Origin of the sequence: Nocardioides sp. GCM10027114 (genome assembly GCF_042659625.1) — a bacterium.
Lineage (GTDB): Bacteria > Actinomycetota > Actinomycetes > Propionibacteriales > Nocardioidaceae > Nocardioides.
Map to the genome: position 1 here is coordinate 1 of NZ_JBHSSS010000022.1, position 55,015 is coordinate 55,015.

Below are 55,015 nucleotides of genomic sequence, written 5' to 3' on the forward strand. Positions count from 1 at the left end.
GGGGATCGATGGGTTCACTGGCTGCCACCGCCGCAGCCTCGCGGCCGAAGTGTCACCACCAAGGCGTACGGAAGTGTCACCGATGTCCTGATGCAGAACTGTCACCGAAGTCCTGCGACATGACAGATCGGGGTGGAGGCCATGCCCCAGTCTATCGAACAGGTGTTCGAAGTCAAGGGCTTCGGTGGCTCTGTGGAGGAGGACCGGCAGCTACTCCGCGTGCTCGAAGACGCTGACGTGGCACGGGCTGTCGGAGTCGAAGACCTGCCCCTGCCAACCACCGAACCGCGCCCGCAGGCGCAGGCCGGCGAGGCGGGCCATGAGGTCCATCTCCGACGGGTAGACGAGGCGGCACGAGATCGGCCCCATGCGGACGCCCTCGGCGCCCAGCTCCACGTGGTTCTCGTCGAGCACCTGGGTCACGTGGTCGTACTGGTTGACGTCGAGGAGGACGCTGCCGGCCGTGACACGCTCGACGTTCACGAACTGGGTTCCCCGCACCCAGGCCCAGGGTGGGGCGGCCTCGACCACGAAGACGCCGTCGGGACCGAGGTGCCGGGCGGCGTTCCGGAAGCACGCGACCTGCGCGTCCTGGGAGAGCAGGTTGTAGAGGGTGTTGAACACCAGGAAGACGAGCGAGTAGGTCCTGCCGGTCGAGGCCGTGGCCATGTCCCCGACGACCACGTCGATGTCGGCGCCGCCCTCCTTCTCGCGCAGCCGCTCCACCATGTGGGGCGAGAGCTCGATCCCGTCCACCGCGGCGCCGGACCTCGCGAGCGGCAGTGCGATCCGCCCCGTTCCGATCGCGAGCTCGAGAGCGCCACCTGTGGCGTACGGCCCCAGGAAACGGACGGCTGCCGCCTCGTCGCCCCGAAGGTCGTCGTCGTACCGGCGGGCCACGTCTGGCCCGAAGCTGGTTGCGGGGTCGAATCCGTGCATCGTCGGACCGTCGCAGCAGGACGGGCACGGCGCAAGGGATTTCGTGCGAGGGTGAGGCGGAGGGCCCGGATGGACAACTACGACGTGAAGCGCGAGCGCCGCGAGCTGTACGGCGCGCGGTCGACGTTCGAGCTCGTCGACGTGCCGCCCATGACCTTCGTGATGGCCGACGGCGCCGGGAACCCCAACGCCGCGCCGGCGTACGCCGAGGTCGTCGAGTCGTTGTACGTGGTCTCCTACGCGATCCGTGCCTGCGCCGTCGCGGAGCTCGGGCGCAAGCACACGGTGGGTCCGCTCGAGGGCCTGTGGTGGGCCGACGACCTGGCGGTCTTCGCGTCGCGCGACAGGGACGAGTGGCAGTGGCGGATGATGATCGTGCAACCCGACTGGGTCACGGACGAGCTCTTCGCCGCCGGCCTGGCGCGGGCGGAGAAGAAGCACCCGCCCGCCGCCGACCTCATCCGGCTCGAGATGTTCCACGAGGGCCCGTCGGTGCAGGTGCTGCACGTCGGCCCGTACGACGCGGAGGCGCCGACGATCGCACGGATGCACGACGAGTTCCTGCCCAGCCAGGGCCTCCGACCGCGCGGCCACCATCATGAGATCTACCTGTCCGACCCACGACGGGTCGCGCCCGAGCAGCTGCGCACGATCCTCCGGCAGCCAGTCGAACCACTCACGGCCTCGAACGGCTGATCCTCAGTCCGTCAGCTCCGCCGGCACCACGACGGCATCCACGAGCGCGCCGTTCCGCAGCACCGTGATCTCCATCCGTACGCCGATCGACTCCTCGAAGAGCTGCCGCTGGAGGGACTGGGCGTCGCCGAGCGGCTCGCCGCCGACCGCGAGGACCAGGTCGCCGGAAGCCAGGCCGGACCCGGCAGCCGGTGAGCCGCCGACGACCTCGACGACCCGGAGCGCCGTGCGCTGGCCGGTCCGCTCAGCCCACGTCGGCGGAAGGGGGCCGGGGGCGGTGACCAGTCCGAGGTAGCCACGACGCACCCGGCCGTCGTGCATCAGCGCGGCGATGATCCGTCGCGAGGTGGCGTTGATGGGGACGGCGAGGCCGAGGCCGACGCCGGCGACCGCGGTGTTGATCCCGACGACCCGGCCGCGGGAGTCGGCGAGCGCGCCGCCGGAGTTGCCGGGGTTGAGGGCGGCGTCGGTCTGGATGACGTCCTCGACGATGCGGGCAGCAGTCCGCGAGCGCGTCGGCAGCGACCGGCCCAGCCCGCTCACCACCCCGGCGGTCACGCTCCCCGACAGCCCGAGCGGGCTCCCGACCGCCACGACCAGCGTCCCGATCCGCAGCCCGTCGACGTCGCGGTACTCCGGCGGCTCGGCCAGCACCCGGTGGGTCCGCACGACCGCGAGGTCCGACAGCGGGTCGCGACCCACGATGTCCAACGCAGCCGTGCTGCCGTCGGAGAACGTCGCCTCGCCGGTGTCGGCGGGCCCGACGACGTGGGCGTTGGTGACGAGGTGCCCCTCAGAGGTCAGGGCGACGGCGCTCCCCGATGCCTCGCCGGACCGCCCACGGCGGCGCACCCGGACCGACGCCACGCGCGGCAGCAGCATCTCGGCGACGCCGGCGACGACCTCCGAGTAGGCGTCGAGCGGGTCCTGCGGGTGGTGCTGCTGCGGGTCGGTGGGTTCCATGGCGCGTCCCTTGCGTGTGGCAGGGAGAACGCCCGGGACGGGCCCCCTGTTCCCGGCACGCCACCACGACGATCAGGACAGCCCGAGGATGGTCCCGTCATCGGCGAGGTCGATCCGCGACGCGCTCGGGTCCTTCGGCAGTCCCGGCATCGTCATCATGTCGCCGCAGATCACCACCACGAACCCGGCGCCTGCCGACAGCCGCACCTCGCGCACGTGCAGCTCGTGCCCGGTCGGGGCGCCCAGGGAAGTGGGGTCCGTCGAGAAGGAGTACTGCGTCTTCGCGATGCAGACCGGCAGCCCGCCGTACCCGTCGCGCTCGATCCGCTGCAGCCGCCGCCGCGCCTTGGCGTCCCAGGTGACCAGGCCCGCGCCGTACAGCCGCGTCGCCACCGCCTCGACCTTCTCGGTCAGCGAGGCGTCGTCCTCGTAGGTGAAGGAGAACTCGTACGGCGAGGGCTCGTCGAGGGCCTGCAGGACCCCCTTGGCCAGCTCCTCCGCCCCGGGACCGCCGTCGGCGAAGTGGGTCGCGGGGAAGGCCCGCACCCCCTCGTCCGCGCACAGCTCGACCAGCAGGTCGACCTCGGCGTCGGTGTCCGACGGCATCCGGTTGACCGCGACGACGCACGGGATGCCGTAGACCTCGCGCACGTTGTAGAGGTGCCGGCGCAGGTTGACCATGCCCTTCTCGAGCGCGCCGAGGTCCTCCGCGCCGAGGTCGGCGAGCGCGACGCCGCCGTGGTACTTCACCGCCCGCACGGTCGCGACGACGACGGCCACATCGGGACGCAACCCGGACTTGCGGCACTTGATGTCGACGAACTTCTCCGCGCCGAGGTCCGCGCCGAATCCGGCCTCGGTGACCACGATGTCGGCCAGCCGCAGCCCCGCACGCGTCGCCATGACCGAGGAGCAGCCGTGGGCGATGTTGGCGAAGGGACCGCCGTGCACGAACGCCGGCGCGCCGCCGAGCGTCTGCACCAGGTTGGGCGCGATGGCGTCGCGCAGGATCGCCGCCATCGCGCCGTCGGCGCCGAGCTGGCGGACGGTCACGGGCGTCATGTCGCGGGTGTAGCCGAGGACGATGTCGCCGATCCGCTTCTTCAGGTCCGCCCACGACTCGGTGAGGCAGAAGATCGCCATCAGCTCGGAGGCCACGACGATGTCGAAGCCGTCCTCGCGCGGGAAGCCGTTGACGTGGCCACCCATCCCGACGACGACCTCGCGCAGCGCCCGGTCGTTCATGTCGAGGACGCGCTTCCAGGTGACGCTGCGGACGTCGATGCCCAGCGTGTTCGTGTGGTGCACGTGGTTGTCGATGAGCGCCGCCAGCAGGTTGTTGGCGGCGGCGATGGCCGCGAAGTCGCCGGTGAAGTGGAGGTTGATGTCGGTCATCGGCACGACCTGGCTGTAGCCGCCGCCGGCCGCGCCGCCCTTCATGCCGAACACCGGGCCCATCGACGGCTCGCGCAGGCAGGCCACCGTCCTGTGACCCAGCCCGTGCAACGCGTCGGTGAGGCCCACCGTGGTCGTCGTCTTGCCCTCGCCGGGCGGCGTCGGCGACAGCGCGGTCACCAGTACCAGCCGACCCAGCGGCCGGTCCGCGAGCGAGGCGAGATAGGTCAGGTCGACCTTCGCCTTGTGGTGCCCGTAGGGCACGAGATGGTCCTCGGGGATCCCGAGGGTGTCCCACGCGACCTCGCGGATCGGCTTCAGCGTGGCGGCGTTGGCGATCTCGATGTCCGACAGCACGGTCGTCCTTCCTGTTGGCCCCGGTCCGGTTCCTCGTTCCCCCGCCTGGTCCCCTGCTCCCCGGCGTCGCCGACTAGTCGCCCAGCTCGGCCCGCCGGCGCACGACGTACTCCTCGAGCTCCGCGCGGACCGCGTCGTCGAGCGGCGGCTGCTCGTACTCCTCGAGCTTCTGGCGGTAGATCTCGCCGGCGCGCTCGGCGGTGTCCTTGCCGCCGTTGCGCAGCCACCGCTCGTAGTTCTCCGAGGAGGAGAGCATCGGACGGTAGAAGCAGGTCCGGAAGCGCTCCATGGTGTGCATCGCGCCGAGGAAGTGGCCGCCGTGGCCGACCTCCTGGTGGGCGTCGAACGCCAGCGACGCCTCGTCGATCTCGAGCGGCGTGAACTCGTGCTGGAGCATCTGCACCAGCTCGACGTCGATGACGAACTTCTCGAAGCCGGCGACCAGACCGCCCTCGAGCCAGCCGGCGGAGTGCATCACCCAGTTGGCGCCGGCGAGGAACGTCGGCAGCAGCGTCATCAGCGCCTCGTAGCCGGCCTGCGCGTCGGGCACCTGCGACGAGGTCATGCCGCCGCCGGTGCGGAAGGGCAGCCCGAAGTGGCGCGCGATCTGACCGGTGCACAGCAGCCCGAGACCGGACTCCGGCGTGCCGAACATCGGCGAGCCCGACTGCATGTCGATGTTGGAGAGGAACGACCCGAAGACCACCGGGCAGCCGGGCCTGATGAGCTGCGACAGCGCGATGCCCGAGAGCGCCTCGGCCATCTGCTGCACGAGCGCCGCCGGGATGGTCACGGGTGACATCGCCCCCATCAGCAGGAACGGCGTCAGCACCACCGGCTGGTTGGCGGCGGAGTACTCGAACTGCGCCTCCAGCATGCGGTCGTCCCAGCGCAGCGGGGAGTTGCAGTTGATGAGCGAGATGAGCGCCGGGGTCTCCTCGATCGCCTCGCGCGAGCCGAACAGGATCTCGGTCATCGCGAGGGTGTCGCGGGCGTTCACCCCGGACACGACGTTGCCCATGTAGACCTTGTCGGTCAGCGTCTGCAGCGCGAGGACCATGTCGAGGTGCCGGCTGTCGAGCGGCGTGTCGTTCGGCTCGGTCACCACGCCCCCGGCGGAGTCGAGCACGGGGAAGACCTGGGCGAGCTTCGCGAAGCGCCGGAAGTCGTCCATCGTGCCGTCGCGGCGCACCTCGCCCTCGCGCACGAACGGCGGGCCGTAGACGGCGCCGAACGCCATCGCGTCACCGCCGATGTGGACGCTGTTGGCCGGGTTGCGGGCCTGGAGGTCGAACTCCCGCGGCGCCTTCGCGACCTGCTCGAGGACGAACTCGGGGTCGAGGAAGACGGTGTGGTCCTCGACCTTCTGGCCGGCGTCGCGGAAGAGGTCGAGCGCCCGGTCGTCCATGAACTCGACGCCGATCTCGGTGACGAGCCTGCGCCAGCCACCGTCGAGGGTCGCCAGGGCGTCCTCGGACAGCACCTCGTAGCGCGGCATCGCGTTCCGGAACATCTGGCCTCCTCGTCGTTCCTGCCGGTGAGCGGCTCCGGCGTGGCTGTTGACGCCGCCGATCGGCGACTCCTAGCCTCATCGTGGAACAACAGTTCCACATCATGGAACCAGAGGGAAGGACCCTTGTTGAGCGAGGCGAGCAACGTCCCCACGAGCGGCACCCGCGCGCTCGACCGCGCCGGCGACCTGGTCGCCACGGTCGTCCGCGCCGACGAGCCGCTGACGTTCGCCCACCTCCAGGAGGCGTCCGGGCTGGCGAAGTCGACGACGTCGAGGATGCTCGCGGCACTCGAGCGGGCCGGGCTGATCGAGCGGGACGGCGACGGCTCCTACGTCGCGGGCCGACTGTTCTGGCTGTACGCCGCCCGGCACGACCCGTGGCAGGAGCTGGTCCGGCTGGCCCGGCCCACGATGGAGCAGATCGGCGCCGACACCCTCGAGACGGTCCACCTGAGCGTCACCCGCGGGGACCGCGTCGTGCAGGTGGCCCAGGTCGACTCCCAGTTCCTCCTCGGCACCCGCGACTGGACCGACGTGGACGTGCCGGCCCACTGCTCCGCGCTGGGCAAGGTCTTCTACGCGTGGGACGCGCTCGCCCTGCCCGACGGGCCCCTGGAGCGCCTCACCGACGCGACGCTCGCCGACCGCGAGGCGCTGCGCCTCGACGTGGCGGCGACCCGGCGCCGCGGCTGGGCGGTCACCCGCGACGAGCTCGAGGTCGGGCTCGTCGGCGTGGCCGTGCCGGTCCACGGCGTCCGCGGCGACGTGGTCGCCGCCCTCGGCGTCTCGGGACCAACACCCCGGCTCGAGCCACGGCTCGACGAGCTCGGGGCGCACCTGAACGACCACGCCTCGGAGCTGTCCGCCCTGCTCCGCGGCCTCACCCACAAGGAGGGCGTGGCATGACAACTCCCACCCCGGAGGAGATCCTGAAGGGGCTGTACGACGAGACGCTCGTCGGCAACGCCCCGCGGGTCCTCGAGCTGACCGAGCAGGGCCTCGCGATCGACATGGAGCCGCAGACCCTCCTCTTCGACGCCCTCATCCCGTCGTTGGAGGAGGTCGGCGCCCGCTTCGAGCGCGGCGACTTCTTCGTCCCCGAGATGCTGATCGCCGGCCGCGCCATGGCCGGGGCGATGGAGCGGCTGCGGCCGCTGCTCGCCGAGACCGGCGTCGAGACGATCGGCAAGTTCCTCATGGGGACGGTCAAGGGGGACGTCCACGACATCGGCAAGAACCTCGTCAACATCATGCTCGAGGGCGCCGGTTTCGAGGTGATCGACCTCGGCGTCCAGGTCGCGCCGGAGAAGTTCGTCTCCGCCATCGAGGAGCACCAGCCCGACATCGTCGGCTTCTCGGCGTTCCTCACCACGACGATGCCGATGTTCAAGGCCAACCTCAACGCGCTCGAGAAGGCCGGCATCCGCGACTCCGTCATCGTCATGGTGGGCGGCGCCCCCGTCACCCAGGAGTACGCCGACGCCGTCGGCGCCGACGGGTACGCCGCGGACGCGTCCGCCACCGTCAAGCGCGCCAAGGCGCTGCTCAACGAGCGACGCAGCAAGGTCCCCGCATGACGGGCGTGTCGCCGGCCCCCGGGGCGGCCGCCCCGCTGCGCACCGTGCTGCGCTCGGAGACCCGTGAAGTCGTCATCGGCCACGACCAGCGGTTCACGGTCATCGGCGAACGGATCAACCCCACGGGTCGACGGGTCTTCCAGGAGCAGCTCCGCGAGGGCGACCTGTCGGCGATCGAGCGCGACGTCCGCGCCCAGGTCGAGGGCGGCGCCGACGTGCTCGACGTCAACATGGGCGTCCCGCTGACCGACGAGGCCGACCTGCTCGCGCGGGCGATCGTGATGGTCCAGGAGCTCACCGACCTGCCGATCTGCATCGACTCCTCGGTGGTGGAGGCGCTCGAGGCGGGGCTCTCGGTCTACAAGGGGCGGGCGCTGGTCAACTCCGTCACCGCGGAGGACGACCGGCTCGCCGCGATCCTGCCGCTGGTGAAGAAGTACGACGCCGCGATCATCGCGCTGCCCAACGACGAGGACGAGATCCCGATGGAGGCCGACAAGCGCCTTCATCTCACCGCCAAGATCCTCCGCGTGGCGACCGAGGAGTTCGGCATCGCGGCCGCCGACGTCGTCATCGACCCGCTGGCCATGCCGATCGGGGCGGACACCTCCGTGGTCGCGACCACCCTGGAGACCATCTCCCGGATCCGGCACGACTTCGGCGTCAACATGACGCTGGGCGCGTCCAACGTGTCGTTCGGGATGCCGGACCGGCACGCGCTCGGTGCCGCCTTCCTGCCGATGGCGATGACCGCCGGGCTGACCAGCGCGATCATGGACGCCCGCACCCCGCAGATCGTCGAGGCCGTCAAGGCCGCCGACCTGCTGCTCGGCCAGGACGAGTGGGGCATGTCGTGGATCGCCTCCCACCGCGCGAAGCAGGCAGCAGCCGGGTGACCCCGGGAGTGATGGCGCCATGACCGAGCACGCCGACGCGGACGTCCCGGGGCGCGTGCCGCTCGAGGACTTCTCGCTCGACGAGGTCCGGCGCGAGGGCCTGCTGCCGACTCCGGCGGCGACGGAGGCGGAGCCGCACGACGGCACCGGCCGGGTGCAGCTCTCCTTCACGGTCGAGGACCGCGACCCGGCGAGGAACGCGCAGCGCCAGGTGCGGGTCCCGCCCGGCGTCACGGTGTTCGACGCCGCGTCGTGGAACGGCATCGCCATCGACTCCACCTGCGGCGGCCACGGCACCTGCCACAAGTGCAGGGTGCGGCTCGACGGCCCTGCCGTGAACGGCAGCACGATCACCCGCCACGACGTGCGGACGTTCACCCGCGAGCAGCTCGACGACGGCTGGCGGCTGGCCTGCCTGGTCCGCGCCACCCGCGACCTGGCGGTCGACGTACCCCCGCTGACCACCCGCCCCAAGGCCGCGACCGTGGGCGTCGGGCGGCAGGTCATCCTGCGGCCCGCCGTCCAGAAGCGGTACGTCGAGCTCGACGAGCCGTCCCTGCACGACCAGCGGCCCGACCTGCAGCGGCTGCTCGATGCGATCGACGACCTCGAGCCGCGCCCGGACCTCTACGCCCTCCAGCGGCTGCCGACCGTGCTGCGCGAGGCCGACTACGCCGTCACCGCGGTCGTGGTCGACGAGACACTCGTCGACGTCGAGCCCGGCGACACCACCGGCCAGGCGTGGGCGATCGCCTTCGACCTCGGCACCACCACGGTGGTCGCGACGCTGCTCGACGTCACCACCGGCACGCCCGTCGCCGTCGCCTCGGTGCTGAACCGGCAGCAGCCGTTCGGCGGCGACGTGATCACCCGGATCAGCGCCACGATGATCGACCCCGCCGCCCTCAAGCGACTTCAGCGGGCCGCGTCGGAGACGCTGGCCGAGCTGGCGGCCCAGGTCTGCCACGAGGGCGGCGTCCCGCCGCAGCGGGTCTACGAGGTGGCGATCGCGGGCAACGCCACGATGACCGCGCTGCTGCTCGGCATCGACCCCGAGCCGCTCGGGGTGGCGCCGTTCGTGCTGTCCGCGGCGCAGCCGCCGACCGTGCTGGCGAGCGACCTCGGGCTCAGCCTGCACCCACGGGCCCGGACACAGCTCTTCCCCGCGCTCGGCGCCTACGTCGGCGGCGACATCGTGGCCGGGATGCTGGCGACCGGCATGGACCGCGACAAGCGGACCAGGCTCTTCATCGACGTCGGCACCAACTGCGAGATCGTCGTGAGCGACGGCGACCGGATCGTCGCGACGGCCGCGCCGGCCGGCCCGGCCTTCGAGGGCGGCGCGATCCGCTGCGGGATGCGGGCCGCTGACGGCGCGATCGAGGTGGTCAGGCTCCACGGGACCGTCGACCCCGACGCGGCCGGAGTGGCGTCGCCAGTGGTCGAGCTGTCGGTGATCGGCGACGTGGAGCCACGCGGGCTCTGCGGCTCCGGCCTGGTCGACGCGGTCGCCGAGCTGGTGCGCGTCGGCCTGCTCGACCCCTCGGGACGGTTCGTGACCGGCGAGGTCGCCGCCGAGGTGGCGCCGGCGCTCGCCGACCGGCTCACGATGCTCGGCGAGGAACGCGTGTTCGTGCTCCACCAGCCGGTGCCCGACGCCCCGCCGGAGGCCTGCGTGGTGCTCTCGCAGCGCGACGTGCGGGAGCTCCAGTTCGCCAAGGCCGCCATCTCGACCGGCTGGACGCTGCTGCTGGAGGAGCTCGGCCTCGAGCAGCGCGACGTGCAGCAGGTGCTGCTCGCCGGCTCCTTCGGCAGCTACCTCTCGGCCGCCTCCGCGGTGCGGATCGGTCTCGTGCCGAAGCTGCCCGTGCTGCGGATCGTCGCTGCCGGCAACGTCGCCGGGGAGGGCGCCAAGATGGCCCTGCTGTCGATCCGGGAGCGCGCGGGGGCGCAGGCGCTGCTCGAGGAGGTGACCTATGTCGAGCTCTCCGACCGCGCCGACTTCAACGACCGCTTCGTCGACCAGCTCGGCTTCTGACCGGCCCGGACGCATCGCCCTGGTCGCCTGCGGCGCGCTCGCCCAGCCCGCGGCCGCCGTCGTGGAGCGGCACGGCTGGCCGGTCGACGTCCACCCGCTGCCGCCGCTGCTCCACAACCAGCCGCAGCGGATCGCCGGCGAGGTGCGCCGGCTCGCCACGGTGCTGCGGGCGTCGTACGCCGCCGTGGCCGTGGGGTACGCCGACTGCGGCACCTACGGCGCGCTCGACGCGGTCTGCGACGAGCTCGGCCTGCGCCGGCTGCCGGGGCTGCACTGCTACGACGTGTACGCCGGCGGGAAGCCCTTGGAGCGGCTGTTCGACGAGCAGCCCGGCACCTACCTGCTGACCGACTTCCTGGTGCGGTCCTTCACCCGCACGGTCGAGCAGGAGCTGGGCCTCGACCGCTGGCCCGAGCTGCGCGACGCCTACTTCGGCCACTACACGAGGGTCGTGTGGCTGGCCCAGCAGCCGACGGCCGAGCTGCGCCACCTCGCAGAGCAGGCGGCCGACCGCATCGGCCTGCCGCTGGCGGTCGTCGAGACGGGCGACGCCCGGCTCGAGCGCGCGCTGACCGACCTCGTGCAGGCGACCTGACGCTCGCTCCCTCACGCGGGGCGCCGCGACAGCACCATGTGCACGGCGAAGCCACCGAGCACTCCACCCGAGAGGAGGCGCTGGCTACGCATCGCCCGCGGCCGGCGGGAGAGGAAGGTGCTGAGGCCCGCCGCTCCGAGCACGATGAGCATGTTGACTGCGACGGCGACCACGATCTGCACGCCCCCCAGCTGCAGGAGCTGCAGGACCGTCGAGCCGTCGGCAGGACTGACGAACTGCGGGATCAGTGCGGCGTACATGAGGGCGATCTTCGGGTTGAGCAGGTTGGTCACCAGCCCCATGGCGAAGAGCCGACGGTGTGAGTGTGGCGGGAGCTCGCGGGCCTCGAAGGGTGCGGACCCGCCCGGCCGGAGCATCCCCCAGGCCAGCCAGCCGAGGTAGAGGGCGCCGGCGACCTTCACCACGTGATAGGTCGCCGGGACGGCCGCGAAGAGGGCCGCCAGCCCCGACGCCGCCGCTGTCAGGTAGCACACGAAGCCGAGGGCGACCCCGCCGAGCGAGACGAGCCCGGCCGTCCGTCCCTGGGAGATGGAGCGCGACGCCAGGTAGACCATGTTGGGACCCGGCGTGAGAACCATGCCCAGTGCGATCGCAGCGACGGCCACGAGATCGGCGGCAGGGACCACGCGAGGTCAAGGCGCCACCGTCCGGGGACATTCCCTCGAGGTCCGACCGGACTAGGCCTCCAGCCCGGCCAGGAGCCCGGTCCGCCAGGCCTCGGTCTCGGCGACCTGGTTGAACGTGAAGACGTGCAGCCCCTCGACGAGGGCGCCGGGCTCACCGAGGGCGGGGGCGCACTTCTCGAGGAAGCGCTCGCCGGTGAATCCGCCGGGGGCGGCCAGCCGCGCGAAGGTGCCCTTGTGCTTGACGAGGAAGCGGGTGGACTCGCCGACCCCGATCTTCGTCGCCATCGCCACCAGCTTGGTCCGCTCCACGGGGCCGGGGATGCCGAGCAGCAGCGGCATGGTGATGCCGCGGGAGCGCATCCGGCGGACCCAGCTCCGGATGACCCGCGGGTCGAAGCTGAGGTTGGACACGATGTGGGTCGCGTAGCGGCGCTTGTCCCACATCGACTGGATCGTGAGGTCGTCGTGGATCGTCGGGTGCGACTCGGGGTAGCCGGTGATCCCGACGTGGGTGAACGGGTGGTCGATCTGCGCGAGGTCCTCGAGCAGGCTCAGCGCGTCGGGGTAGGTGCCGTCCGACTCGGCGTCGCCGCCGGGCACGAAGATCCGGGTGACGCCCTTGCCGGCCAGCCGGGCGCAGATCTCCTCGAGCTCGGTGCGGCCGTGCACCATCCGCGCCGCGAGGTGCGGCACGGTCGCGTAGCCGTGGCCGACGAGCCGCTCGGTGAGGTCGAGGGTGGCCTCGAGCCCCTTCCCCGGCGACGCCGTGATCGTCACCGCGAGGTCGCGCGGGACGTGGGAGAGCACCTTCTCCTCCGCGGTGGCGGTGGGCAGCACCTCGTAGCGGGCGTGCTGGAGCAGCCGGGTCATGGTGGCGACAGTGGCCTTGTTGCGCATGATGCAACTCGTTTCGTGATGCGCATCGAGTCGGTGTCAGCCTAACCGGCCGGGGGCCTCCCCGTCAGTAGCCGTCAGGGGGCGGGTGGCACCTTCTGCCGGACCACCGGGTCGCTCACCGCGCCCCACGGGGCCCGGGCGAAGAAGACCAGGCACTCCGGCTCCCCGGACGACCCGACGTGGAACGCGCCGCCACCCTCGTCCCACTGCCACTCCGCGGCGTTCTCGTCGTACGTCGTGACGCAGCGCGAGGGGTCCTGCCAGTCGCGCATCAGCACCAGGTCGTGACCGGCCTGCCACGCGTCGGTCGTGAACCGCCACGAGAGCCAGTCCGCGTCCCACGTCCCGCTCGACACGGTCGGCGTCGCGGGACGCGGCGCCTCCAGGACGCGGGGCTCACCGGCCGGGCTCACGGTGCCCCAGGTCGACAGCGCGACCAGACGCACGCACTGCTCGGCAGCGGAGGGGTAGAGGTCCCAGGCATCGGCCGCGGCGTTGGGGATCAGCTGCTGCACCACATCCGGGTGGTACGCCGCGGGGCAGACCTGCGGGTTCGCCGGGTCGGAGAGCACCGCCAGCACCGTCCCCGCGGGCGCCTCCCAGGTGAACCGCCAGGCCATGGCGCCGGGACGCCACACCGGGTCCGCGACGACCGGCGCGGCCGGGATGGGGGCGTAGCGGTTCCGCCGGTCGGTGAACGGCGGCCGAGCGGCGCCGTACCGGTTCTCGATCCAGAGGCGGTAGCACCAGGGCCCCTGGCCGTAGCCGGTGTCGGTCCAGCTCCCCGCGGCCGGGTCGGCCGTCTGGTCGTGGAACCCCTGGTTGCCTCCCCCGTCGGAAGAGCACTCGGTGCCGCCCTGCCAGACAGCGATCTTCACCCGGGTCCCCGCGCGGACCCTCCCCACGTCCCAGCGGGCGCGCACCGGCTGGTCGCCGCCGCCGCCGAAGACGACGTTCGTGAGCTGGGGCGGCAGCTTCTCGATCAGGCAGTGGCGCGGCGGGCGCTTCGGGGACCCGCCGTACATGCGGATGAAGCGGCGCAGCAGCGGCTTGTCGATCCAGCGGCAGTGGTACCAGCCCGGCCGGTCCTCCACCAGCAGGTCGCAGACCCCGAAGTAGAAGACCGGGTGCATCAGCGTGCACTGGGGACCGAAGTGGTCGAAGCCGAGCACGTGGCCGAGCTCATGGGCGAAGAGCACCCCGACCCAGACCCGCTGCTCGGGGTCGTGGGCGTCGATGCGCCGGTAGTGCCGGCCGAGGTGGACGAAGTTCGTGTGCTGGTAGCCGAGGGTGGCGATGCCCTCGGCGCCGTAGGTGTCGCCGTACCTGATCACGAGCCTCGCCCTGCGCTTCGGGACCTCGACGAACCGGATGTCGCCGCCGGACGAGTTCCAGTGGTCGATCGCCCGGTCGAGGCTCCACTGCCACTTGCGCGGGATGGTCTCGTGGTAGGGGATGCGGGTGCCGGGCCACTTCCGGATCCGTTCGGCGACCCCGGGCCTCGCGGCCGGGCGGACCACGTCGTCGTGGAGCAGGCGAGGTACCCCCCGCTCGGCACGGACGGTGGCCGGCGCGGGCACGGACGACCGGTCGGTCCGGGCGCCGGCAGGGACCGGCCCGGTGACGGCGACGAGCAGCAGGGCGAGGACGGCGAGGGCGACCGGGGTCGGGCGGGGTCGCGGCATGGCGCTCAGCGTGCACCCGCCGCGGGCGGCGCGTCCGGCGAACCGTCGGAGATCACCTGTTGTGGTGAGTCACTGGTCCTCGAGGACGTCGTTGCGGATGGTCAGCCACGACACCGCGCCGCCGGCGAGAAGCAGGACGGCCGCCGCCAGCATCGCCTTGTCGTACGCCGCGTCGAGCAGCGCCGGGTCGGCGTAGTCGCTCCCGCCGAGTCCCACGGCGACCGGCAGCGCGGCCACCGCGAGCAGCGACCCGGCCCGGGCCACGGCGTTGTTCACCCCGCTGGCCACCCCGGTGTACTCGTCGGGCGCCGCCGCGAGGACCGTTGCCGTGAGCGGCGCGACCATGAGCGCGAGGCCGAGGCCGAAGACGGTGAGTCCCGGCAGCACGTCGACGACGTAGCTGACGTCGTCGTCGACCGCGAGCAGCAGGAGGGTGCCGACCGCGAGGACGAGCGGGCCGACCGTCATCGGCAGCCGCGGCCCGATCCGGGTGGCCAGCGCACCTCCCCGCGCCGCCAGGAACAGCATGATGACGGTGATCGGCAGTGTGGCCACGCCCGCCCGCAGCGGGCCGTAGCCGCTGACCGTCTGCAGCTGCAGGACCAGGAAGAAGAACAGCGCGCCCAGCGCCGCGTAGACGAGCAGCGTCATCACGTTGGCGGCGCTGAAGGTACGGCTGGCGAAGAGCTCGGGCGGCACCATCGGCTCTCGCCGGCGTCGTTCGACGACGACGAACGCGACCGCGGCCAGCACGCCGAGGCCACCCGCCCAGCCGCTGACGGGTCCGCCCCACTCGATGAGCCCGTAGGTGACCCCGCCCAGCGCGGCGCTCGCCAGCACCGCCCCCGCGGCGTCGAACCGCTCGGGCGGCCGCGAGGCGCGCGACTCCGGGACGCACCGCCGGGTCAGCCAGACGGTGAGCACCGCCAGCGGCACGTTGAGCCAGAAGATCCACCGCCAGGAGGCGTACTCGATGAGGGCGCCGCCGAGGAAGGGGCCGACCGCCGCAGCGATCCCGCCCAGGCCCGTCCAGGCGCCGATGGCACGGGCCCGGTCGCGCGGCACGAAGCTGCTCTGGATGAGCGCGAGGCTCCCGGGGGTGAGCAGCGCCGCGCCGACGCCCTGGAGGACCCGGGACACGATCAGCACCGTCGGGTCGGGGGCGAGCGCGCACAGCGCCGAGGCCACTGCGAACCAGACGACACCGACGACGAAGACGCGGCGCCGCCCGAACCGGTCGCCCAGCGAGCCGCCGAGGAGGATCAGCGAGGCGAGCGCGAGCAGGTAGCCGTTGGAGATCCACTGCAGCTCCGCGAGGCTCGCGTCCAGCTCGCCGCCGATGGTTCGCAGCGCGATGTTGACGACCGTCCCGTCGAGCATCGCCATGCCCGAGCCCAGCGTCGCGGCGGCCACCACCGCCCGGCCCCGTGCCGAGTGGAAGCGCAGCCCGGAAGCGAGCGCCTCGGTCACGACGGCCGCGCCATGTCAGCCACGTCAGTCGCCCAGCACCCGCTCGGCGAGCCAGGCCAGGTCGTCGGCGGTGGAGGCGGGGGAGCCGCTCGGCTGCATCACGTGGCTGAGCACCACCCGGACCACCATGTCGATCGCGGCCTCCAGCCGGGCCTCCTCGACGTCGGGGGCGTAGCGCGAGATCCGCTCCCGCACGACCAGCTTCGCCGCCGTCAGCAGCGACTCGGCGTGGGTGGTGAGCAGCGGCAGCAGCTCGGTGTCCGCGCCGTGGGTGGCCGACACGACGGCGTGGAGCAGCTGGTTGTCGTGGGCCAGCTCGAGCACGGCCCGGCACGCGGACCGGATGGCCTCCACGAGGTCGTCGGGGTGGCGGTCGAAGGCCTCGCTCACCACGCCGAGGAAGCGCTCGAGCTCGGCGAGCGTCATGGCCTCGGCGAGGGCGGGCTTGGTGCCGATCTCGTTGTAGACGGTCTGCCGGCTCACCCCCACCCGCTCGGCCAGCCGCGCCATCGTGACCGCGGACCAGCCGACCTCGGTGGTCAGCTCGACGGCGGCGTGGACGATGCGCTGCCGCAGGGGCGTGGTGACCGGGGCCGTCATGGCGCCCAGTCTAGAAAAGTCCAGTCCGGGAAGACCCGGCTGGGAACCGCTCAGGCGCGGGCGGGCTCCACCGGTACGAAGTCGACCTTCTCGCGGACGCCGCAGTCGGGGCAGCACCACGTGTCGGGGACGTCGGCCCACGCGGTGCCGGCCGCGAAGCCCTCGTGCTCGTCGCCAAGCTCCACCTCGTAGGTGTAGCCGCAGCCCGGGCACCGGGCGGCGAGCACCTCGGCCGGCCCCGTGGCCCCGGTCGCGCGCGCGGCGGCCGAGCCCGACCCGACCGCGTCGTCGGCCGGCGGCGGGTACTTCGCCAGGATCCGGTCACGCTTGCGCGGGTGCAGGTTGGCACGGCGCAGGTCGCCGTCGAAGTGGGCCAGCACCCGCGGGTCCATCACCCGGCGCCAGACGGCCGGGACGATGGCGATCACGATCATGCCGGCGTAGCCGGTCGGGAGCACCGGCGACTCCTCGTAGTCGCGCAGCGCCTGGTAGCGCCGGGTGGGGTTCGCGTGGTGGTCGCTGTGACGCTGCAGGTGGTAGAGCAGCACGTTCGTGGCGATGTTGTTGGAGTTCCACGAGTGGGAGGGGTCGACCCGCTCGTAACGCTGCCGGTCGCCGACGCCGACCTTCTGCCTCAGCATCCCGTAGTGCTCCATGTAGTTGACGACCTCGAGCAACGAGAAGCCAACGACCGCCTGCAGCAGCAGGTACGGCAGCAGCGCCGGGCCGAGCCAGGCGACGAGCGCGCCCCACAGCACCACCGACATCAGCCAGGCGTTCAGCACGTCATTGCCCAGGCGGAAGGGGTGCTGCCTGCGGCGCGCGTACCGGCGCTTCTCCAGCCGCCAGGCCGACGTCAGGGACCCCCGGACCGTGCGCGGCCAGAACTCGTAGAAGCTCTCGCCGACCCGGCTCGACGCCGGGTCCTCGGGCGTCGCGACGCGGACGTGGTGGCCGCGGTTGTGCTCGATGTAGAAGTGGCCGTAGAAGACCGGCGCGAGCGCGATCTTGGACAGCCACCGCTCGTGCGACTCCTTCTTGTGGCCGAGCTCGTGCGCCGTGTTGATCCCGATCCCGCCGATGCAGCCAACGGAGACCGCGAGCCCGACCTTCTCCCAGGTGCCGAGCAGGTCGGTGCCGCCGATCAGCCACATCGCGCCGACGAAGCCGGCGTACTGGATCGGCAGGAAAAGATAGGTGATCCACCGGTAGTAGCGGTCGTTCTCCAGCGCCTCGATGAGGTCGTCGGGCGGGTTCGCGCGGTCCAGCCCAGCGACCAGGTCGATGGTCGGCACGATGACGAGGACCACGATCGGCCCGATCCACAGCCAGGCGGCCCACCCGGTCAGCCACCAGCCGCCGAGGCCGACGAACGCCAGCGAGGGGACGACCAGACCGATCAGCCACAGGTGGCGCTTCCGGTCGCGCCACTGCTCGGTCGAGCCGGCGGGGACGGTGCTGTTGGGGCTGGGCATGCGGACCTCCGGGGCCTCGGCAGCGGTTTACATGACCATAGGATCTGTAAACCTCTTTGACAAGAGGTCCCGGAATGTCAAGTCGTGGTGCGGGCCGCCCGCCCGCGCCCGGCTACTCGGGGCTGCCGGCCGGCTTGCCCGAGATCGCGTGGGCGACCGCCTTCGGCACGTCGGGGTGGAACACGGTCGGGATGATGAAGTTCGGGTTGAGCTCGTCGTCCTTGACGACCAGGGCGATCGCCTCGGCGGCGCGGAGCAGCATCTCGGTGGTGATCTCGGACGCGCGGGCGTCGAGCAGGCCGCGGAAGACGCCCGGGAAGGCCAGCACGTTGTTGATCTGGTTCGGGTAGTCCGAGCGGCCGCTGGCCACGACGGCGGCGTACTTCTCGGCCTCGGTCGGGTCGACCTCCGGGTCGGGGTTCGCCAGCGCGAAGACCACGGCCTCGTCCGCCATCTCCTTGATCCACTCGGGCTGGAGGATGCGCGGGGCGCTGACGCCGATGAAGACGTCCGCCCTCTGCAGCGCCGTGCGCAGGTCGCCGCGGACCCGGCGCGGGTTGGTGGCCGCGGCGAGCTCGCGGTGGGCGGGCGAGAGCGTCTCGTCGTCCGCGGACAGCGCGCCCTCCCGGTCGACCACGACGACGTCGGTCACGCCGGCCGCGAGCAGCAGGGTCACGATGGCGGTGCCGGCCGCGCCGCCGCCGGAGACGACGACCCGGACCGCGGCCATCTCCTTCTTGACGACGCGCAGCGCGTTGGTGAGCGCGGCCAGCACGACGATGGCGGTGCCGTGCTGGTCGTCGTGGAAGACGGGGATGTCGAGGCTCTCGCGGAGCCGGCGCTCGATCTCGAAGCAGCGCGGCGCGGCAATGTCCTCGAGGTTGATGCCGCCGAAGCCCGGCGCGATCATCTCGACCGCGCGGACGATCTCGTCGGTGTCCTGGCTGGCCAGGCAGATCGGCCAGGCGTCGATGTCGGCGAAACGCTTGAAGAGGGCGGCCTTGCCCTCCATGACCGGCAGCGCGGCGCCCGGGCCGATGTTGCCGAGGCCGAGCACGGCCGAGCCGTCGGTCACGACGGCCACCGAGTTGCCCTTGATGGTCAGCCGCGGCACGTCCTCAGGGTTCTGCGCGAGCGCGGAGCTCACCCGGCCGACACCCGGCGTGTAGGCCATCGACAGGTCGTCGCGGTTCTTCAGCGGCACCTTCGAGCCGACCTCGATCTTGCCGCCGATGTGCAGCAGGAACGTCCGGTCGCTGACCTTGTAGACCTCGACGCCGTCGACCGCGTCGACCTCGGCGACCAGTTGCTCGGAGTGGTCGGAGTCGCTCGCCGAGCAGGTGACGTCGACGACGAGCCGCTCGTGGCTGGACTCCGCGACGTCGATGGCCGTGACGATGCCGCCGGCGTGCGAGATGGCGTTGGCCACCGCGCCGACGATGCCGTGGTCCGGCGCCGTGTGGAGGCGCATGGTGATCGAGTACGACGACGTGGTGGCGGCCATGTGGCAATCCCACCCGTCCCGCATGGTTACGGGCAAGTCACTGCGGCCCTCGGGCCCGCCGGAGACACCCCACCATGATCCGGGTCACACCCGGTGGGGCCGGGCCCCGGAACGCCGGGCGCCCGGCGCCCGATAGGCTTCCAGCCGGTCTAGACCAGTGTTTCCTGCGAGCGGCGCTGGAGCAACCTCCCGAGCGGGTCGGCCGTCTCTCGTCCAGCCGGGTCGGCCGCCCCGACAGACCCGAGCACGAGAGTTCGACACCGACGACAGCCGTCGACGACGGCGAGGAGTGGAGATGCCGTTCATCAGCGTTGTCCTGGGGATGACAGCCGCGTTCGTGCTGCTCGTTCCGATCGCGATGGTCGCGATCCTCGTGATGAACGGGATGCCCGCCCGCCGCGCGGTCCGGGTGACCGCCGACGCGTCAGTCCAGCCGGCGCGCCCTGACCTGCGCTGACTCCGGCGGCAGCACCGGGTTCCGGTGCCCGTCGAGGACGATGACCACGACCCGGTCGCCGACCACCAGCACCACCTCGTGCTCGTCGGTCTCGACCACCTCGCCGCGCACGATGTACGACGCGTCGTCCTGCTCCTCGAGCACCGCTCCCGGCGGTGACGGCTCGAGGTCCGCCACGGCCGACATCCGGACCGGCACCAGGTCCGGCCGGCCGCCCGAGCGCCACAGGATCAGCAGCACCAGCACCAGCAGCCCGTCGACGACCAGCGTGGTGACCAGGCCCGCCCAGCGACGTACCTCGCCCTTCACCTCGTGGGCCGAGGGCCGGTCGGGCAGCACCCGCACCCGGACCTCCCCCGTCGTCGACGCCCGGTCGTAGGTCTCCTCCTCCACCTGGGCCGGCCACTGGTCCCGGGCCGGGTCGACGGTGGCGGGGAGCCGGAAGGCGATCCAGTAACGGGGGTCCCCGTCCGGGTCGCTGACGCGCTGCTCGGTGACGGTGCCCGTCACCTCGACGCCGGACCGCTCAACCCGCCAGTCCAGCCACAGCGACTGCACCAGCGGCACGTTCACCAGGACCACGATCACGCCGAGCAGCAGTGCCCGGCTGCGGCGGTGGGAACGCTGGCGCTGGTCGGGCATGATCCCAGTATCGCGGCGCCCGCCCGCGGGAGCTCGCTCGACCCGGGGAGGGGAGGCGCCATGTCGGACCCGGTCGCGGAGCAGCTCGTCGACACCCTGCTCGACCAGCGGACCGGACGCCGGATCCCGCGCGCACTGGCCCCCTTCTCGACTCCCGGCTACCGGCGCCTGGCCCTAGCCCTCGTGCTCAGCACGTTCGCCTCGGGCGTGTGGGTGGTGGCGCTCGTGTGGGAGGTCATCCGGCTGGGCGGCGGCCCGACCCAGCTGTCGGTTGCGTCCACCGCAGGTGCGGTCGGGGTGCTGCTCCCCGCACTCGTCGCGGGCGTCGTCGCCGACCGGGTGCCCCAGAAGTCCATCCTGCTCGTGGTCGCCGCCGTCGAGACCGTCGGCATCGCGCTGGTCGGGGCCCTGGCGCTGGCCGACGCGACCGCGGTGTGGCACCTCGCCGCAGTCTCGTTCGTGACCGGCGCCGGGATGGCGTTCTACTACCCCGCCTACTCGGCCTGGCTGCCCGCGCTCGTCCCCGAGGAGACGCTCCAGGCGGTCAACGGCTTCGAGGGCATGGTCCGTCCCACAATCCAGCAGGCCGTCGGGCCCGGCGTCGCCGGCGTGGTCGTCGGCGTCGCCTCGCCCGGCGCGGCGTTCGCCATCGCCGCGGTCGCGTCGGCGCTCGGCCTGCTCGCGCTGACGGCGGTGCCCCGCACGCCGGTACGCCGCGAGCTCGACGCCTCGCACGCGGCCCACCCGTTCCGGACGGCGCTGACCGACATGGCCGAGGGCTTCCGCTACATGGTCCGGACGCCGTGGCTGCTGGGCACGCTGCTCTACGCCTCGGTGATGGTGCTCGTGGTCATGGGGCCGCTCGAGGTGCTCGTGCCGTTCCTGGTGAAGGAGCGGCTCGACGGCGGCCCGGGGGCGCACGCGATGGTGCTCGCCGCCTTCGGCATCGGCGGCGCTCTCGGCTCGCTCGGCATGGGCGCCGCGCGGATGCCGCGCCGCTACCTCTCGTGGATGAACCTCACCTGGGGCGTCGCGTGCCTGCCGTTCGTGGCCATGGTCCTCGCCGAGGCGGTGTGGCAGGTCGTTGCCGCGGGCTTCGTGATGGGCGCCCTGTTCTCGGCGCCGATGGTGATCTGGGGGACCTTGCTGCAGCGCCGGGTCCCGCCGCACCTGCTGGGGCGGGTCGCGTCGCTCGACTTCTTCGTGTCGCTGAGCCTGATGCCCGTCTCGATGGCCCTGGCCGGGCCGGTCTCGCAGGCCATCGGCCTGCGCGCCACCTTCATCGTCGCGGGCGTCGTCCCGGTGGTGGCCGGCGTGGTCACCGTGGTCTGGGCGGGGCTGCGGCAGGACGAGATCGCGCACCCGCTGCGGGACGAGCCGGTCAGCTGAGCGCCCGGAACCGCCGCAGCCGCAGGCTGTTCGTCACCACGAAGACCGACGAGAACGCCATCGCCGCGCCCGCCAGCATCGGGTTGAGCAGTCCCGCCGCGGCGAGCGGCAGCGCCGCGACGTTGTAGGCGAACGCCCAGAACAGGTTGCCCTTGATGGTGGCCAGGGTCCGCCGCGAGAGCCGGATCGCGTCGGCGGCCACCCGGAGGTCACCGCGCACCAGCGTCAGGTCACCGGCCTCGATCGCGACGTCGCTGCCGGTGCCCATGGCCAGGCCCAGGTCGGCCTGCGCCAGCGCGGCCGCGTCGTTGACGCCGTCGCCGACCATGGCGACGACCCGGCCCTCGGACTGGAGCCGCTTCACGACGTCGACCTTGTCGGCCGGCAGCACGTCGGCGACGACCCGGTCGTCGTCGATGCCGACCTCCTCGGCGACGGCACGGGCTGCGGTGGCGTGGTCGCCGGTGAGCAGGAACGGGGTGAGGCCGAGCTCTCGGAAGCGTGCCACCGCCTCCGTCGAGGAGTCCTTGACCCGGTCCCCGACGACGAGCACGCCGCGGGAAGCACCGTCCCAGCCCACGGCCACGGCGGTGGCGCCCGACTCGCGGGCACGGTCCATGGCCCGGGCGAGCTCGGGAGGTACCGGACGCGACCACTCCTCCTCGAGGAGCCGGGCCCGGCCGACGACGACCTCGTGGTGCGGCGGGTACGGGTTCTCCCCCTCGTGGACCGCGCCGTTCACGACGGTGCCGCGGACACCGAGGCCCTCCAGGTTGGTGAAGTCGGTGACCTTCGGCAGCGCGAGGTCCCGCTCCCGGGCGCCCCGGGCGACCGCCCGGGCGATGGGGTGCTCGGAGGAGTCCTCGAGCGCCCCGGCCAGCCGCAGCACGGTGTCGGCGTCCTCGCCCGGCAGCGGCTCCACGCCGAGCAGGGTCATCTCGCCGGTGGTCACGGTCCCGGTCTTGTCCAGGACGACGGTGTCCACCCGACGGGTCGACTCGAGGACCTCGGGACCCTTGATGAGGATGCCGAGCTGGGCGCCGCGTCCCGTGCCGACCATCAGCGCGGTCGGCGTGGCGAGCCCCAGCGCGCACGGGCAGGCGATGATCAGCACCGCCACGGCCGCCGTGAACGCCGTGCCCCAGCCGCCGCCCGCGAGCACCCAGCCGGCCAGCGTGGCAAGGGACAGCGCGATGACGAAGGGGACGAAGACCCCGGAGACCCGGTCGGCGAGCCGCTGCACCTCGGCCTTGCCGTTCTGCGCCTCCTCGACGAGCCGCGCCATCTGCGCGAGCTGGGTGTCGGCGCCGACCCGGGTCGCCCGGACGACCAGCCGGCCGCCGGCGTTGACGGTCGCGCCGGTGACCGCGTCGCCGGGCCCGACCTCGACGGGGACCGGCTCACCCGTCAGCAGGGAGGAGTCGACGGCGGAGGTGCCCTCCTCGACGAGGCCGTCGGTCGCGACCTTCTCGCCCGGGCGGACGACGAAGCGCATGCCGACGGCCAGCTGCTCCGCGGGGATCCAGCGCTCGGCGCCGTCCTCGAGCACGGCCACGTCCTTGGCGCCGAGGTCGAGCAGGGCCCGGAGCGCGGCGCCGGCGCGCCGCTTGGACCGCTTCTCGAGGTAGCGGCCCAGCAGCAGGAACGTCGTCACCCCCGCGGCGACCTCGAGGTAGATGTTGCCGCTGCCGTCGGTGCGCTCCACGGTGAACGAGAAGGTGTGGGTCATGCCGGGCATGCCAGCGTGGCCCCAGAACAGGGCGTAGAGCGACCAGCCGAACGCCGCCAGCACCCCGACGGACACCAGCGTGTCCATGGTGGTGGTGCCGTGGCGCAGGTTGGTGGCGGTGGCGCGGTGGAACGGCCACGCCCCCCACACCACCACCGGGGCAGCGAGGGTGAGCGAGAGCCACTGCCAGAAGTCGAACTGCCAGGCCGGCACCATCGCCAGGGCGATGACCGGCACCGTCAGGGTGGCGGAGACCAGCAGCCGCTGCCGCAGCCCGTCGAGCTCCGCATCGGCGGTCGAGCTCGTCGAGACCCCGCCCTTCGAGACCTCGCCCGCCAAGGCGGTCGAGCTCGTCGAGACCCGCGCCTGGTACCCCGCGGCCTCCACGGTCCGCAGCAGGTCGTCGTGGGTCACCTCGCCGTCCCAGCTCACCTTCGCCTTCTCGGTGGCGTAGTTGACGCTGGCGGTGACGCCGTCGAGCTTGTTGAGCTTGCGCTCGATCCGGTTGGCGCACGACGCGCAGGTCATGCCGGTGATGGCGAGCTCGACGCTGCTGCTGTCCTGCTGGGCGATGGGCTGGTCGCCGGTCTGGTTGGGGGCGCTCACGGGGCTCCTGTCAGGCGAGGGCGTACCCGGCCTCCTCGACGGCGGCCTGGACGGCGGAGTCGTCGAGCGGCTGGGCGCTGGTCACGGTGAGGGTGCCGGTCTCGAGCTCGACGGCGACGTCCTGGACGCCGTCGATCTCCTGGACCTCCTCGGTCACCGAGGCGACGCAGTGGCCGCAGGTCATGCCCGTGACGGTGAAGGTGCGGGTCGTGCTCACGTGGTTCTCCTGGCAGTCGGGGTGCGGGTGGTCAGGAACGGACGAGCCGGGCGATCGCGTCGGAGGCTTCCTTCAGCTTCTCCTCGGCGACCGGTCCGCCCTGGCGGGTGGCGTCGGCGACGCAGTGCGCCATGTGCTCGTCGAGGAGGCCGAGGGCCACCGACTGAAGGGCCTTGGTCATGGCCGACACCTGCGTGAGGATGTCGATGCAGTACTGCTCCTCCTCCACCATGCGCTGCAGCCCCCGCGCCTGGCCCTCGATGCGGCGCAGCCGCTTGAGGTAGTCGTCCTTGGCGTGGAGGTACCCGTGCTGGTGGGGCGCGTCCGTCGTTCCCATGCCCTCGACCATATACCCCCCATGGGTATGACTCAAGGCGTCAGGGATCGAGGGTCCCGACCACGAGCACGGTCGCCGTCACCATGGCCCCGAGCACGACCAGCAGCAGGCCGAGCATCCCCAGCACCAGGGCCGTCCTGCCGAGCCAGCGGCCACGGCGGGACTTCATGCGACCGGCCACCAGGGCCAGCGGGGCGGCCACCACCACGAGCATGAGAGCGGCCAGGGGCGGTGCCACGAGGAACGGGAAGAACCAGAGCAACCAGATCCCCAGGCTGCCGATCGGGCCCTCGAGCTCCAGGAGGGTGGCCAGGCCACCGAGGAGGGGCGGAACTGCGGCGAGGACCAGAGCGGCCACCGTCGTGGTCACGAGGAGCCACCGGAGATCCTGGCGATCCTCCTCCCGCGGGGAAGGCTGCGCCATGCTTCGGCCATGGCCGTTCTCGTTCACAACATCACCTTCGACTGCGCCGACGCCCGAGCCCTGGCGGGATTCTGGCAGGTCCTCACCGGGTGGAACCTCTACTGGGACGACGACCCCGAGGTCGTGCTGGCGCCGTCGTTCCCGCACTCGGGCACCGGGCTCCTCTTCATCCCCGTGCCGGAGGGGAAGACGGCGAAGAACCGGGTCCACCTCGACCTGCAGCCCGACGACTGCACGCGGGACGAGCTGGTCGAGCGCGCGGTCGCGGCCGGCGCGACCGTGCTGGGTGACCACCGCGGGGAGGACGGGTCCGGGTGGGTCACGCTGGCGGACCCGGAGGGCAACGAGTTCTGCATCGAGCGGGGCGCGGCCGAGCGCGGCACACCACCGCCGCGGTCGTTCCGCATCACCACCTGAGGGACGGCCACGCTCACCCCCTCTCACCGGACCGCAGACCACCACCGCCACGACGCCAGTCGTGGCGCATCGTCGAGCGCCGTCCGCCCGGTGCACCACAGCAAGGCCTCGGTCGGGTCGACGTTCGGAGCATCGGGGAACAGCCGGTCGAGGACCGGCGAGCAGAGCGCCGAGGGCGGCCGCCAGTCGCTGCCGAGCGCGCTGGTCACGTCCCAGGTGTGCAGCAGCCCCTCGGCCGCCGCCATGGCCAGCGAGCCCTCGGGGTCGGAGGTGCCCCACGGGTGCCAGGCCCGGGACTCGGGGTCCGCCGAGAGCCCGGCGGCGGCGACCAGGCCGGCGCAGGCGGAGAGCAGCTGCAGCAGCTCCGCCACCCCGGCGCCCTCGTCGGGGCGCACCTCGCCGGGCACGAAGCCGGCGTCGGGCTGGGCGACGATCCGGCCCGCGTGGGCGAAGTAGGCGTCCGCCAGGTGGGCCACCGTGTCGGCGCACGACCACCCCGGGTTGGCCGACGGCGCGGTCCAGTCCCGGTCGGCCAGCGGCAGGAGGGCCTCGACGGAGGCGGAGTGGACCTCGAGGAAGAGCTCGGGTGTCACGACCGTGTGCAGTGGCATGCGCCCTGAGTAGCATCGAAGCGAGCAGCGGTCGAGGCAACGCGGTCCAGGGAGGCCCGGTCATGGAACGACCCGCAGGCATCGTCGACTTCTCCCCCTCGCCCGAGCTCTTCCCGTTCGAGTCGCGGTGGTTCGAGAGCTCCGCCGGGCCCGTCCACTACATCGACGAGGGCGAGGGCCCGCCGCTCCTGCTGCTGCACGGCAACCCGGACTGGGGCTTCCTCTACCGCCGGATCGTGGCCGGCCTGCGCGACAGCTTCCGCTGCGTCGTCCCCGACTACCCGGGGTTCGGCCTCTCGTCGCACCCCGAGCGCTACGGCTACACCTCCGCCGAGCACGCCCGCGTGGTCGGTGAGCTCGTCGACCACCTCGGGCTCGACGGCATGCTGGTGATGGGCCAGGACTGGGGCGGTCCGATCGGGATGGAGGTCGCCTCGCAGCGGCCTGACCGCGTGGTCGGCCTGGTCATGGGGAACACCTGGTTCTGGCCGGCGGACACCCGCCTGTTCCGCTCGTTCAGCGCCGTCATGAGCTCGCGGCCGCTGCAGTGGCTGATCACCCAGCGCAACTTCTTCGTCAGCCCGCTCATGAAACGGACGCTGCGGGTGCGGCTCAGCGAGGCCGAGTTCGGGCACTACTCGGCCGTCGTCCCGACGCCCGAGTCCCGCCGGGGCATCGCGAACTTCCCGCGGCAGATCCGCGACGCCGGCCCATGGCTGGCCGAGCTGGAGAAGCGGGTGCAGGACCGGCTCGCCGACAAGCCGGTACTGCTCGTCTTCGGCAAGCAGGACCCCGCGCTGGGGCGCGAGAGCGTCATCGCGCGGTGGCAGCAGACCTTCCCCGGGGCGACCCTGGTGCGGCTGGAGCAGGCCGGCCACTACATCCAGGAGGACGCCCCGGACGCGATCATCACCGCGATCCGGGGCGCCTTCACGACCGGCTGACCCTGGTCAGTCCACGTCGACCCAGTCGAGGGTCCGGTCCACCGCCTTGCGCCAGCCGCGGTAGCCCTCCTCGCGCTGCTCGTCGGACCACCGGGGCTCCCAGCGCTTGTCCTCGTTCCAGTTCTGCCGCAGCTCCTCGTGGTCCTTCCAGAAGCCCACCGCGAGCCCCGCGGCGTACGCCGCACCGAGGGCGGTCGTCTCCGCCACCACCGGCTTGCTGACCGGGACGCCCAGCACGTCGGCCTGGATCTGCATGCACAGGTCGTTGGCCGTCACGCCGCCGTCGACCCTGAGCACCTCGAGCTTCACCCCCGAGTCCTTCTCCATGGCGTCGGCGACGTCGCGGCTCTGGTAGCAGATCGCCTCCAGGGCTGCCCGCGCGATGTGCGCGTTGGTGTTGAAGCGGGAGAGCCCGACGATCACCCCGCGCGCGTCGGAGCGCCAGTAGGGGGCGAACAGGCCCGAGAAGGCGGGCACGAAGTACACCCCGCCGTTGTCCTCCACCTCACGGGCCAGGCTCTCGCTCTGCGCTGCGCCGGAGATCAGCCCCAGCTGGTCGCGGAGCCACTGGACCGCGGAGCCGGTGACCGCGATCGACCCCTCGAGCGCGTAGACCGGCGCCTCGTCGCCGAACTGGTAGCAGACCGTGGTGAGCAGGCCGTTCTCGGAGCGCACCAGCTCGGTGCCGGTGTTGAGCAGCAGGAAGTTGCCGGTGCCGTAGGTGTTCTTCGCCTCCCCGGGCCTCAGGCACACCTGCCCGACCATGGCGGCCTGCTGGTCGCCGAGGCTCGCCGCGAGCGGGACCTCGGCGCCGAGGGGGCCGTCCTCGAGCGTGTGGCCGTAGAACTTCGGGTCGGAGGAGGGCCGGATCTCGGGGAGCATCTGGCGCGGGATGCCGAACATCTCCAGCAGCTCGTCGTCCCAGTCGAGGGTCTCGAGGTCCATCAGCATGGTGCGGCTGGCGTTGGTCACGTCGGTGACGTGGACGCCGCCGCGGGTGCCGCCGGTGAGGTTCCAGAGCAGCCAGCTGTCCGTGTTGCCGAAGATCGCGTCCCCGGCCTCGGCCGCCTCCCGCACCCCGTCGACGTTCTCGAGGATCCACTGGATCTTGCCGCCGGAGAAGTACGTCGCGGGCGGCAGACCGGCCTTGCGGCGGATCACGTCGCCCCGCCCGTCGCGGTCCAGCGCCGACGCGATGCGGTCGGTGCGGGTGTCCTGCCAGACGATCGCGTTGTAGTACGGACGACCGGTCCTCCGGTTCCAGACCACCGTGGTCTCGCGTTGGTTGGTGATGCCCAGCGCGGCGAGGTCGGACCCCTCCAGGCCGGCACGGTCCAGCGTCGTCTTGAGCACCGAGCTCGTGCGCTCCCAGATCTCGTAGGGGCTGTGCTCGACCCAGCCCGGCTTCGGCATGATCTGCTCGTGCTCGAGCTGGTGCCGGGCGATCTCGTTGCCGCCGTGGTCGAAGATCATGAACCGGGTGCTGGTGGTGCCCTGGTCGATGGCGCCGACGTAGTCAGCCATGGTGTGAGCCTCTCGGTGTGCGGTCAGTTGGACTGGGACGCGGTGGGGACGCGGTCGACGCGGGGCTCCTCGAGCGGGATCTTCCCGACCTCCCCGGGCTCGTCCTCGTCAGGCATGAAGCGGGAGATGCCCATCTTGTAGGCAGCGGCGCCGAGAAGGCCACCGATGAGCGGTCCGATGATCGGAACCCAGAAGTAGAGGGTGCCGTACTGGTCCTCGAACGCTGTCTCGTAGCCGGTGAGGAACGACGCGAGCCGGGGACCGAAGTCACGGGCCGGGTTGATGGCGTAGCCGGCGTTCGTGCCCCACGCCATGCCGATGGCGACGACGATCAGGCCGACGATGAACGGCGCCATCCAGGCGACGGGGGCGTCGTTGCGCGAGTCGGTGACCGCGAGGATCAGGAAGAGCAGGATCGCCGTGCCGAGGATCTGGTCGAGGAACGCCGTCGTCGTGCTCACGTCCATCGCACCGTTGCCGGGGAGCGTGGAGAAGATGCCCTGGGTGGCGATGGTGTGCTCGGGGTCGATGGCCGCGATCGCGTCGGAGTACAGGACGCGCACCAGGAGGGCGGCGGCGAAGGCGCCCAGCGTCTGGGCCAGCGCGAAGGGTGCGACCTTGCGCCAGGGGAAGTCGCTGAACGCGGCCAGCGCCACGCTGACCGCGGGGTTGAGGTGCGCCCCGCTGATCCGCGCCGCCGTGTAGACGCCGAACGTGACGCCCAGCCCCCAGGCCCAGGCGATCGAGTCGTGGTCACCCAGCGCACCCTCGCTGGTCACCACCTGCGCCACCACGCCGACCCCGAACAGGATCAGGATCATCGTCCCGGCGAACTCGGCGATCAGTTCACCCATCAGGGTCCGTCTGGTGAGCCGTTGCATGGTCTTCTCCCCTTCGCGGTGACGCGGACCGCGGGACCCTAGGAGGCCCGGAGCATCTGGACAACGGGCCGCGTTCGACATCACCGAAAGACGGACGTTCGACGATGCCGAACACGGGGAAGGCTGTCCGGCATGGCATCCCGGGTGCAGTCCGTCACGCGCGCTGCGGCCATCCTGCAGCTGCTGGCGGTCGAGGACGGGCCCACCAGCCTCGGCCAGCTGGCGACCGCGCTGGGCCTGGCCAAGACGACCGCGCACGGGCTGCTCCAGACGCTGCGCGAGGTGGGTTTCGTCGACCAGGACCCGGCCTCCGGGTGCTACGTCGCCGGGGCCGGGCTGCGGGAGCTGGGCGCGCGGAGCCTCGACGTGCACGAGATCCGCAGCCGGGCCCTGGGCTGGACCGACGCCCTCGCCGCCCGCACCGGTGAGGCCGCACTCGTCGCCGTCCTCACGGCGGGCGAGGTGCAGGTCGCCCACCACGTCTTCCGCCCCGACGGCAGCGAGCAGCAGGTCAGGACCGGGGCACGGCTCCCGTTGCACGCGACGGCGTGGGGGAAGGTGCTGCTGGCCCACGACCCGCGTGCGGTCCGGGCCCTCGGGTCGGGCGAGCTCGAGAGCCTGACGTACCGCACGGAGACCGACCGGTCCCGGCTGCTGCGAGACCTCGCCGCCGTCCGCGAGGCTGGCTGGGCCGCAGCCGTGGAGGAGGAGCAGCCGGGGGAGGTGGGCATCGCCGCCCCGGTCCGGGACCGGGCCGGACACGTGGTCGCAGCCGTCGGCATCCTGGGCTCCGTCGAGTCGCTCTGCGACGCGCGCCTCCGCCCCCGCCCGGACCTGGCGACCCACGTGGTGGCCGCCGGCCGGTCCATCTCCCGCGAGCTCGGCCACGGGCGGGACCGGTGAGCACGCGCTACGTCGCCGCCATCGACCAGGGCACCACCACGACCCGGTGCCTGCTGTTCGACCGGCAGGGCCGGATGGTCTCGGCCGCCCAGCGCCGGCACCGCCAGCACCACCCGGCGCCGGGCCGGGTCGAGCACGACGCCGAGGAGATCTGGCAGCACGTCTGCCACCTGCTGCCGCAGACCCTCGCCGACGCCGGAGCATCCGCCGACCAGGTCGTCGGCCTGGGGATCACCAACCAGCGCGAGACCGTCGTGGTGTGGGACCGGCTCACCGGCCGGCCCGTGACGCGGGCCGTCGTCTGGCAGGACACGCGCACCGCCACCAACCTGGCCGAGCTGACCAGCGGCTTCGACGCCGCGGAGCTCACCCGCCGGACGGGCCTGCCGCTGGCGAGCTGGTTCTCCGGCCCCAAGCTGCGCTGGATCCTCGACAGCGACCCCGGGCTGCGCGAGCGGGCCGAGCGCGGCGACCTGCTCTTCGGCACGATGGACAGCTGGCTGGTCTGGAAGCTCACGGGCGGCCTGCACGTGACCGACGTGACCAACGCCAGCCGGACCATGCTGATGGACCTCACCACCCTCCAGTGGGACCACGAGCTGCTCGACTGCATGGCCATCCCGCGCTCGATGCTCCCCGAGATCCGGCCCAGCGTCGGCGACTTCGGGACGACGCGCCACGCGGTGCCGGGCCTGCACATCTCGGGGGTCATCGGCGACGAGCAGGCGTCGCTGTTCGGGCAGACCGCGTTCGAGCGCGGCCGCGCGAAGTGCACCTTCGGGACCGGCAGCTTCCTGCTGATGAACACCGGGAGCGCACCGGTGCGGTCGCGCTCCGGGCTGATCACGACGGTCGCCTACGCGACGGAGGAGGAGGGCGCCGTCTACGCGCTCGAGGGGTCGGTGGCAGTCGCCGGGGCACTGGTCGAGTGGTGCCGCTCCGGCCTCGACCTGGTTCGCACGCCTGCCGAGATCGAGACGCTGGCGTGCACGGTCGACGACAACGGGGGGTGCTACGTGGTCCCCGCGTTCTCCGGCCTCACCGCCCCCTACTGGGAGACGGAGGCGCGGGGGATCGTGGTCGGCCTCACCTCCGACGTGACCAAGGGCCATCTCGCCCGCGCGGTGCTCGAGGCGACGGCCTGGCAGACCCGGGACGTGGTGGAGGCGATGAACGCCGACGCCGGCGCACCGATGGCCTTCCTGGCCGTGGACGGGGCGATGACGGCGAACAACCTGCTGATGCAGACCCTGGCCGACGTCCTCGACGTCCCCGTCGTGCGGCCCCTGGCGGCCGAGAGCGTGGCCCTCGGGGCGGCGTACGCCGCCGGCCTCGGCGTCGGCTACTGGCCGGACCGCGCGGTGCTCCGCTCGCTGTGGCACCGGGCCGCCGAGTGGCGCCCCACCATGGCCCCCGAGACCCGTGCCGCGCAGCTCGCCTGCTGGCGCAAGGCGGTCGAGCTGTCGATCGAGTGGGGCCGCCGGCCGGCTCCCTCCTGAGCCGGCGGCGGCCCGCCCCCGTGTCGTGGGTCAGCTGGCTTGGCGAGCAGCCTCCTGCTCGGAGGTCGCACCCTCGGTCGCGAGATGACCGCCCTTGTCCTCGAGGTGCGCCCGGATGAACCAGTGGAAGAGCTCGAGCTGCTCGGTCTGCCCGATGAACATGTCCTCGGTGACCGGGTCGAGCTCGGCGAGCTCCTTCATGCCCTCGCGGTAGCTGGTGATGACGCCGTTGTAGACGAGGTCCAGGGCGGCGAGGTGCTCCTGGGTGGTGGCGCGGCCGATGCTGTACTCACCCCACGAGCGGGCCTCGACGAGCGCGCCCGGCGTACCGGTCGGCGAGCCGCCCAGGGTCGCGATGCGCTCCGCCAGGTCGTCGGCGAAGCCGCGCACCGCGTCGACCTGCGGGTCGAGCATCTCGTGGACCGCGATGAAGTGCGGACCGACGACGTTCCAGTGCACGTGCTTGAGCGTCAGGTGGAGGTCGTTGCAGGCGTGCAGCCTGTCCTGCAGGAGCTCGACGACGCGGGTCGCGTCGGACTCGCTCAGACCGGGGACCGTGTAGTGCAGCTTCGTGTTGGACATGAGGTGGTCGTACCCGCGATCGCCACCGCGAAACGGGTTTGGTTGAAAGTCACACCACTTCGGGTCGCCATCGTGGCTGCAAATGCCGAAGGCCCCGGCCGGAGCCGGGGCCTTCGCCTCATGTGCGCGAGGGGGGAGTTGAACCCCCACGTCCTTTCGGACACACGGACCTGAACCGTGCGCGTCTGCCTATTCCGCCACTCGCGCTTGAAGCCCGGCAAGGCTATCCCAGCCCCACGGACATCCCCAAACCCGGGTCGCCCGGCGGCACGGCGGGCGCCGCGGCGGGCCTCCGGCCGACCTCGGGCCGACCTCTGGCCGACCTCCGGGCAGCATCACAGTTTGCCCGGCGGTGCGGCGGGAAACGCTGCACCCCGGCACCGATACGATCGGTGCGACTTGCTCGACCGGCGAGCCGTCGGTCGTGTCCCGGGCACCGAGCGACTGGCGGAGAGGAGGCGGACGATGGGCGGACTCCAGAAGTTCGAGCACAAGCTGGAGCAGATGATCTCGGGGGCCTTCGCCCGCGCGTTCCGCAGCGCCGTGCAGCCGGTGGAGATCGCGGCGGCGCTGCAGCGCGAGTGCGACAACAACACCCAGATCCTCTCCCGCGACCGGCGGATGGTCCCCAACGACTTCCACGTCGAGCTCTCGCAGACCGACCTCGACCGGCTCGCGCCGTACGACTCGGCGATGGCCGAGGAGATGACCAAGCAGGTCCAGCAGCACGCCGACACGCAGGGCTACGTCTTCCCGGGCCCGGTCGCCATCGCGTTCGAGGCGGCCGACGACCTGACCACCGGCCGGTTCCGGATCCGCAGCACCGCGCGGGCCCGGGTGACCGGAAGCGCCACCCACACCCAGGTGACCCGGGCGCGGGCGCTGCTCGAGGTCAACGGGACGCGCCACCCGCTCCAGCCGCCGGGCCTCGTGGTGGGCCGCGGCACCGAGGCCGACATCCGGATCAACGACCCGGGCGTGAGTCGCCGTCACGTGGAGTTCGAGGTCTCGATGTCCGGGTCCCAGGGCCAGGACCTGCGGATCAGTGTGCGCGACCTCGGGTCGACCAACGGCATGCTCGTGGACGGCCACCGCATCACCCACACGGCACTGCGCGACGGGTCCACCGTCAAGATCGGCAACACCGAGATGACCGTGTCGGTCATCCAGGAGGACGTGGATGTCTGAGCTGACGCTGTTCCTGATCCGCCTGGCCTACCTCGCCATCCTCTGGATCTTCGTCCTCTCCGCGATCTCGGTCGTCCGCTCCGACATGTTCGGCGCGCGGGCGCCCGAGCCGGGTCGCGCACCGTCGCCCGGCGGCCGCAAGGCGAAGGCACCCAAGCCCGCCAAGCCGGCCAAGCGGCGCGGCAGCCCGAGCCAGGTCGTGGTCGTCGACGGCGCCAACGCCGGCGAGACCGCGAGCCTCGACGACGCCCCGATCCTGATCGGCCGCGGGGCCGACGCCGCCATCCGGCTCGACGACGACTACGTCTCGACCCGCCACGCCCGGATCGCCGCCTCCGGCGACCAGTGGTTCGTCGAGGACCTCGGCTCCACCAACGGCACCTACATCGGCAGCGTCCGCATCACCCAGCCGACGACGCTGACCCTCGGCACCCAGGTGCGGATCGGCAAGACGACCCTCGAGCTCAGGAAGTGACCGGGGTGCGTCTCGACTACGCCGCGATCTCCGACGTCGGCCGGGTCCGCAAGGACAACCAGGACTCCGGGTACGCCGGCCCCTGGGCGCTCATCGTCTGCGACGGCGTCGGCGGCGCCGCCCGCGGCGACATCGCGTCCAGCACCGCGATCCAGCAGCTGCGCCGGCTCGACGCGGCCCCCTCCGACGACCCGGTCGCCCGGGTCGCGGGCGCCCTGCACCGCGCCCACGACCGGATCGGCGAGCTCGTCGACGAGGAGCCCGCCCTCAACGGCACCAGCACCACCGCGACCGTGGCGCTCTTCGACGGCGAGAAGGCCGTCATCGGCCACGTCGGCGACAGCCGCGCCTACCTCTACCGCCAGGGCGAGATCAGCCAGCTCACCAGCGACCACACCTTCGTGCAGACGCTGATCGACGAGGGCCGGATCACCGAGGAGGAGGCGCGGGTCCACCCCCACCGCAACCTCATCCTCAAGGCCATCGACGGCATCCACGAGGCCGAGCCCGACATCTTCCACGTCGAGCTCGAGGTCGGCGACCGGCTGCTGCTGTGCAGCGACGGCGCGTCCGGGGTCCTCGACAACGCCCGGCTCGCCGACATCCTGTCGACCGGGAGCGCCGACTTCGCCGCCACCGAGCTGGTCCGCGCCAGCCTCGACGGCGGCAGCACCGACAACGTCACCTGCATCGTCGCCGACGTCGTGACCGGCGAGATGCCCGCCGACGTGCGGCCGCTGCTCGTGGGCGCGGTCGCCGACCTGCGCCGCCGCCGCGGCGGCGGGATGACCAGCCTCTTCCGCGGCCACCGGTCCGGCGACACCGGCGAGCTCGAGCCCGTCGCCGCCGACATCCCCGACGACGTCCCGTTCGCCATCCCGGCCGACCCGATCGACCCCGAGGAGGCGCGCTACGCGCCGCGGGCGCCGCGCCGCTTCGTGTGGGCCAAGCGGCTGCTCGTCGGCCTCATCGTCGTCGGGCTGCTCTGGATCGGCGCGGCCGCCGCCTGGTCGTGGAGCCAGGGCCAGTACTACGTGGGGGAGAACGACGGGAGGGTCACCATCTACCGCGGGCTGAACGCCGACCTGCCGGGCCTCGACCTGTCCTCGCCCTACGAGACCACCAACGTCGAGATCGACCGGCTCTCCGAGTTCGACGCCGACAAGGTGCGGCGCGGCATCGACGCGGGCGACCTCGACGACGCCCGGCGTACCGTCGAGAACCTCGCCGCGCGCCAGACCGTCTCGACCGAGTCGGCACGCGGCTGAGCGGGGCTGGGAACGACATGGCACAGCAGACCGGCAACCACAGCCTCCTCGGCTTCGTCCACCGGCGACGCCGCGGGGCCGAGCTCTTCCTGCTCGTCCTCGCGCTCGCCGTCGGCATCGGCGCCTACGCCGCAGTCGGCCTCGGCGTGCAGGGCGAGGTCCCCACGAACCTCATCGGGTACGGCGGCTGGCTCGCCGCGCTCGTGATCGCCTGCCACGTGGTGGTGCGGGTGGTCGCGCCGTACGCCGACCCCGTGCTGCTGCCGGTGGTGGCCGCGCTCAACGGGCTCGGCCTCGCCCTCATCCACCGGCTCGACCTCGCCTACGAGGGCGCCGGCCGCACCCAGCACGACTTCGCCCAGCAGCAACTGGTGTGGATGACGCTCGGCGTGGTGCTGTTCCTCGCGGCGCTGGTGCTGCTGCGCGACCACCGGATGCTGCAGCGGATCACCTACACGCTCGGGCTGTCCTCGATCGTGCTGCTCCTGCTGCCGATGGTGCCGGGACTCGGCAAGGAGGTGAACGGCGCGCGGATCTGGATCAGCCTCGGCCCGTTCAGCTTCCAGCCGGGCGAGGTCGCGAAGGTGCTCCTGGTCATCGCGTTCGCCGGCTACCTCGTGCTCCACCGCGACGCCCTCGCCCTGGCCGGCCGCAGGCTGCTCTTCGTCGACCTGCCGCGTGGGCGCGACCTCGGCCCGATCCTCGCGATGTGGCTGGTCAGCCTCGGCATCCTCGTGTTCCAGCGCGACCTCGGCTCCAGCCTGCTGTTCTTCGGCCTGTTCCTGGTGATGCTCTACGTCGCCACCGAGCGCCCGGGCTGGCTGGTCGTCGGCGGGCTGCTCTTCTTCGGCGGCGCGGCGATCGCCTTCCAGCTGTTCGGCCACGTCCGGAACCGCGTCAACATCTGGCTCGACCCGATGCCCTACTACGACCAGACGCCGGGCAGCGGCCAGATCGTGGAGGCGATGTTCGGGATGGCGTGGGGCGGTCTGACCGGCCGCGGCTTCGGCGAGGGAAGCCCGGAGCGGATCCCGTTCGCCGAGTCCGACTTCATCGTGGCCGCGCTCGGCGAGGAGCTGGGCCTGACCGGCGTCATCGCCGTGATCCTGCTCTACGGCCTGCTCGTCGAGCGCGCGCTGCGGGCCGCACTGGTGTGCCGCGACGGCTTCGGCAAGCTGGTGGCCGCCGGACTCGCGGCCGTCCTCGCGCTCCAGGTGTTCGTCGTCATCGGCGGCGTCACCCGCCTCATCCCGCTCACCGGTCTCACCACGCCGTTCCTCTCGTACGGCGGCTCGTCCCTCGTTGCCAACTGGGTGATCATCGCCTTGCTCCTGCGCATCTCCGACCAGGCCCGCCGACCCGCGCCCTCGCTCGACGTCGACGACTCCGAAGCCGACGCCGAGATGACCCAGGTGGTGAAGGTCCAGCGATGAACAAGCCGATCCGCACGCTGTCGATCTTCTGTCTGCTGCTGTTCCTGGCGCTGATGCTCAACGCCACCTACCTGCAGTACTACCGGGCGGACGGCCTGGGCGACGACCCGCGCAACCGGCGGGTCATCGAGGCGGCGTTCTCCGCGGAGCGCGGCGCCATCCTGGTCGGCCGCGAGCCCGTGGCCGAGAGCGTCGAGTCCGACGACCAGTACGAGTGGCAGCGCACCTACGACCAGCCGTTCAAGTACGCCCACACCACCGGCTGGTTCTCCTACTTCAGCCAGACCGGCGTCGAGCGATCGCAGAACGACGTGCTCTCGGGTGACGACTCGCTGCTCTTCGTGACCCGGCTCGCGGACCTGCTGACCAACGCCTCCCCCAAGGGCGGCAGCGTCCAGCTGACCATCGACCAGGCGGCGCAGGACGCCGCGTGGGAGGGGCTCACAGAGAACCCCGCCCTCGGCAGCGGGCAGATCGAGGCCTCGGTCGTCGCGCTCGAGCCGGCCACCGGCAAGATCCTGGCGATGGTCTCCACGCCGTCGTTCGACCCGAACCGGCTCGCCGACCACGACCTGCGCGCGGTCGCCGAGGCCGCCGAGGAGCTCGAGGACGCCCCGGGCCAGCCTCTTCTGAACCGCGCCGTGCAGACCACGCTGCCGCCGGGCTCGACGTTCAAGATCGTCACCGCCGCGGCCGCGCTGGAGAGCGGGAACTACTCCGGCGCCGACGCGCTGGTGCCCGGCGGCGACCGCTACCAGCTGCCGCTCACGTCCGGCGAGTCCAACGTCGTCACCAACGGCGGACGCGCCTGCGGCACCGACCGGATTCCGATGCGCCAGGCGATGGAGCAGTCCTGCAACACCACCTTCGCGGCGCTCGCCGACGAGGTCGGCGCCGAGGACATGCAGAAGCAGGCCGAGGCCTTCGGCTGGAACTCCCGCTACCTCGAGGACCTGCCCTCGCAGGCGCCCTCGCGCTACCCCGACGACCTCGACGCGCCGCAGACCGCGCTCGCCGGCTTCGGCCAGGGCAGCCTGACCGCCACCCCGCTGCAGATGGCGATGGTGGCAGCCGGTGTCGCCAACGGCGGCGTCGTGATGCGCCCGTACGTCGTCGACGAGGTCCGCTCGCCCGAGCTCGACGTCCTCGAGAAGACCGAGCCGACGGAGCTGTCCCGGGCCGTGTCGCCGGAGACGGCGTCCGCGCTGACCGAGATGCTCGTGTCCACCGTCTCCAACGGCACCGCCTCGCCCGCTGCCATCCCCGGCGTGCAGGTGGCCGGCAAGACCGGCACCGCCCAGAGCGGCGTCGAGGGGCAGGCGCCGTACGCCTGGTTCGTCTCCTTCGCGCCGGCCGACGACCCGCAGGTCGCGGTCGCGGTCATGATCCAGCGGGCCGACATCCCGAGCGGCGAGATCGCCGGCGGCGCGCTCGGCGGCCCGATCGCCAAGCGGATCATGGAGGCGGTGATCCGGTGAGCACCCTCGGACCGGGCGAGTTCGTCGACGCGGCGAGCCGCTATCGCCTCGACTCCCGGATCGCCACCGGCGGCATGGGCGAGGTCTGGCGCGGCACCGACACCGCGTTGGGCCGCGAGGTCGCGGTCAAGCTGCTCAAGGCCGAGTACGCCGACCACCCGACGTTCCGCTCCCGGTTCGAGACCGAGGCGCAGCACGCTGCGTCGCTGCACCACCCCGGGGTGGCCTCGGTGTTCGACGTGGGCGAGGCGACCCCGACCGACGGATCGGGGGTCCACCGGCCCTACCTCGTGATGGAGCTGGTCGACGGCCAGCCGCTGTCGGCGCTGCTGCGCCCGGGGCAGCCGCTCGACACCGAGGCCACCCGCGACCTGATGGCGCAGGCCGCCGACGCGATCGGCGCCGCCCACGCTGCCGGCATCGTCCACCGCGACGTGAAGCCGGCCAACCTGCTGGTGACGCCCGACCGGACGGTCAAGATCACCGACTTCGGCATCGCCCGCGCGACCGAGGGCATGGCGCTGACCGAGACCGGCCAGGTCATGGGCACGCCCCAGTACCTCTCCCCGGAGCAGGCGCAGGGCGGCACGGCGACGCCGGCCAGCGACGTCTACTCGCTCGGCGTGGTGGCCTTCGAGTGCCTCGCGGGTGAGCGGCCCTTCGTCGCCGAGACCGCGGTCGCCACGGCGCTGATGCACCTGCGCGAGCCGGTGCCCGACCTGCCGTCCCACGTGCCCGCCGACCTGGCCGCCGTGGTCCGCCGGGCCATGTCCAAGTCGCCCGAGGACCGCTTCCCTGACGCCACCGCATTCGCTGCGGCGCTGCGCGACCCGTCCTCGGTGGCGGGTGCGGCTGCTGCGGCCGCCGGCGCCGGCGCCGCTGCCGCAGGTGCGGCTGCCGCCGAGCCGGCCACCCAGGTCATGGGCTCGGTCCCGCCGACCGGTGCGACCACGGTGGCTCCGGCCGCGGCGACCGGGCCGTCCGGGCCGACCAGCGGCGGGCCCGGGAAGCGGCTGTGGCTGTGGCTGCTGCTCGCGGCCGCGGTGGTCGCCGCGGTCGTGCTGCTCGTCGTGCTCGCCGGAGGCGACGACGAGGAGCCGGACCCGACCGAGCCGACCACCTCCGAGCGGGAGCGGCCGCGGCAGACGGAGGAGCCCACGCAGGAGCCGACCGAGCAGCCCACCGAGGAGCCCACGACCGAGGAGCCCACCGAGAGCCCCTCGCCGACGCCGACCGAGGAGCCCACGACCGAGGCCCCCACCGAGACCCCGACGGAGAGTCCCTCGCCGACCCCCACCGAGCAGCCCACGACCCAGGCGCCCACCGCGACCGAGCCGACGTCGCCTCCCGCCTCGCCGGCGGGAGGCGAGGCGGGGTCGACCACGCAGCCCAGCGACGGTGACACCTCGCCCCAGACCGAGGAGGCCGCATGAGCGCCGGACAGCTGATCGGCGGCCGCTACCAGCTCGGCGAGCTGCTCGGCCGGGGCGGCATGGCCGAGGTCCGCAAGGGCCAGGACACGCGGCTCGGCCGAACCGTGGCGGTCAAGCGGCTGCGCACCGACCTCGCCAGCGACGCGACCTTCCAGGCGCGCTTCCGGCGCGAGGCGCAGTCGTCGGCGTCGCTCAACCACCCGGCCATCGTCGCCGTCTACGACACCGGCGAGGAGCCGGCGACGGACGGCTCCGGCGTCGCGCAGCCCTACATCGTGATGGAGTACGTCGCCGGCCGGACGCTGCGCGACATCCTGCGGGAGGGCCGCAAGATCCTGCCGGAGCGGGCGCTGGAGATCACCAGCGGCGTCCTCTCGGCGCTCGACTACAGCCACCGCGCGGGGATCATCCACCGCGACATCAAGCCCGGCAACGTCATGCTCACGCCGACCGGCGACGTCAAGGTCATGGACTTCGGCATCGCCCGTGCGATCTCCGACGCCTCCTCGACCATGACGCAGACCGCGGCCGTGGTCGGCACCGCGCAGTACCTCTCGCCCGAGCAGGCCCGCGGCGAGACCGTGGACTCCCGGTCCGACGTCTACTCCGCGGGCTGCCTGCTCTACGAGCTCCTCACCGGCCGGCCGCCGTTCGTGGGCGACAGCCCCGTCGCCGTCGCCTACCAGCACGTCCGGGAGCCGGCGGCCCCGCCGTCGGACCACGACACCGACCTGCCGCCCGAGCTCGACGCCATCGTGATGAAGTCGCTGGCGAAGCGCGTCGAGGACCGCTACCAGAGCGCAGCGGCGATGCGCAGCGACATCGAGCGCTACCTCGCCGGCCGGCCCGTCCAGGCCGTGCTGCCGCCGGTGCCGGCGACGTCGGTGATCCCGGCGGCGACCGGTCACGACGGCCCCGACGGCACCACGGTCACGCCGACGGTCGAGGAGGACGAGCGCCGCAGCCGCGGCGGCCTCTGGGTCTTCATCGCCCTCGTGCTGGCCGCGCTGCTCGCGGCCGCCGTCTGGCTCGGCAACCAGCTCTTCGAGGAGGTGCCGGACGACGTCCGGATGCCCAACCTCATCGGGCTCTCGGAGGCGGACGCCCGCGCCGAGATCGGGGACGCCGGGCTCGGGGTGGGCGAGGTGACCTACCGGCCCGACTCCGACGCCAAGAAGGACGAGGTCCTCGAGCAGGACCCCAACCGCGACCAGTTCGTGCCTCCCGGGACCGAGGTCGACCTCGTCGTCTCCAGCGGCAAGCCCGTCGTGGAGGTGCCGTTCGTCATCGGCCAGCAGCGCTCCGAGGCCCGGGCCACGCTCGCGGACCGCGGACTGAGGGTGAAGTTCGAGGAGCGCGAGTCGGACGAGCCGGCGGGCCAGGTGCTGCAGACGGACCCGGCGCCGGGCGAGAGCGTCCCCGAGGGGAGCACCGTCACCGTCATCTACTCCGACGGGCCCGAGGAGGTCCCGGACGTGGTCGGCCTGCAGCGGCAGGAGGCGGAGCAGACGCTGCGCGACGCGGGCTTCGAGCCGCGGGTCGTCGAGACGACCGACACCGACGAGCCCAAGGGCACGGTCGTCGACCAGAGCCCGCAGGGCGGCGAGGAGGCCGGCGAGGGCTCGACGGTCACGATCGTGGTGTCGGCCGTCGAGGACGAGGAGGAGCCCAGCGAGGAGCCCTCGCCCACCGAGGACCCCACCGACGGCCCCACGGTCCCGACGGACTCGCCGAGCCCGCAGGAGCGGCCGGCCGCGCCCGGCCGGCGCGACTGAGGGTCAGCGCAGGGGCTCGGCGTAGCTGAGGTCGAGCAGGCCCTCGAACGCCGGGGCCTGGATCCAGTCCTCGACCTCCTGCTCCCACCCGACGGAGATGTCGGGCACGGCCGCCTGTTCGCGGTAGACCTCGAGGTAGTCGTCGTTGGCGATCGCCTCGAGCAGCTCGCCCTGGTCGCCGACGGCGGAGATGACGTAGGGCTGCGGGTAGGGGACGCCCTGCAGCAGCACGGCGTTGCCCTGGCACTTGATGCCGGTCGTGGAGACGACGCGCTGGCCCTGGATGGTCACGGCCGTGGCGCCGCCCTTCCACATCGCGTTGACGACCGCCTGGATGTCCTGCTGGTGGACGATCAGCAGGTTGAGGTCACGGGTGCTCGAGTTGATGACGTCCTCGGGCGCGTCGGAGAGGGTGACCGTCACCCCCGGCCCCGACCGGGGCGTGAGCCCCGCGGGGTCGTCGATCTCCTCGATGCGCTGCTGGAAGCGGCGTACGCCGGTGTCGTCCACCGTCTCGGTCAGCTGCTCCACCTCGGCGTCGAGCTGCTGGACGCGCGCCTCGAGGGCGGCGTACTGCTCGCTCTCGGCCTCGACCAGCGACGCGAGGTCGGTGTAGCGACCCGGGCGCAGGTCGGTGCCCTCGCTGTTGCTGGCGCTGACCACGAACAGGGCCCCGCATACGAGGACCACGGCGGGGGTGCCGAGTCGCCACGCCGTCCACGGCCGGCGAGGCGGCGGCCCAGAGGGCACAGGCTCGTCGGCCCTCGCGTGGGATCCCGGGGTCATGGCGACTACGCTAGCCCCCGCCCGAAGGACCCCGATCGAGGAGTGCACGTGACCAAGCCGAAGGCCAAGGCGGACTTCGCCGACTCGACGACGGGGCCGCTGTTCTCGGTGCGGTTCATCATCGCCCTGGTGCTGGCCGTGGGCGGCATCGCCTGGACCGCCTGGTTCTACCTCGCGGTGCGCGTCGACCCCACCGTCTTCCCGGCGCCCGAGCCGGGCGGTCCGGCCTTCATGGCCGACCTCGGCGACTGGAACTACCTGATCGGCCTGGGCGCGATCATGCTGGGCCTCGCCGTGGCCGCCCACCCCAGAACCCCGCTCGGCCGCGGCCGCGGCGTCGTGGTCGGCATGCTCGGCTGCTTCATCGTCGGCCTGCTGTGGATCTGCACCTACTACGTCTTCTCCGACGACCTCAGCGCCCTGCCGGTCTTCAACGACCTCGGCCAGTACAACCTGGTCGTCGGCATCGCGCTGATGGCGGTCGGTTTCACCTACGCCACCCGCTGGGAGTGACGCCCGGCCCGTGAGCGGTGTGAACCACGCCATGTGAACGGGCTTGTCCACAGAATCCACAGGTATCCACACTCCGCCCCGGTCCCCGGACCGGGGCGGTTGGCATTTCGGCCCGCGGTTGCACGGGTCAGCCGCCCACAGCCAACAACTCACACCTGTGGATTGTCCTGTGAATTACATGGGGGTAGTTCTCCACATTCTCCTTCACAGGTGTGGAAAGTCGGCTACGCGCCGTGATGCCGCTGTGACTCGTGCGGTGCAGCGGCACGGCTGTGCCGCCCGGGTCCGGGCCCCGGGCTCAGGCCAGCACGAGGGTGCGCGCCACCAGCGCCGCGGCGAGCACGACGGCGATCAGCGCCAGGCCGGCGACCTGCCAGGCGGTGCGGTGGCGGCGCGGGGAGTGGACCAGCACCGCGCAGATCGCGAGGCCGCCCAGGAAGCCGCCGAGGTGGCCCTGCCAGGAGATGTTGGGGACCATCACCGTGATGACGGCGTTCAGGCCCAGCCACAGCAGCAGGCCGCGGACGTCGCCGCGCACCTTGTGGGCGAGCACCAGCAGCGCCCCGAGCAGGCCGAAGACGGCCCCGGACGCGCCGAGGGTGGAGCCCTGCGGGGCGGCGAGCCAGTAGACGAGGGTCGACCCGGAGAGGGCCGACAGGAAGTAGAGAGCGAGGAACCGGGCCCGGCCCACCGCCTGCTCCAGCTGCGGCGCGAGGATCCACAGCGCCAGCATGTTGAAGCCGATGTGCCACAGCTCGACGTGGGTGAAGGCGCTGGTGAGCAGCTGCCACCAGGCGCCGTCGGCGACACCGCTGACCCACTGCTGGCCCTGCAGGTCGCAGATCTGCTCGTTGGGGATGCCGGGGAAGTACTGCTCCGGGCTCCCCGTCGGCACGCACCGCCCCTCCGGGAGCAGCGCGAGCCGGCTGTAGAGCTCGCTGCGGTAGCGGCCGGTGCCGCTGAGCACCAGCCAGACCGCGGCGTTGACGACGATCAGCACCAGCGAGGTGAGGCCGGGGTTGCCCGGCCGGATGCCGCCGTACGCCGTCCGGCCGCTGCGGGTCGTCTTCGCGCCCTCGGCGACGCAGCCGGGGCACTGGAACCCCACGGCGGCGTCGCGCATGCAGTCGGGGCAGATCGGCCGCTCGCAGCGCTGGCAGCTGATGTACGTCTCCCGGCCGGGGTGCCGGTAGCAGGTCGGCACCCCGGTCTCGGGCGTCGGGTGGCTGGTCAGGAGCGCACGACCTCGACCGACTCGATGACCACCGGGTCGATCGGGCGGTCACCCGGGCCGGTGGGGGTCTTGGCGATCGCGTCGACCACGTCGCGGCCGGCCTGGTCGGCCACCTCACCGAAGATGGTGTGCTTGAAGTTCAGCCAGGTGGTGGCGCCGACGGTGATGAAGAACTGCGAGCCGTTGGTGCCCGGGCCGGCGTTGGCCATGGCGAGCAGGTAGGGCTTGTCGAAGACCAGCTCGGGGTGCGGCTCGTCCTTGAAGGTGTAGCCCGGGCCGCCGGTGCCGGTGCCGAGCGGGCAGCCGCCCTGGATCATGAACCCATCGATCACGCGGTGGAAGCCGAGGCCGTCGTAGAACGGGCCGGACCGGCCGTTGCCGGCGTCGTAGTCCTTCGTGCCCTCGGCGAGCCCGGTGAAGTTGGCGACCGTCTCGGGCGCGTGGTCGGGGAAGAGGGTGATCGTGATGTCACCCTTGTTGGTCTTCAGGATGGCCTTCAGGTCAGCCATGACTACCTCTCGCTTCGGTGGGTACGTCGGGGATGTCGACTGTGTGGACGTGCCCCCGATCCTCCCACGACGCCACAAGCAGCCCGCCGGTTGGTGGGGTGCCCGTTGGGAGTGGTGACCGTGCACGAGGGGCCGGAAACATGGTCGAATGGGAGCACCCGACGAGAGGAAGCACCACGCCATGCGCCTTCGCAGGAAGAAGACTCTGATGGACCAGGCCGTCGACTACGTGGAGTCGGTGAGGCCGCAGCTCGAGTCGGCCGTCACCTCGGCCCGGGACAAGGCGCTGCCGCTCATCGCCGAGGCCCGTGAGAAGGCGGCTCCGGTCATCGCCGAGGCCCGTGAGAAGGCCGGCCCCGCGCTCGCCGACGCCCGTGCCAAGGCCGGCCCGGCAATCGCGAGCGGCGCCGCGGTCGCCGCCGACAAGGCGGCGCTGGGTGCCGCCATCGCGGCCGAGAAGTCCGCGCTCGCCCGTGACCTCGCCGCCGAGAAGGCCCAGGTCGGCCGGGAGCTCGCCGCGGCCAAGATGGCCGAGCTGAGCGGCGAGACGAAGCAGAAGCGCAAGAAGGGCGGCAAGCTCAAGAAGCTGCTGCTCCTCGGCGGCCTCGGCGCCGCGGCCGCGTTCGCCGCCAAGAAGCTCAAGGGCTCCGACGAGGGACAGTGGCAGTCGTCGTACGTCCCGACCCCGCCGCCGGCCGCCGCCGAGGAGCCCGCCGACGACGAGGGCGGCTCCTCGCCGGACGAGGCGCTGGCCGACTCCGCGGAGAAGCCCCACTCGGTCACGACGCCGGACAACCCGGCCGAAGAGGTGACCATCGACGAGGACGCCCGCGACAAGTAGTCGGCGACCCGCTAGCGACCGGACCGGCCGGAGGAGAGATCCTCCGGCCGGTTCGTCTCCACCCAGGTGTCGATCCGCTCCCACCAGTCGTAGAGCCAGTCGATGCGGGCGTCGCGGTCGGCCGGGATCTCCTCCCGCGGCACGTGCCACCAGCGCATCACCAGCCGCTTGTCCATCGGCAGCTCACGCCACAGGTCGGCAACGGTGAGCAGGTGGTCGAGCCCCGTGTGGGCGACCAGCACCACGTCGGCCTCCGGCGCCGCGTCGAGCGCGGCGATCACCCCGCCGGGCCGGGGCGCGAGGACGTTCGTCATCTCCTCCGCCCGCCGGGCCATCCCCTCGAGACCGAGCTTGCGCAGCCGGTCGATCGCCCGCTGCCGACGCTCCGGGGTGAAGTTGCCGCCCTCGGGGAAGATCACGAACGCGTCGTTCTCGTCGAGACCCGTGGCCAGCGCGGCGATCTGGCTCTCGATGTCGACGCTGACGCCCGGCGTCGGCGTGATGAAGCGCGCCGGGATCCGCCGCAGGATCACGTCGATCGCGGGGTCCCAGGCGAGGGTGTCCTTGAGCACCACCCGGGGCTCACGGTCGTACCAGTGCATCAGCGCGTGGATCAGGGTGAAGGAGTCGCCGGGCCCGGCATGCCGGCAGCAGACCAGGATCGGCACCCCCGGGTGGGCGTCCGGCGCCGGGCCGTCCGTCGCGATCGACAGGTTCAGCACCCGGCGCGCCTCGCGGAAGAAGACCCACATCACGCCCTGCACCAGGTCGTAGTGGATCCCCTCGAAGTACGGCGAGCGCATCCGCCAGCCGAACCCGGAGGACACCCAGAGCGCCAGCATGATCACCAGCAGCAGCGTCTCGCAGGTGGCGTAGAGGATGACGACCCACAGCAGCCGGAACGCCCGCCAGCGTCCGGGCAGCAGGGGGGACAGCGCGGCGGCGCCGATCAGCCACAACGGCAGCGTCACCCACAGGAACGCCGTCAGCAGGATCACGGCCGGGGCCACGACGAGGCGGCGCAGCAGCCACCGGGCCGCCGGGCTCACGCGCCGGCCTCCCGGTCGCCACGTCCGTCGAGGTTCCCCCAGGTGTCGAGGTACTCCGCGCTGGCCTGGTAGGTACGGTCGATGCGGCGCTGGACCGAGCCGAAGTCGCGGAAGGCGAGGACCGAGTCGTCGCGGCGGGAGGTGCCGCGCGCCGGGAGCACGTGGGCCTCGACCTCGGCGGGGAGCTCGGCCATCTCCTTGGCGAACCGGTGCCGGCGGGCGATCTCGAACGAGACCCGGGCGACGTCCCACGGTCGCCGCGGCGGCTTGAGGTGCCGGTCGATCCGGCCGACCTGCAACACGAACAGCCGGGTGGCCCCGAGCTCGACGGCGCGGCCGACGGGGATCGAGTTCACGATGCCACCGTCGAGGAAGTGCTCGTCGCCCACCCGGGCGGGCGGCAGCAGCCCCGGCACCGCGGCGCTGGCGAGGACGGCGTCCACGAGTGGGCCCCGGTCGAACCAGTGCTCGGCCGCCCGCTCGATGCTGGCGGCGCACACCTGGAACCGGACCGGGAGGTCCTCGATCCTGGCGTCGCCGAACTCGTCCTCGAGCCGCTCCCGCAGCGGCACGGGGGAGAAGATGTGGGTGCCGGTCGCCACCGCCCGGCGGACGGTGCGCAACCGGCGGTCGCCGTACACCTCCCGCCCGGCCGCCGCCTGCTGCCACAGCTCGGTGAGCCGGTCGACCACGCCGAGCGAGGGGTCGCGCGCGACCAGCGCACCGTTGAGGGCGCCGACGCTGGTGCCGACCACGAGGTCGGGCACGACGCCCCGCTCGAGCAGCGCCCGGAGCATGCCGACCTCGACGGCGCCGAGGACGCCCCCACCACCCAGCACGAACGCGGTCGTCACGACACCATCTCCGCTCCGGCCTCCGCGCCCGCCCGGGGTCACGCCCTGGGAACCAGTTCTTCCGCGTGCTCGCGGCGGACCCGCTCGGTGGCGCGGTGCTCGGCCCAGAAGCTGAGCACCGGCACGGTGCCGCTCACCAGCGTCACCAGGGTGAACGACGGCTCCCAGCCGGCCTTGCGGGACAGCAGGAACGCGGTCACCAGGAAGATCATGTAGAGCCAGCCGTGCGCCACGCCGAGGTACGTCGTGATCGCCTCGCCGACGTCGTGCGCCGTCGAGCCGGTCGGGAAGAGCTCCGGGGTGCTGGGAAAGACGCCCCACATGCCGGTGCCGTCGAAGTTGGCCAGGGGGACGCCGATCAGGCACAGCACGACGAGGAGGATCCCGACGACGGTGGCCATGAACCGGTAGCGGGCGAGCGCGGACTTCACGCGTCCGACGGTATCCGGTCGGGGGAGGACTGCACGTTCCGGGCGTCCTGCACCCAGCGCCACCAGATGAACGCCGCGAAGAGGCCGAACAGCCACCACTCCACTGCGTAGAGCAGGTTGCGCAGCGCGGTGAACCGCCCGACCTCCGGCAGCTGCTCGAGGCTCGCGGCCTCGAGGCCCTCGGTCCCGGGGTTGACCGCGTCGGCCCCGACCGGCCACGCGCCGGGGGCGGCCTCGTCCGCGACCACGGCGTAGGCGCCGTACAGGTCCTGGTCGACCCGCTGCACCAGGTCGGCGGTCCGCGCCTCGGGGATCACGTCGTCGGTGCGGTCGTCGTCGGGGATGCCCGACCCCTCCGGCGGCTGGAGCCACGCCACCAGCTCGGCGCGGCCCTCGGGCGGCGGGGGCACGTCGGTCGTGGTCGCCGTCCAGCCCCGGACGACGGGCATCGCCGGGGCGTCCGGTCCGCCGACGGCCAGCGGCGTCAGCACCCAGTAGCCCTCGACACCGTCGCGCTCGCGCCCGGACACCAGCACCGTCGCCTCGGGCACCCAGGTCCCGTCGAGGATCACCGGCCGTCCCACGCTGTCGCCGGGGAAGGGGTCGTCGGGCCCCATCGCCTCGTCCACCGGCACCGGCTCGGTCAGGGTCAGGTCGGTGGCCTCCGCCTCGCGCTGCGCCTGCCACGCGTCGTACTGCCAGTAGCCGAGGAGCCCTGCTGCGCCGACCAGGACGAGCGCGAGAAGGTGGGCCGGCCAGCGGCTGGGCTGCCAGGGGCTCGGATCGGACACGGGACGATCCTACGGAGGGCCCGACGGCCCGCTGTCCAGACCAGTCCGGCGAGAACGAGCGAGTCGGGCGACCCTGTCAACGAGGACCCGTCCCCCGACGTCACCGGGGACATGCACACCTACCGAGGCGCTCCCGGCGCACCGAGTCCACGGCGTGCACCGTCCGCCGGGGCCGGAGCTGCCGGAGGCGAGACCATGTGGCGACCGAGCGGACGCGGAGACGTCCCGGCCCGGCACGAGGTGCTGGCCGAGGGCCCGGCCGACCGCGACGGGGTCGTCGCCGAGGTCTTCGACACCGCCTATCCCCAGCTGGTCCGGCTCGCCCGTTTCCTGGTCGACGACCAGGCGTCGGCCGAGGACGTCGTGATGGAGGCCTTCACCAACCTCTACCGGCGGTGGCGCTCGCTGCGCGACCCCCACGACGCCTACCGCTACGTGCGCTCCTGCGTGCTCAACGGGGCGCGGAGCCAGCTGCGGCGCCGCCGCGTGGTGCGACTCCACGCAGCCCCGGGGGTGGACCCCGAGCGAGTGCCGGGCCGTGACGAGTTCGGGCCGAGCGACGAGCGGGCGGACGTCCTGAGCCGGCTGCGGGGGCTCCCGCACCGGCAGCGCGAGGTGCTGGTGCTGCGCTACTACCTCGACCTCTCCGAGGCCGAGATCGCGGCCGAGCTGGGCATCAGTGCCGGCTCGGTCAAGACCCACGCCTCGCGCGGCCTCGCCGCGCTGGCCACCGCACTGGAGGTACGACCGTGAGCACGCGCCCCGAGGCCCTCGGCCCGGTCCTCCGCGAGATCCTGCACGAGGAGGCCGCCGCCATGGCTGTCGACACCACCATTGCTCGCCGTCGACTGGACGACGAGATCGAGAGGACCAGGCACACCGGGCGTCGCCGGGTCGGCCTGGTCGCCGCCGCGGCCGGCGTCGCCGCCGCGGTCGTCGCCGGGGTCACCGTCTGGAACGACCCTGCCACCGAGACCCCCGCTCCCGGCCCCGTGGGTCAGGACGACCCGCCGGTCACGTCGGTCACGGACGGCCCGCACCTGCTGGACCTGCCCAGCGGGGAGCGCACCGCGCTGCCGTTCGACCCGGTTCCGGCCGACCTGGTCCCGGGCGCCTACGTGTACTTCGACGTGAACGATGCCGGCGAGGCCGTGTGGACGACCTGCTACAGCGGCAGCTGCTCGTCCTTGGACGTGATGGGCACGGCCCCGCTCGACGCCTCGGAACCCGCCTTCAGGTCGCTCCCCGAGGGCAAGCAGGCCTACGGCGCCTCATGGCACCCCGACGGCGAGATCCTGCTCTACCAGCTGCGCGGTGGCGGGCAGCTCGACGTCGGTGAGCTCGTGCTCGAGAGCGACGAGGCGCGGCGCGTGCTGGACCTGCCCATCGACGAGGCCGCCTGGTGGTGGGTCGCGCCCGAGTTCTCACCCGCCGGAGACGAGGTCCTCTTCCACCTGCCGCGCAGCGCCGGTCACGCGACGAAGTGGGACGCCTGGACGGTCGCGGCCGAGGGCGGGGAGCCGCGGCTCCTGCAGAGGAACGCGACCTACCCACAGAGGTTCCCTGACGGGGAGCGGCTCCTGGTCGTCGAGCCCTACGAGGGCGGCTTCGCCGGTCCCCGCCTCGACGTCGTGGACCCGGACGGTACCCGCTCGACGCTCGCCCGGGACGAGCGCGGGATCAGGGATCCTGCGGTCTCTCCCGACGGCAGCAGGGTCGCCTTCGTGGCCGGCGACGAGGTTCACCTTGTCGACATCGCGAACAGCGTCGTGGAGACCGTGGGGCCGGGGAACACCGTGACCTGGGTCGACGACACCACGCTGCTGATCTCGCCACAGCTCTGACCGGCCCCTCCGGGGGCGGGGCCGGCTCAGAGGCCGGTCGGCTCCGGTATCGGGAGCACGTCGGGGCAGATGGCGAACGGCAGCTCCTCGAGCAGCGTGAGCCGGGCGGCGCGGGGCGGGTCGGGTACGGCGTACCCGATCCGTCCCGTTCCCGGGTCCCCGACCCCGTCGCGGAAGTGGCGGCCGAAGTCGGGCACCGGCCAGGCCCGGCCCGCCGCGACCCGGGTGAAGAGGTCGTCGCGCCCCGACCCGAGCCGCACCGTCGCGTTGTTGTCGCCGAAGGCGACCGCGAAGCGGTCGAGCTCGTCGAGGCTGGTGACCGGGACCGCGGCGAGCACCTCGCCCTGCACCTCGGCGTCGGCGTCGGGGCCGAGCGCCTGCTCCAGCGGCACGCAGCCCTGGCGCAGGTAGGTGGCCGCGGCCGGGTCGTCGGGGAGCAGCTCCGCCCAGGCCTCGTCGTTGGCCCACACCGGCTCCTCGGGCTCCGGGACCCCGGACACGACCAGGCCGGCGTCGCGCAGCAGCTCGGCGTCGGCGAGCGGGCCCACCCCGGCCTCGATCGCGCCGGCGACCCGGTCGAGGTCGAGGTCCGGCCGCATCCCGAGGACGAAGCCGCTGCCGTCGGGACCGGTGAACCGGGCCTCCCAGTCGACGTCGTCCTGGCTGAAGTCGTGGTCGAGCCAGAGCTCGCTGGCGTACGGGCGGAGCAGGCCCTCGGTCAGCAGAGGCGCCACCGCGTCGGCGCGCTCCCAGAACGCGAACCGGTCGGTCATCAGGTCGTCGCTGGTGAGGTCCGGGACGCCGAGCTGGGCCCGCACCTCGTCGAAGTCGGTGACCGTCACGGTCGTCGCGGTGGCGGGGACGAACGCCAGCACCGCCTCGGCCGGCTCGAGCGAGTCGTCGTACGGCGGGGCGGGGCCGACCAGCGGGGCCGGCTCCTGCGGCGGCTCGGGCGGCGGCACGTCGGCACTGCACCCCGCCCCCACGAGGGCGGCGAGCGCCACGGTCGGGAGGACAAGACGGGCCGGCACGCCATCGAGTCTCGCAGAGGTGCCGGGACGGGCCGCGGTCTCGCGGCTGGTGGAGCCTAGGGGACTCGAACCCCTAACCCCCTGCTTGCAAAGCAGGTGCGCTACCAATTGCGCCAAGGCCCCCGGGGTGGTGCTGGGAGGGTCAGCCGGCGGTGCCGTTGCCGGCGGACTCGACGTTGTCCGTGGCCTCGGCCCAGAGCGCCTGCTCGGTGCGGCTCTCCTCGAGCTTCTTCTTCGCCACGACTGCGCCGGCGGCGGCGATCAGGACCAGCAGGATCTTCTTCACGTCGACTCCTCGGCTGCAGTGGTGTGGTGGTGGGCCTAACAGGACTTGAACCTGTGACCTCTTCCTTATCAGGGAAGCGCTCTAACCGTCTGAGCTATAGGCCCGGTGCCGGGATACCGGCGGTCGCCCCGTGGCGACGCGGGGGAACACTACCCCACCCCTCCGGACCGCCCCAAAACGGGGTCGGGCCGGTGGTGGGAGCGGCTCACTGGTCCTCGGCCAGCGTCACCTCGACGCCCCCGAGGAGCGCCGCGGCCATGTTGTAGAGGAAGGCCCCGAGCGTGGCGATCGCGGTCAGCAGGACCACGTCGATCACGGCGACGAGCATCGTGAACCCGAGCACCCGGGAGGTGCCGACGTAGTCCTTGATGTCGAAGACGTCGGAGCTCTCGCCGCCCAGGATGTCGCGGACCGCGCTGTTGATGGAGTCCCAGACGCCTGCGGCGCCGAGGACCGACCACACCATGAAGACCGAGACCACGGCGACGATGCCGAGGGCGACCGACAGCAGGAACGCGGTCTTCATGACCGACCAGGGGTCGATCCGGGTCAGCCGCAGCCGCGCCCGCCGGGGCGGGCGCTTCCCCGCCGCGGGGGCGGGCGCCGGGGCCGAGGCCGGGACGCCCTTCGGGGCCGACTTCTGGGGCGCGGCCTTCGGCGTGGCGGGCTTCGACTCCGCCCGGGCGTTTGCCCGGTGCTCGTCGGCCGCCTTGGACAGCTTGGCCTGGATCCGCTCCGCCAGCGGCGGGCGGACAGCCGTGTCGTCGGTGCTGTCCGGCTTGCCGGGACGGGGCGTCGACTCGACGCGCGGGCGCGATGCGGTCCGCTCTGCAGGGCGTTCCGTCATCAGTCCTCACTCCCCTCCGCCGGGGCGGAGTCGGTGCTCTCGAGGTCGGGGGACCCGTCGATTGTTGCATCCCCCTCGGCCGCAGCCGATTCCTCGGACTCCTCCTCGTCGACCTTCGCCTCCACGGACCGGGCGACGACGGCGACGGCGTCCCCGGACTTCGGCGTCACGAACTTCACGCCCATCGTGGAGCGCCCGGTGGCCCGGAACTCCTCGTTGATCGGGCTGCGGACGACCTGTCCGGCCTGGGTGATGGACAGGATCTCGTCACCCTCCTCGACGATGAACGCGCCGACCAGACCGCCGCGGTCCTCGTTGGCCAGCGACATCGCCTTGATGCCCAGACCGCCACGCGACTGCAGGCGGTACTCGGAGATCCGGGTCCGCTTGGCGTAGCCGCCGTCGGTGATCGTGAAGACGTACTGCTCCTTGACGTCGGGCAGGTCGCCCGGCGCCGTGGACTGGCCCTCGGCCTCGGCCTTTGCCTCGGCCGCCTCCTCGGCGGCCACCTGGGCCGCCCGGATCACCGACATGGACAGCAGCGAGTCGCCGTCGCGGAACTTCATGCCGGAGACGCCTGAGGTGGCCCGGCCCATCGGGCGGAGCTGGCTGTCGTCGGCCTTGAACCGGATCGCCTGGCCCTTGCGGGAGACGAGCAGGATGTCGTCGTCAGCGTTGACCAGCTCGGCGCCGATCAGCTCGTCGTCGTCCTCACGGAAGTTGATCGCGATGACGCCGGCCTGCCGCGGGCTGTTGTAGTCGCCGAGGCGGGTCTTCTTCACCAGGCCGTTCTGGGTGGCGAGCACGAGGTAGGGAGCCTGCTCGTAGTCGCGGATCGCGAGCACCTGGGCGATGCTCTCGTCCGGCTGGAACGACAGCAGGCCGGCGACGTGACCGCCCTTGGCGTCGCGCGACGCCTCGGGGAGGTTGTAGGCCTTGGTGCGGTAGACCCGGCCGGCCGTGGTGAAGAACAGCAGCCAGTGGTGGTTCGTCGTCGCGATGAAGTGCTCGACCACGTCGTCGCCGCGCAGGGTCGCGCCGCGCACGCCCTTCCCGCCGCGCTTCTGGGTGCGGTACTGGTCGGCGCGGGTGCGCTTGGCGTAGCCACCGCGGGTGATGGAGACGACGAGCTCCTCGTCGGGGATCAGGTCCTCCATCGAGAGGTCGCCGTCGGCCGCGATGATCTGGGTACGCCGGTCGTTGCCGTACTTGTCGACGAGCTCGTCGAGCTCCTCGGCCACGATCCGCCGCTGCCGGCCGATGTTGGCGAGGATGTCCTTGAGGTCGGCGATCGTGCGCTCGATCTCGGCGAGGTCGTCGATGATCTTCTGCCGCTCGAGGGCCGCGAGGCGGCGCAGCTGCATGTCGAGGATGGCGTTGGCCTGGAGCTCGTCGATGTCGAGCAGCTCGATCAGCCCGCGGCGGGCGTCGTCGACCTCGGGGGAGCGGCGGATCAGCGCGATGACCTCGTCGAGCATGTCGAGGGCCTTGACCAGGCCGCGCAGGATGTGGGCCCGCTCCTCGGCTCGCTTGAGGCGGAACTCGGTGCGGCGCCGGATGACGTCGATCTGGTGGGCCACCCAGTGGCTGATGAACTGGTCGATGGTGAGCGTGCGCGGCACGCCGTCGACCAGCGCCAGCATGTTGGCGCTGAAGTTGGTCTGCAGCTCGGTGTGCTTGAGCAGGTTGTTGAGGACCACGCGGGCGACCGCGTCGCGCTTGAGGACGACGACGAGCTGCTGGCCGGTGCGCGAGGAGGTGTTGTCCTTGACGTCGGCGATGCCCTGGACCTTGCCGGAGTCGGCGAGCTCGGCGATCTTCAGCGCGAGGTTGTCGGGGTTGACCATGTAGGGCAGCTGGCTGATGACCAGCGAGGTGCGCCCCTTGGCGTCCTCCTCGACGTCGATCACCGCGCGCTGGGTGATCGACCCGCGGCCGGTGCGGTAGGTCTGCTCGATGCCCTGCCGGCCCACGATCAGCGCGGCGTTGGGGAAGTCGGGGCCCTTGATGCGCTCGATCAGCGCGTCCTGGAGCTCCTCGCGGCTGGCGTCGGGGTGCTCGAGCGCCCACTTCGCGCCCTCGGCGACCTCGCGCAGGTTGTGCGGCGGGATGTTGGTGGCCATGCCGACCGCGATGCCGGCCGAGCCGTTCACCAGCAGGTTGGGGAACCGCGCCGGCAGGATCGTCGGCTCCTCGGACCGGCCGTCGTAGTTCGGCTGGAAGTCGACGGTGTCCTCGTCGATGTCGCGGACCATCTCCATGGCCAGCGGCGCCATCCGGCACTCGGTGTACCGCATGGCGGCCGCCGGATCGTTGCCCGGCGAGCCGAAGTTGCCCTGGCCGCTGATGAGCGGGGCACGCATCACCCACGGCTGCGCGAGCCGGACGAGGGTGTCGTAGATCGCGGAGTCGCCGTGGGGGTGGTACTGACCCATGACGTCGCCGACGACGCGGGAGCACTTCGAGAAGCCGCGGTCGGGCCGGTAGCCGCCGTCGTACATGGCGTAGAGCACCCGGCGGTGCACCGGCTTGAGGCCGTC

54 protein-coding genes and 3 tRNA genes (1 of these 57 cut by a window edge) are annotated in these 55,015 nt (G+C 72.4%); 23 read left to right on the top strand and 34 right to left on the bottom strand.

Features of this window, described 5'->3' with window-relative positions:
- Window positions 1-210: 210 nt before the first annotated feature.
- Window positions 211-939 (bottom strand): class I SAM-dependent DNA methyltransferase, encoded by a 729-nt coding sequence (locus ACFP2E_RS10260; protein ID WP_378524669.1) that lies wholly within the window; start codon window positions 937-939, stop codon window positions 211-213.
- A gap of 69 nt (window positions 940-1,008) precedes the next feature.
- Between ACFP2E_RS10260 and ACFP2E_RS10265 the strand changes: the two genes are divergently transcribed.
- A complete protein-coding gene (locus ACFP2E_RS10265) occupies window positions 1,009-1,635 on the top strand; it encodes a GyrI-like domain-containing protein (protein ID WP_378524668.1) in 627 nt (208 codons plus the stop codon).
- Window positions 1,636-1,638: 3 nt separating this feature from the next.
- Here the strand turns inward: ACFP2E_RS10265 and ACFP2E_RS10270 are convergent, their stop codons facing one another.
- From ACFP2E_RS10270 to ACFP2E_RS10280, 3 genes are all read right to left on the bottom strand, one after another.
- On the bottom strand, window positions 1,639-2,598 hold the full coding sequence (locus ACFP2E_RS10270) for a S1C family serine protease (protein ID WP_378524667.1): 960 nt from the start codon (window positions 2,596-2,598) through the stop codon (window positions 1,639-1,641).
- 72 nt (window positions 2,599-2,670) lie between these two features.
- The gene (locus tag ACFP2E_RS10275; RefSeq protein WP_378524666.1) at window positions 2,671-4,350 is read right to left on the bottom strand and encodes a formate--tetrahydrofolate ligase; all 1,680 of its coding nucleotides are present in this window, start codon (window positions 4,348-4,350) and stop codon (window positions 2,671-2,673) included.
- Window positions 4,351-4,423: 73 nt separating this feature from the next.
- Window positions 4,424-5,923 carry a trimethylamine methyltransferase family protein gene (locus tag ACFP2E_RS10280; protein ID WP_378524677.1) on the bottom strand — a complete coding sequence of 500 codons (1,500 nt, stop codon included), beginning with the start codon at window positions 5,921-5,923 and terminating at the stop codon, window positions 4,424-4,426.
- A gap of 66 nt (window positions 5,924-5,989) precedes the next feature.
- Between ACFP2E_RS10280 and ACFP2E_RS10285 the strand changes: the two genes are divergently transcribed.
- The 5 genes from ACFP2E_RS10285 to ACFP2E_RS10305 are packed head-to-tail and all read left to right on the top strand — an operon-like array spanning window position 5,990 to window position 10,969.
- Window positions 5,990-6,769 (top strand): IclR family transcriptional regulator, encoded by a 780-nt coding sequence (locus tag ACFP2E_RS10285; protein ID WP_378524665.1) that lies wholly within the window; start codon window positions 5,990-5,992, stop codon window positions 6,767-6,769.
- Entirely contained in the window at window positions 6,766-7,440 is a 675-nt protein-coding gene (locus ACFP2E_RS10290; RefSeq protein WP_378524664.1) for a corrinoid protein, read from the top strand. The genes ACFP2E_RS10285 and ACFP2E_RS10290 overlap by 4 nt, the downstream gene beginning before the upstream one ends.
- Window positions 7,437-8,336, top strand: coding sequence for a dihydropteroate synthase (locus ACFP2E_RS10295; RefSeq protein WP_378524663.1), 900 nt, complete (start codon window positions 7,437-7,439; stop codon window positions 8,334-8,336). The genes ACFP2E_RS10290 and ACFP2E_RS10295 overlap by 4 nt, the downstream gene beginning before the upstream one ends.
- Window positions 8,337-8,355: 19 nt before the next feature.
- On the top strand, window positions 8,356-10,374 hold the full coding sequence (locus ACFP2E_RS10300) for an ASKHA domain-containing protein (RefSeq protein WP_378524662.1): 2,019 nt from the start codon (window positions 8,356-8,358) through the stop codon (window positions 10,372-10,374).
- A complete protein-coding gene (locus tag ACFP2E_RS10305; protein WP_378524661.1) occupies window positions 10,313-10,969 on the top strand; it encodes a DUF1638 domain-containing protein in 657 nt (218 codons plus the stop codon). Before ACFP2E_RS10300 ends, ACFP2E_RS10305 begins: the two co-directional genes overlap by 62 nt.
- Window positions 10,970-10,980: 11 nt before the next feature.
- On the opposite strand, the gene ACFP2E_RS10310 is transcribed toward ACFP2E_RS10305, so the two are convergent.
- The 7 genes from ACFP2E_RS10310 to ACFP2E_RS10340 all read right to left on the bottom strand — a co-directional run bounded on the left by ACFP2E_RS10310 (window position 10,981) and on the right by ACFP2E_RS10340 (window position 19,247).
- A complete protein-coding gene (locus tag ACFP2E_RS10310) occupies window positions 10,981-11,568 on the bottom strand; it encodes a LysE family translocator (protein ID WP_378524660.1) in 588 nt (195 codons plus the stop codon).
- 99 nt (window positions 11,569-11,667) lie between these two features.
- Window positions 11,668-12,513 carry a methylenetetrahydrofolate reductase gene (locus ACFP2E_RS10315; RefSeq protein WP_378524659.1) on the bottom strand — a complete coding sequence of 282 codons (846 nt, stop codon included), beginning with the start codon at window positions 12,511-12,513 and terminating at the stop codon, window positions 11,668-11,670.
- A 74-nt stretch (window positions 12,514-12,587) separates the two neighbouring features.
- On the bottom strand, window positions 12,588-14,198 hold the full coding sequence (locus ACFP2E_RS10320; protein WP_378524657.1) for a hypothetical protein: 1,611 nt from the start codon (window positions 14,196-14,198) through the stop codon (window positions 12,588-12,590).
- Window positions 14,199-14,267: 69 nt separating this feature from the next.
- Window positions 14,268-15,668: a DHA2 family efflux MFS transporter permease subunit gene (locus ACFP2E_RS10325; RefSeq protein WP_378524656.1), complete on the bottom strand. Its 1,401-nt coding sequence runs from the start codon at window positions 15,666-15,668 to the stop codon at window positions 14,268-14,270.
- 24 nt (window positions 15,669-15,692) lie between these two features.
- A complete protein-coding gene (locus tag ACFP2E_RS10330) occupies window positions 15,693-16,268 on the bottom strand; it encodes a TetR family transcriptional regulator (protein ID WP_378524655.1) in 576 nt (191 codons plus the stop codon).
- A 50-nt stretch (window positions 16,269-16,318) separates the two neighbouring features.
- Complete coding sequence (locus ACFP2E_RS10335; RefSeq protein WP_378524654.1) at window positions 16,319-17,743, bottom strand: fatty acid desaturase; 1,425 nt, start codon at window positions 17,741-17,743, stop codon at window positions 16,319-16,321.
- Between the two features lie 112 nt (window positions 17,744-17,855).
- Window positions 17,856-19,247: an NAD-dependent malic enzyme gene (locus tag ACFP2E_RS10340; RefSeq protein ID WP_378524653.1), complete on the bottom strand. Its 1,392-nt coding sequence runs from the start codon at window positions 19,245-19,247 to the stop codon at window positions 17,856-17,858.
- A gap of 295 nt (window positions 19,248-19,542) precedes the next feature.
- Here ACFP2E_RS10340 and ACFP2E_RS10345 point away from each other — a divergent pair, with 295 nt between their 5' ends.
- Complete coding sequence (locus ACFP2E_RS10345) at window positions 19,543-19,704, top strand: hypothetical protein (protein WP_378524652.1); 162 nt, start codon at window positions 19,543-19,545, stop codon at window positions 19,702-19,704.
- Here the strand turns inward: ACFP2E_RS10345 and ACFP2E_RS10350 are convergent.
- Window positions 19,672-20,346 (bottom strand): hypothetical protein, encoded by a 675-nt coding sequence (locus tag ACFP2E_RS10350; RefSeq protein WP_378524651.1) that lies wholly within the window; start codon window positions 20,344-20,346, stop codon window positions 19,672-19,674. The two genes, ACFP2E_RS10345 and ACFP2E_RS10350, sit on opposite strands and share 33 nt — an antisense overlap.
- Window positions 20,347-20,406: 60 nt before the next feature.
- Between ACFP2E_RS10350 and ACFP2E_RS10355 the strand changes: the two genes are divergently transcribed.
- Window positions 20,407-21,735 carry an MFS transporter gene (locus tag ACFP2E_RS10355; protein WP_378524650.1) on the top strand — a complete coding sequence of 443 codons (1,329 nt, stop codon included), beginning with the start codon at window positions 20,407-20,409 and terminating at the stop codon, window positions 21,733-21,735.
- Here ACFP2E_RS10355 and ACFP2E_RS10360 read toward each other — a convergent pair.
- Genes ACFP2E_RS10360 through ACFP2E_RS10375 form a run of 4 tightly spaced genes read right to left on the bottom strand, consistent with a single transcriptional unit; the run spans window position 21,728 to window position 24,994 of the window.
- On the bottom strand, window positions 21,728-24,070 hold the full coding sequence (locus tag ACFP2E_RS10360; protein WP_378524648.1) for a heavy metal translocating P-type ATPase: 2,343 nt from the start codon (window positions 24,068-24,070) through the stop codon (window positions 21,728-21,730). The two genes, ACFP2E_RS10355 and ACFP2E_RS10360, sit on opposite strands and share 8 nt — an antisense overlap.
- A gap of 10 nt (window positions 24,071-24,080) precedes the next feature.
- Window positions 24,081-24,287, bottom strand: coding sequence for a heavy-metal-associated domain-containing protein (locus ACFP2E_RS10365; RefSeq protein ID WP_378524647.1), 207 nt, complete (start codon window positions 24,285-24,287; stop codon window positions 24,081-24,083).
- A 31-nt stretch (window positions 24,288-24,318) separates the two neighbouring features.
- Window positions 24,319-24,624, bottom strand: a complete 306-nt coding sequence (locus ACFP2E_RS10370; RefSeq protein WP_378524646.1) for a metal-sensitive transcriptional regulator — start codon at window positions 24,622-24,624, stop codon at window positions 24,319-24,321.
- Window positions 24,625-24,664: 40 nt separating this feature from the next.
- Window positions 24,665-24,994 (bottom strand): hypothetical protein, encoded by a 330-nt coding sequence (locus tag ACFP2E_RS10375; RefSeq protein WP_378524645.1) that lies wholly within the window; start codon window positions 24,992-24,994, stop codon window positions 24,665-24,667.
- Between the two features lie 63 nt (window positions 24,995-25,057).
- Here ACFP2E_RS10375 and ACFP2E_RS10380 point away from each other — a divergent pair, with 63 nt between their 5' ends.
- Window positions 25,058-25,465 carry a VOC family protein gene (locus ACFP2E_RS10380; RefSeq protein WP_378524644.1) on the top strand — a complete coding sequence of 136 codons (408 nt, stop codon included), beginning with the start codon at window positions 25,058-25,060 and terminating at the stop codon, window positions 25,463-25,465.
- Between the two features lie 23 nt (window positions 25,466-25,488).
- Here ACFP2E_RS10380 and ACFP2E_RS10385 read toward each other — a convergent pair whose 3' ends face one another.
- The gene (locus ACFP2E_RS10385; RefSeq protein WP_378524643.1) at window positions 25,489-26,076 is read right to left on the bottom strand and encodes a maleylpyruvate isomerase family mycothiol-dependent enzyme; all 588 of its coding nucleotides are present in this window, start codon (window positions 26,074-26,076) and stop codon (window positions 25,489-25,491) included.
- Between the two features lie 62 nt (window positions 26,077-26,138).
- On the opposite strand from ACFP2E_RS10385, the gene ACFP2E_RS10390 reads away from it, so the two are divergent.
- Complete coding sequence (locus ACFP2E_RS10390; RefSeq protein WP_378524642.1) at window positions 26,139-27,020, top strand: alpha/beta fold hydrolase; 882 nt, start codon at window positions 26,139-26,141, stop codon at window positions 27,018-27,020.
- 6 nt (window positions 27,021-27,026) lie between these two features.
- On the opposite strand, the gene glpK (ACFP2E_RS10395) is transcribed toward ACFP2E_RS10390, so the two are convergent.
- A complete protein-coding gene (gene glpK / locus ACFP2E_RS10395) occupies window positions 27,027-28,544 on the bottom strand; it encodes a glycerol kinase GlpK (RefSeq protein WP_378524641.1) in 1,518 nt (505 codons plus the stop codon).
- A gap of 23 nt (window positions 28,545-28,567) precedes the next feature.
- Window positions 28,568-29,398 (bottom strand): MIP/aquaporin family protein, encoded by an 831-nt coding sequence (locus ACFP2E_RS10400; RefSeq protein WP_378524640.1) that lies wholly within the window; start codon window positions 29,396-29,398, stop codon window positions 28,568-28,570.
- A gap of 159 nt (window positions 29,399-29,557) precedes the next feature.
- On the opposite strand from ACFP2E_RS10400, the gene ACFP2E_RS10405 reads away from it, so the two are divergent.
- On the top strand, window positions 29,558-30,328 hold the full coding sequence (locus ACFP2E_RS10405; RefSeq protein WP_378524639.1) for an IclR family transcriptional regulator: 771 nt from the start codon (window positions 29,558-29,560) through the stop codon (window positions 30,326-30,328).
- A complete protein-coding gene (gene glpK / locus ACFP2E_RS10410) occupies window positions 30,325-31,827 on the top strand; it encodes a glycerol kinase GlpK (RefSeq protein ID WP_378524638.1) in 1,503 nt (500 codons plus the stop codon). The genes ACFP2E_RS10405 and glpK (ACFP2E_RS10410) overlap by 4 nt, the downstream gene beginning before the upstream one ends.
- 30 nt (window positions 31,828-31,857) lie before the next feature.
- Here the strand turns inward: glpK (ACFP2E_RS10410) and ACFP2E_RS10415 are convergent, their stop codons facing one another.
- Together ACFP2E_RS10415 and ACFP2E_RS10420 are read right to left on the bottom strand one after the other, a co-directional pair.
- Complete coding sequence (locus ACFP2E_RS10415; protein ID WP_378524637.1) at window positions 31,858-32,409, bottom strand: Dps family protein; 552 nt, start codon at window positions 32,407-32,409, stop codon at window positions 31,858-31,860.
- A gap of 123 nt (window positions 32,410-32,532) precedes the next feature.
- Window positions 32,533-32,616, bottom strand: a tRNA-Leu gene (locus ACFP2E_RS10420).
- Window positions 32,617-32,874: 258 nt separating this feature from the next.
- Here ACFP2E_RS10420 and ACFP2E_RS10425 point away from each other — a divergent pair.
- The 7 genes from ACFP2E_RS10425 to pknB are packed head-to-tail and all read left to right on the top strand — an operon-like array spanning window position 32,875 to window position 41,459.
- On the top strand, window positions 32,875-33,597 hold the full coding sequence (locus tag ACFP2E_RS10425) for an FhaA domain-containing protein (protein WP_378524636.1): 723 nt from the start codon (window positions 32,875-32,877) through the stop codon (window positions 33,595-33,597).
- Window positions 33,590-34,072, top strand: a complete 483-nt coding sequence (locus tag ACFP2E_RS10430) for an FHA domain-containing protein (RefSeq protein WP_378524635.1) — start codon at window positions 33,590-33,592, stop codon at window positions 34,070-34,072. The genes ACFP2E_RS10425 and ACFP2E_RS10430 overlap by 8 nt, the downstream gene beginning before the upstream one ends.
- Window positions 34,069-35,340 carry a PP2C family protein-serine/threonine phosphatase gene (locus tag ACFP2E_RS10435; protein ID WP_378524634.1) on the top strand — a complete coding sequence of 424 codons (1,272 nt, stop codon included), beginning with the start codon at window positions 34,069-34,071 and terminating at the stop codon, window positions 35,338-35,340. Before ACFP2E_RS10430 ends, ACFP2E_RS10435 begins: the two co-directional genes overlap by 4 nt.
- A gap of 17 nt (window positions 35,341-35,357) precedes the next feature.
- Window positions 35,358-36,773, top strand: coding sequence for an FtsW/RodA/SpoVE family cell cycle protein (locus ACFP2E_RS10440; RefSeq protein ID WP_378524633.1), 1,416 nt, complete (start codon window positions 35,358-35,360; stop codon window positions 36,771-36,773).
- On the top strand, window positions 36,770-38,251 hold the full coding sequence (locus ACFP2E_RS10445; protein ID WP_378524632.1) for a peptidoglycan D,D-transpeptidase FtsI family protein: 1,482 nt from the start codon (window positions 36,770-36,772) through the stop codon (window positions 38,249-38,251). The genes ACFP2E_RS10440 and ACFP2E_RS10445 overlap by 4 nt, the downstream gene beginning before the upstream one ends.
- Window positions 38,248-39,684, top strand: a complete 1,437-nt coding sequence (locus ACFP2E_RS10450; RefSeq protein WP_378524630.1) for a serine/threonine-protein kinase — start codon at window positions 38,248-38,250, stop codon at window positions 39,682-39,684. Before ACFP2E_RS10445 ends, ACFP2E_RS10450 begins: the two co-directional genes overlap by 4 nt.
- Window positions 39,681-41,459: a Stk1 family PASTA domain-containing Ser/Thr kinase gene (pknB, locus tag ACFP2E_RS10455; RefSeq protein WP_378524629.1), complete on the top strand. Its 1,779-nt coding sequence runs from the start codon at window positions 39,681-39,683 to the stop codon at window positions 41,457-41,459. Before ACFP2E_RS10450 ends, pknB begins: the two co-directional genes overlap by 4 nt.
- Window positions 41,460-41,462: 3 nt before the next feature.
- On the opposite strand, the gene ACFP2E_RS10460 is transcribed toward pknB, so the two are convergent.
- Complete coding sequence (locus tag ACFP2E_RS10460; protein ID WP_378524628.1) at window positions 41,463-42,245, bottom strand: DUF881 domain-containing protein; 783 nt, start codon at window positions 42,243-42,245, stop codon at window positions 41,463-41,465.
- Between the two features lie 48 nt (window positions 42,246-42,293).
- Between ACFP2E_RS10460 and ACFP2E_RS10465 the strand changes: the two genes are divergently transcribed.
- Window positions 42,294-42,758 carry a cell division protein CrgA gene (locus ACFP2E_RS10465; RefSeq protein WP_378524627.1) on the top strand — a complete coding sequence of 155 codons (465 nt, stop codon included), beginning with the start codon at window positions 42,294-42,296 and terminating at the stop codon, window positions 42,756-42,758.
- Between the two features lie 298 nt (window positions 42,759-43,056).
- Here ACFP2E_RS10465 and ACFP2E_RS10470 read toward each other — a convergent pair whose 3' ends face one another.
- Window positions 43,057-43,962: a rhomboid family intramembrane serine protease gene (locus tag ACFP2E_RS10470; protein WP_378524626.1), complete on the bottom strand. Its 906-nt coding sequence runs from the start codon at window positions 43,960-43,962 to the stop codon at window positions 43,057-43,059.
- Between the two features lie 26 nt (window positions 43,963-43,988).
- Window positions 43,989-44,501 carry a peptidylprolyl isomerase gene (locus ACFP2E_RS10475; protein ID WP_378524625.1) on the bottom strand — a complete coding sequence of 171 codons (513 nt, stop codon included), beginning with the start codon at window positions 44,499-44,501 and terminating at the stop codon, window positions 43,989-43,991.
- A 208-nt stretch (window positions 44,502-44,709) separates the two neighbouring features.
- Here ACFP2E_RS10475 and ACFP2E_RS10480 point away from each other — a divergent pair, with 208 nt between their 5' ends.
- Complete coding sequence (locus tag ACFP2E_RS10480; RefSeq protein ID WP_378524624.1) at window positions 44,710-45,342, top strand: hypothetical protein; 633 nt, start codon at window positions 44,710-44,712, stop codon at window positions 45,340-45,342.
- 11 nt (window positions 45,343-45,353) lie between these two features.
- Here ACFP2E_RS10480 and ACFP2E_RS10485 read toward each other — a convergent pair whose 3' ends face one another.
- Genes ACFP2E_RS10485 through ACFP2E_RS10500 form a run of 4 tightly spaced genes read right to left on the bottom strand, consistent with a single transcriptional unit; the run spans window position 45,354 to window position 48,467 of the window.
- Window positions 45,354-46,391 carry a 1-acyl-sn-glycerol-3-phosphate acyltransferase gene (locus ACFP2E_RS10485; protein WP_378524623.1) on the bottom strand — a complete coding sequence of 346 codons (1,038 nt, stop codon included), beginning with the start codon at window positions 46,389-46,391 and terminating at the stop codon, window positions 45,354-45,356.
- On the bottom strand, window positions 46,388-47,245 hold the full coding sequence (locus ACFP2E_RS10490) for a patatin-like phospholipase family protein (protein WP_378524622.1): 858 nt from the start codon (window positions 47,243-47,245) through the stop codon (window positions 46,388-46,390). The genes ACFP2E_RS10485 and ACFP2E_RS10490 overlap by 4 nt, the downstream gene beginning before the upstream one ends.
- 38 nt (window positions 47,246-47,283) lie before the next feature.
- The gene (locus ACFP2E_RS10495; RefSeq protein WP_378524621.1) at window positions 47,284-47,676 is read right to left on the bottom strand and encodes a DUF3817 domain-containing protein; all 393 of its coding nucleotides are present in this window, start codon (window positions 47,674-47,676) and stop codon (window positions 47,284-47,286) included.
- Window positions 47,673-48,467, bottom strand: coding sequence for an SURF1 family protein (locus tag ACFP2E_RS10500; protein ID WP_378524620.1), 795 nt, complete (start codon window positions 48,465-48,467; stop codon window positions 47,673-47,675). Before ACFP2E_RS10500 ends, ACFP2E_RS10495 begins: the two co-directional genes overlap by 4 nt.
- A gap of 195 nt (window positions 48,468-48,662) precedes the next feature.
- Here ACFP2E_RS10500 and ACFP2E_RS10505 point away from each other — a divergent pair, with 195 nt between their 5' ends.
- Together ACFP2E_RS10505 and ACFP2E_RS10510 are read left to right on the top strand one after the other, a co-directional pair.
- Window positions 48,663-49,220, top strand: coding sequence for a SigE family RNA polymerase sigma factor (locus ACFP2E_RS10505; protein WP_378524619.1), 558 nt, complete (start codon window positions 48,663-48,665; stop codon window positions 49,218-49,220).
- Complete coding sequence (locus ACFP2E_RS10510; RefSeq protein WP_378524618.1) at window positions 49,217-50,311, top strand: TolB family protein; 1,095 nt, start codon at window positions 49,217-49,219, stop codon at window positions 50,309-50,311. The genes ACFP2E_RS10505 and ACFP2E_RS10510 overlap by 4 nt, the downstream gene beginning before the upstream one ends.
- Before the next feature lie 26 nt (window positions 50,312-50,337).
- Here ACFP2E_RS10510 and ACFP2E_RS10515 read toward each other — a convergent pair whose 3' ends face one another.
- The 6 genes from ACFP2E_RS10515 to gyrA all read right to left on the bottom strand — a co-directional run.
- Window positions 50,338-51,342 (bottom strand): hypothetical protein, encoded by a 1,005-nt coding sequence (locus tag ACFP2E_RS10515; RefSeq protein WP_378524617.1) that lies wholly within the window; start codon window positions 51,340-51,342, stop codon window positions 50,338-50,340.
- Between the two features lie 47 nt (window positions 51,343-51,389).
- A tRNA-Ala gene (locus ACFP2E_RS10520) sits at window positions 51,390-51,465 on the bottom strand.
- Window positions 51,466-51,484: 19 nt separating this feature from the next.
- A complete protein-coding gene (locus ACFP2E_RS10525) occupies window positions 51,485-51,628 on the bottom strand; it encodes a DLW-39 family protein (RefSeq protein WP_378524616.1) in 144 nt (47 codons plus the stop codon).
- A gap of 27 nt (window positions 51,629-51,655) precedes the next feature.
- A tRNA-Ile gene (locus ACFP2E_RS10530) sits at window positions 51,656-51,732 on the bottom strand.
- Window positions 51,733-51,833: 101 nt separating this feature from the next.
- Window positions 51,834-52,475 carry a DUF3566 domain-containing protein gene (locus ACFP2E_RS10535; RefSeq protein ID WP_378524615.1) on the bottom strand — a complete coding sequence of 214 codons (642 nt, stop codon included), beginning with the start codon at window positions 52,473-52,475 and terminating at the stop codon, window positions 51,834-51,836.
- A protein-coding gene (gyrA, locus tag ACFP2E_RS10540; RefSeq protein WP_378524676.1) for a DNA gyrase subunit A crosses the window boundary here: on the bottom strand, window positions 52,475-55,015 show its 3' portion. It continues 120 nt past the right edge of the window; only the last 2,541 of its 2,661 coding nucleotides appear in the window; its start codon lies off the right edge, out of view; it ends in the stop codon at window positions 52,475-52,477. Before gyrA ends, ACFP2E_RS10535 begins: the two co-directional genes overlap by 1 nt.

Excerpts from the sequence above, each read along its gene's own strand:
- ACFP2E_RS10260 (WP_378524669.1), bottom strand. The coding sequence starts at position 939 with ATGCACGGATTCGACCCCGCAACCAGCTTCGGGCCAGACGTGGCCCGC.
- ACFP2E_RS10265 (WP_378524668.1), top strand. The coding sequence starts at position 1,009 with ATGGACAACTACGACGTGAAGCGCGAGCGCCGCGAGCTGTACGGCGCG.
- ACFP2E_RS10270 (WP_378524667.1), bottom strand. The coding sequence starts at position 2,598 with ATGGAACCCACCGACCCGCAGCAGCACCACCCGCAGGACCCGCTCGAC.
- ACFP2E_RS10290 (WP_378524664.1), top strand. The coding sequence starts at position 6,766 with ATGACAACTCCCACCCCGGAGGAGATCCTGAAGGGGCTGTACGACGAG.
- ACFP2E_RS10295 (WP_378524663.1), top strand. The coding sequence starts at position 7,437 with ATGACGGGCGTGTCGCCGGCCCCCGGGGCGGCCGCCCCGCTGCGCACC.
- ACFP2E_RS10300 (WP_378524662.1), top strand. The coding sequence starts at position 8,356 with ATGACCGAGCACGCCGACGCGGACGTCCCGGGGCGCGTGCCGCTCGAG.
- ACFP2E_RS10305 (WP_378524661.1), top strand. The coding sequence starts at position 10,313 with ATGTCGAGCTCTCCGACCGCGCCGACTTCAACGACCGCTTCGTCGACC.
- ACFP2E_RS10310 (WP_378524660.1), bottom strand. The coding sequence starts at position 11,568 with ATGGTTCTCACGCCGGGTCCCAACATGGTCTACCTGGCGTCGCGCTCC.
- ACFP2E_RS10315 (WP_378524659.1), bottom strand. The coding sequence starts at position 12,513 with ATGCGCAACAAGGCCACTGTCGCCACCATGACCCGGCTGCTCCAGCAC.
- ACFP2E_RS10320 (WP_378524657.1), bottom strand. The coding sequence starts at position 14,198 with ATGCCGCGACCCCGCCCGACCCCGGTCGCCCTCGCCGTCCTCGCCCTG.
- ACFP2E_RS10330 (WP_378524655.1), bottom strand. The coding sequence starts at position 16,268 with ATGACGGCCCCGGTCACCACGCCCCTGCGGCAGCGCATCGTCCACGCC.
- ACFP2E_RS10335 (WP_378524654.1), bottom strand. The coding sequence starts at position 17,743 with ATGCCCAGCCCCAACAGCACCGTCCCCGCCGGCTCGACCGAGCAGTGG.
- ACFP2E_RS10340 (WP_378524653.1), bottom strand. The coding sequence starts at position 19,247 with ATGGCCGCCACCACGTCGTCGTACTCGATCACCATGCGCCTCCACACG.
- ACFP2E_RS10345 (WP_378524652.1), top strand. The coding sequence starts at position 19,543 with ATGCCGTTCATCAGCGTTGTCCTGGGGATGACAGCCGCGTTCGTGCTG.
- ACFP2E_RS10350 (WP_378524651.1), bottom strand. The coding sequence starts at position 20,346 with ATGCCCGACCAGCGCCAGCGTTCCCACCGCCGCAGCCGGGCACTGCTG.
- ACFP2E_RS10355 (WP_378524650.1), top strand. The coding sequence starts at position 20,407 with ATGTCGGACCCGGTCGCGGAGCAGCTCGTCGACACCCTGCTCGACCAG.
- ACFP2E_RS10370 (WP_378524646.1), bottom strand. The coding sequence starts at position 24,624 with ATGGGAACGACGGACGCGCCCCACCAGCACGGGTACCTCCACGCCAAG.
- ACFP2E_RS10380 (WP_378524644.1), top strand. The coding sequence starts at position 25,058 with ATGGCCGTTCTCGTTCACAACATCACCTTCGACTGCGCCGACGCCCGA.
- ACFP2E_RS10385 (WP_378524643.1), bottom strand. The coding sequence starts at position 26,076 with ATGCCACTGCACACGGTCGTGACACCCGAGCTCTTCCTCGAGGTCCAC.
- ACFP2E_RS10390 (WP_378524642.1), top strand. The coding sequence starts at position 26,139 with ATGGAACGACCCGCAGGCATCGTCGACTTCTCCCCCTCGCCCGAGCTC.
- glpK (WP_378524641.1), bottom strand. The coding sequence starts at position 28,544 with ATGGCTGACTACGTCGGCGCCATCGACCAGGGCACCACCAGCACCCGG.
- ACFP2E_RS10400 (WP_378524640.1), bottom strand. The coding sequence starts at position 29,398 with ATGGGTGAACTGATCGCCGAGTTCGCCGGGACGATGATCCTGATCCTG.
- ACFP2E_RS10405 (WP_378524639.1), top strand. The coding sequence starts at position 29,558 with ATGGCATCCCGGGTGCAGTCCGTCACGCGCGCTGCGGCCATCCTGCAG.
- ACFP2E_RS10415 (WP_378524637.1), bottom strand. The coding sequence starts at position 32,409 with ATGTCCAACACGAAGCTGCACTACACGGTCCCCGGTCTGAGCGAGTCC.
- ACFP2E_RS10425 (WP_378524636.1), top strand. The coding sequence starts at position 32,875 with ATGGGCGGACTCCAGAAGTTCGAGCACAAGCTGGAGCAGATGATCTCG.
- ACFP2E_RS10430 (WP_378524635.1), top strand. The coding sequence starts at position 33,590 with ATGTCTGAGCTGACGCTGTTCCTGATCCGCCTGGCCTACCTCGCCATC.
- ACFP2E_RS10440 (WP_378524633.1), top strand. The coding sequence starts at position 35,358 with ATGGCACAGCAGACCGGCAACCACAGCCTCCTCGGCTTCGTCCACCGG.
- ACFP2E_RS10445 (WP_378524632.1), top strand. The coding sequence starts at position 36,770 with ATGAACAAGCCGATCCGCACGCTGTCGATCTTCTGTCTGCTGCTGTTC.
- pknB (WP_378524629.1), top strand. The coding sequence starts at position 39,681 with ATGAGCGCCGGACAGCTGATCGGCGGCCGCTACCAGCTCGGCGAGCTG.
- ACFP2E_RS10460 (WP_378524628.1), bottom strand. The coding sequence starts at position 42,245 with ATGACCCCGGGATCCCACGCGAGGGCCGACGAGCCTGTGCCCTCTGGG.
- ACFP2E_RS10475 (WP_378524625.1), bottom strand. The coding sequence starts at position 44,501 with ATGGCTGACCTGAAGGCCATCCTGAAGACCAACAAGGGTGACATCACG.
- ACFP2E_RS10480 (WP_378524624.1), top strand. The coding sequence starts at position 44,710 with ATGGACCAGGCCGTCGACTACGTGGAGTCGGTGAGGCCGCAGCTCGAG.
- ACFP2E_RS10505 (WP_378524619.1), top strand. The coding sequence starts at position 48,663 with ATGTGGCGACCGAGCGGACGCGGAGACGTCCCGGCCCGGCACGAGGTG.
- ACFP2E_RS10535 (WP_378524615.1), bottom strand. The coding sequence starts at position 52,475 with ATGACGGAACGCCCTGCAGAGCGGACCGCATCGCGCCCGCGCGTCGAG.